Raw genomic sequence first — 57,671 nt, forward strand, 5'->3', positions numbered from 1 at the left:
GTGCCTGCGTGCCTGCGTGCCTGCGTGCCTGCGTGCCTGCGTGCCTGCGTGCCTGCGTGCCTGCGTGCCTGCGTGCCTGCGTGCCTGCGTGCGAACAGCCTCGTCTTACACAAGGCAATGGTCAAATTACCCTGCCCCATGGGAAAGCAGCCGACAGCCTTTGCCGCACCATCGTGTTTCGATACTTGACCAACAATGCCTTGAGTGTTGCCGACCCTGGCAAACGAGGCGGTCTGTCTGACGCTTTTCTTGACGTGGAACAAATCCCCACGCACCGCAGTCCTATGGGTATGCAACGACGTTTCATCGAGAAAAACCTGTGTGACAAAGGAGTAACGGACTGTTTCTTGCTGAAGTAGCTGCACGACGACCTGCGGGAAATTCGCAGAAATCAGTGTTAATGACACCGTGACAGAAACTGAATGAGTCACTATCGTTTAAGTCGAAGCGGCGAAATCGAATTTGAAAATCTGCTATGCACTACGGTGAGCGCTTGAAGGGATTGCAACGTATCAGTCGTATGTTCATGCCATGAATAATTGACCCGCAACTGAACGACATGCTATGTCGGTATGTGCGCAAGGTTGCTCTGGAGGTTCTAACGTGAAACTGTTCGAAACCTACCGCGAGACTTACGCCAAGGCTCGCGACGAAGAAATGTCCCTGATGGACTACCTTGAGTTGTGTCGGGAGGATCCCCTGACATATGCCAGTGCCGCGGAGCGGATGCTTGCGGCCATCGGCGAACCCGAATACGTGGATACCCGCGAAGATCCGCGACTGTCGCGAATCCACTCGAACCGGGTGATTCGTCGATACCCGGCATTCAAGGACTTCTACGGAATGGAAGAGGCGATTTCACAGATCGTCTCCTACTTCACTCATGCCGCGCAGGGCCTGGAAGAGCGCAAGCAAGTGCTCTATCTGCTGGGGCCGGTGGGCGGCGGCAAGTCTTCCATCGCCGAGAAACTGAAGCAGTTGATGGAGTCCTTCCCGATCTATGCCCTGAAGGGTTCTCCCATCAACGAGTCCCCACTGGGCCTGTTCAACCCGGAGCGTGAAGCTGATGCGCTGCAAGAAGAATACAAGATTCCCAAGCGTTATCTGACCGGCATCATGAGCCCCTGGGCCATCAAACGGCTTGAGGAATTCAACGGTGATCTGACGCAATTCAAGGTGGTTCGAATACAGCCTTCCGTACTGCGACAGGTAGCCATTGCCAAGACAGAACCGGGAGACGAGAACAATCAGGATATTTCCTCGCTGGTCGGCAAGGTCGACATCCGCATGCTGGAGTCGTTCTCTCAGGATGACCCGGATGCCTACAGCTATTCCGGCGGGCTTTGCCAGGCCAATCAGGGCCTCCTTGAGTTCGTGGAGATGTTCAAGGCGCCCATCAAGATGTTGCATCCGCTGTTGACTGCCACCCAGGAAGGCAACTACAAGGGAACGGAAGGATTCTCCGCCATGCCCTTCCAGGGCGTCATCCTGGCTCACTCGAATGAATCCGAATGGCGCTCATTTCGTAACAACAGGAATAACGAGGCATTTCTCGACAGAATCTACATCGTCAAGGTGCCCTACTGCCTGCAGGCTTCCGAGGAGGTCATGATCTACGAAAAACTTCTGGCCAACAGCTCGCTTTCCGATGCTCCCTGCGCGCCTGGCACCTTGAACATGATGGCGCAGTTCTCGGTCCTGTCTCGTCTGGTTGAACCGGAGAATTCCAATGTGTTCACCAAGATGCGTGTGTACGATGGCGAGAATTTGAAGGATGTCGAACCCGATGCCAAATCGGTACAGGAGTACCGGGATTTCGCCGGCATAGACGAAGGCATGAGTGGAATCTCGACCCGTTTTGCCTACAAGGTGTTGTCCAGTGTATTCAATTACGATCAGAGCGAAGTAGCGGCAAACCCGGTGCATCTGATGTACGTGCTTGAACAGCGCCTGCTGCGGGAACAATTGCCCGATGAGGTACAGCGACGCTACATCGAGCTGATCAAGGGCTATCTGGCACCACGCTACGCCGACTTCATCGGCAAGGAAATCCAGACAGCCTATCTGGAATCCTATTCCGAGTACGGTCAGAACATCTTTGATCGCTATGTGACCTATGCGGATTACTGGATTCAGGATGAAGACTATCGTGATCCGGAAACCGGCGAGAGTTTCGATCGTGCACAACTCAATGACGAACTGGAGAAGATCGAGAAACCGGCAGGCATTGCCAATCCGAAAGACTTTCGCAACGAGATCGTCAACTTCGTGCTGCGCGCTCGCGCCAACAAGGGTGGCAAGAACCCTTCCTGGACCAGTTACGAGAAGCTTCGCGAAGTCATCGAGAAGAAGATGTTCTCCAACACCGAAGAACTGTTACCGGTCATTTCCTTCAACGCGAAATCATCCTCGGATGAGGCAAGCAAGCACGAGAGCTTTGTCAAGCGCATGATCGAAAAGGGCTATACCGAAAAGCAGGTTCGTCTGTTGTGCGAATGGTATCTGCGGGTCAGAAAATCGCAGTAGCGGGAGACATACATCATGTCCGTCATCATCGACAGACGTCTGAATGATCGCAACAAGAATGCCGCCAATCGAGCGCGCTTCATGCGGCGTTACAAGGCTCAGATCAAACGTTCGGTTGCGGACATGGTGTCCGAGCGATCCATTCAGGACATGCAGAAAGGCGGCAAGGTCAAGTTGCCGGCCCGCGACGTCTCTGAACCGCATCTGCGTCATGGCAACGGCGGCGACCGGGAAATGGTACTGCCCGGGAATCGCACCTTCAATCCGGGAGATCGCCTGAAGCGCCCTCCCGGTGGCGGAGGCGATGGTGACGGCAGTGGGGATGGTGAAGGCGGCAGCGGTGAAGACAACTTCACCTTCGCCCTGTCACGCGAGGAATTCATGAACCTGTTCTTCGATGACCTGGAACTGCCTCATCTGGTCCGGACGCAGGTTGGTGACATCAAGGAACTCAAACCGCAACGCGCCGGCTACACATCACAGGGCTCGCCCACCAATCTGTCGGTGGTGCGAACCATGCGGCAGGCACTGGGCAGGCGCATAGCCCTGCGCAGCGGTGCAAGACGTCGCCTCGATGAAATCGAGGCACTGCAAACCGACGATCCCGACAATGAAGCTCAGCAGGTAGACGAGTCCGAAATCGAGCTGCTGAAGAAGCGCATCGAGCGAGTGCCCTTTCTCGATGACATCGATCTACGGTTTCGCAACAGAATCATGGTTCCCAAGCCCATGAGCCAGGCAGTGATGTTCTGTCTGATGGACGTATCGGCTTCCATGAACGAGCAGCGCAAGGATCTGGCGAAACGCTTCTACACGTTGCTGCACCTGTTTCTGACACGTAAATATGAGCGCGTGGAGATCGTTTTCATTCGTCATACGAATGATGCCGATGAGGTCGATGAACAGACCTTCTTCAATGATCGGAAGACCGGTGGCACCGTGGTCTATTCGGCCCTGGAACTCATGCGCGAGGTGATTGCGGCTCGGTATCCGGCAGATCAGTGGAATGTGTACGCCGCGCAAGCATCCGACGGCGACGCCTTTGGCGCCGACCCGGAACGCAGTCGCGGATTTCTCGAAGATCATCTGTTGCCGCTGGTTCGCTATTACGCCTACATCGAGGTGAGTGAGCAGACAAGTTCACGTATCTCGACGCTGGCTTCCACCTATCAGCGCATCGAGTCGCCGCATTTTGCAATGGCCTCGGTCAGCGAGCACCGAGATATCTACCCGGTATTTCGTACGCTGTTTTCTTCAGACACGGCGGGAAACACTCCATGAACAGCGCTCAACCATTGTCGCAGGGACCCGACTGGAACTTCGATCTGATCGAGAAGTACGACCTGGCCATCAAGGAGGTGGCCGTTGGCGAGTTCGGGCTTGATTGCTACCCGAATCAGATAGAGATCATCGCCTCGGAGCAGATGCTGGATGCCTATGCCTCATCCGGTCTGCCAATTTCCTACCCACACTGGTCCTTTGGCAAGCAGTTCATCATTCAGGAAGAAGCCTATCGCAAAGGAGCTCAGGGGCTTGCCTATGAAATCGTCATCAACTCCGACCCCTGCATTTCCTATCTGATGGAGGAAAACTCCATGCCGCTGCAGGGTCTGGTCATCGCGCATGCCTGCTACGGTCACAACTCGTTTTTCAAGGGAAACTACCTGTTCCGTCAATGGACCAACGCCGACGCCATTGTGGACTACATGGTCTTCGCCAAGAACTTCGTCCGCCGCTGTGAGGAGCGACACGGGATACAGGCCGTCGAGGACATGTTCGACGCCTGCCATGCCTTGCGCGACTATGGTGTGTCACGTTATCAGCGACCGCGCCAGCTCTCGGTTGCCGAGGAGCTGAACCGGCAACGCGAGCGAGAGGAATACGAGTGGAAGCGTCATGACGAAATCTGGAGTACGATTCCCGTCGCAGCCAATGACGAACCGTCGGAAAAACCGGCAGGCACCGTGGAAGAGCCACAAGAGAATCTGTTGTATTTTCTGGAGAAATACTCGCCAAAGCTCGCTGGCTGGCAGCGTGAGATCATCCGCATCGTGCGCAAGATGGGACAGTACTTCTACCCTCAGGGCCAGACCAAGGTCATGAACGAAGGTTGGGCAACCTTCTGGCACTACACGATTCTGAACCGCATGTACGACAAGGGTCTGGTCGATGATGGATTCATGATCGAGGTACTTGCCTCTCACTCGAACGTCATCGCGCAACGCGGGTTCGATGAACGGGGCTACGGAGGATTCAACCCCTACGCGCTCGGATTTGCCATGTTCATGGACATCAAGCGCATGTGTGAGCATCCGACCGAGGAGGACCGGTACTGGTTCCCGGAAATCGTGGATACGCCCTGGCAGGAAACGCTGGATTTTGCCATGCGGAATTACAAGGATGAGTCATTCATAGCCCAATATCTGTCCCCGAAACTCATCCGAGAGTTCCATATCTTCGCCATCGCTGATCAGGAGGAAAAGGAGTACCTGGAAATAGACAGCATCCACAACGAGGAAGGCTACCGACGTGTGCGCCGACTTCTCTCGGAGCAGTACAACCGCGATGGCCAATATCCCGATCTGCAGATAACCGGCTTCGATCTCAATGGTGATCGATCACTGACCGTGCAACATCGCCTGCATCGCAATCGACCCTTGTCGAAGGAATCGGATATCGTACTCAGGCATCTGCAGAAGCTGTGGGGGTTCGACATGCATCTGGAGACGGTCAAGGAGGACGGAACACTCACGGACAAGAAGACCTTCGCAGCCTGATGGATGGGGCAGAACCCTGCCCTTTTTTTTGTGTGCCTTAGCACAACATCCACACTTTCGAGGGGTCGCAGTTTCCCGCTTACGGTAGAGTATGCGGGTATGAAATTGCATGCTGCCCTCATCATCTGTACCGCCCTGCTGAAATCCGGCTGCGAAAGCTGAGCACCGATTCAACGGATGATCCGTCAATCTCCAGACTGGAAATGGATAGAGCGGGTCGTTTGATCGGTGGAACTGACGAGTACACCTGTGAGGCCAGTCCGGAGACGGTGTTCAATCAGGGCATCATGCGACAGAGCATCGAGCCGTTTGAAGCCACGAATGCCACCTTCGTACGTTGAAACGTGCCAGCGCAACCTGGAACAGTTCATACAGCTGGAAACCATGACGCCTGACGGCCGCGGCTCAGATTGGCTGTTGTTGACCCGAGAACCCGGTCGGAGAATTCAGCTCACGCCCTTTACATGCGCAAACGCTGCATACAGATCCCCGGGGGATCGTTCGTTGTCCAGATCCAGCTTGTCCTCGAGGTGCTGCAGATGCTCGGCCATCACAGCGACGGCAGCATCCGCATCACCGCTTGCCATGACATCGATGATGTCGAAATGCTCCTGATGTGAACACAGATCGTGCTGGGGAGTCTGGTACATCGCAATGATCAGGGAGGTCTGTGGCACCAGTTCCATCAGATAGCTTTTCAAGGTGGTGTTCTCGGACAATGCCGAGAGCCGTATGTGGAAGTCTCCGGAGAGTCGCAGGCCTGCCCCGTGCTGTTGGCGCCGTACATGATCACGCTCATTCTCCACACACTGGCGCAGTTCTGCCAAAGCGTCGGGAGAGGCTCGCAGCGTGGCTTCCCGCACCACTTCGGCTTCTATGAGTTTGCGCACCCCCAGGATTTCACGGGCCTTGCGTACATCCGGGCGAATGATGGTAGCGCCGCGGTTCGGCTGCATATCCACTATGCGATCGTGAGACAGGCGTAGCAGAGCGCGTCTGACAACCGTTCGACTGACCGAGAAGATATCGGCCAGCTCGTCTTCCTTGAGCTTCACACCGGGGCTCAGCCGATGATCCAGGATGGCATCAAGGATCTCGTTGTACAGCCTTTCGTCCTGCGTCTGACTGGCCTGTTTTTCCGAAGGCTGCAACATATCACCCAGCACGCTGCCCGACTTCGCTTCATTGGTGCTTTTAGCCACTGTTTACATTGCCGCCTACATTCCGAGAACAACAATTGTACACAAAGCTGTACTACAACGCCGACACCTCATGACAATGCCGCATGTCGATTCACATCCTTGTACAGCAGATAACGAAACTTGCCGGGTCCGCCGGCATAGCAGGCCTGTGGGCAAAAGGCGCGCAGCCACATGAAATCACCGGCTTCCACTTCCACCCAATCCTGATTGAGACGGTAGACGCCCTTGCCTTCCAGTACGTAAAGACCATGCTCCATCACATGGGTTTCCAGAAACGGAATCACCGCACCCGGCTCCAGTGTCACGATGGTCACATGCATGTCGTGTCGCAGATCCGTCGGATCGACAAAACGCGTGGTCGCCCAGCGTCCATCGGTCTCCGGCATCGGTGTCTGAGCAACCTGCTGCTCATTGGTCACAATGGCCGGAGGCACATCCAGTCCATCGACGAATTCATAGGCCTTGCGAATCCAGTGGAATCTACACGCCTCATCGCCCTTGTTCGCTACACGCCATTTGCAGCGAGGCGGCAGGAATGCATAGCCACCCGGTGTCAGTTCGTGCTCCTCACCTTCAATGGTCAGTGACAAGGCCCCCTCCATGACAAACAGTACGCCTTCCACGGTCGATTCCGGCTCCGGCCTGTCACTGCCACCACCGGGTGACACCTCCATGATGTACTGCGAAAACGTGGTGGCAAAGCCGGCAATGGGCCTGGCAATGATCCAGACCCGGGTATCGGTCCAGAACGGCAGGTAGCTGGTCACGATATCACGCAGCACGCCCTTGGGAATGACCGTATAAGCTTCGCTGACAACAGCCCGGTCTGTCAGCAGATCGGTCTGCGGCGGCAATCCGCCATGCGGTGCGTGATAGATCGGTGCGTTCATTCCGACTTGGCTCCTGTTTGATACCATTGGGCAATCAGATCACGTTCTTCGTCTGTCATTTGCGTCAGATTACCGATCGGCATGGCCTTGGTAACGACTACCTGCTGATGAATCGTTTCGGCATGCTGCACGATGTCATCGGCTGTCTCCAGAACGATCCCCTTGGGCGGTGCGCTGAAGCCCGGCTGTGCCGGCGCATTGGCGTGACAGACGGTGCAACGTTCATGCATCGCCACTTGCACCCTGGCAAACAACTCGGAGGCATTGACAGAGCTGTCCACGGCAACCGGGGCAGCTGGTTTGGGCACAATGGCAGCAGCCACGCCCATGATCAGTACGGCAGCCACAACCAGAGGAATCGGCGTTTCCTTATCGTGGTGGCGCTGCACGAAATACACGCGAATCAGCGCTCCTGCAACCGACAGTGCAATCAGGATCAGCCAGTTGTATTCATGACCCCAGGTCATGGAGTAGTGGTTGCTGATCATCACGAAGAGCACAGGCAGCGTGAAGAACGTATTGTGCACGGAGCGCTGCTTGGCACGGATGCCATGACTCGGGTCCGGCGCTCGCCCTTCTGCCTTTGCCGCAACCAGATCCCGTTGCCCGGGCATGATCACGAAGAAGACATTGGCGACCATGATGGTACCCAACATGGCGCCATAGTGCAGATAGGCCCCCCGGCCACCAAAAACCTGACAGAGCACAAAGGCGGCGATGCTGGTGAATGCCAGCATGGCGAGACTCAGCTTGTTCTCTTCCTCCCCGATCTTCGATTTGCACAGTTGATCGTAGACGATCCAGCCGACGATGAGAGTCAGCATGCCCAGCAATACCGCAACCGGCTTGCTCAATGCCAGCACACTGGGATCGATCAGGTAGATCTCCGCCTGATACCAGTACATCAGGCACAGCAGGAACATGCCTGTAATCCAGGTGGTATAGGCCTCCCATTTGAACCAGTGCAGCGTCTGCGGCAGTTCCGGCGGTGCGACCTTGTATTTCTGTGCGTGATAGAAACCGCCGCCGTGCACTGACCAGACTTCACCGCCGACACCCAGCTCTGCATCGGCAGCTTCCTTGGGGGCGCGCAGGGAATTGTCCAGCCAGACGAAATAGAACGATGCGCCGATCCAGGCGATGCCGGTGACCAGATGCACCCAGCGCCCCAGCAGGTTCAGCCATTCGAGAATATAACCTTCCATCATCCTGTCCTCAGCTGCCGCGATAGGTTGAATAGCTGAACGGCGTGATCAACAGCGGAACATGATAGTGCTGATCGGCATCGGGAACACCGAAACGGATGATCACGTCATCGAGAAAGCGGATATCGTTTTTCACAGCCTGTCCCTCCAGCGCCGCGAAGTACGGACCCACGGCAAACAGCAGCTCGTAGACCCCCGTTTGCAGCTCTTCACCGCTGGACAGTGGCTCATCACAGCGCCCGTCATCATTGGTGACCAGTTGACGCAACAGCTTGCGCTGCTCGTTCTCGATGCGGTATAGCGATACGCTGATACCGTGTCCGGGTCTACCACGTGTGGTATCCAGAACGTGAGTCGTCAGTTTTCCCATGGCGAGAAGCTCCCGGTTGATGTCGGCATCGTCAGTTGATCAGCCAATACGTCAGGCTTCGCAGGACAGTAAAGGGTTGTCCAGATTGTGTCAACATGTTTGTACTTGTTTTTGTATCCATTTTTGTGTACAAATGAACTCATGCTAGGAACGCACCCGTTCCACCTTCTGAATGGACCAGTGATACGCCATGAACAGTTCCCAACCGGATTTCACATTCACAGAGCCGCCAGCCAGTCTCAGTGAACAGGCCTTCGTCGAACGCTTCGGCGGCGTCTACGAACATTCGCCCTGGGTAGCACAACGCACCTGGCAGGGCGGACTGGATAGCAGCCACTCACAAGTCACGATGCTGGGAGCTGCCATGGCCGCCACGCTGTCGCGGGCCAGCAAGGAGGAACAACTGGTACTGATACGTGCTCACCCCGACCTTGCCGGCAAGGCGGCGCTGAAGGGTGAACTCACCAGTGACTCCAGTGATGAACAGGCCAGCGCCGGACTCGACCAGTGCAGCAAGGAGGAACTGGCGCGGTTCGAGCAGCTGAATTCAGCCTACAAGGCGCGTTTCGACATGCCCTTCATCATGGCCGTGCGCGGCAGTGACCGGCACCAGATTCTCGCCGGCTTCGAAGAGCGGCTGAAGAACGCGCCTGTCGCCGAATTCGAACGGGCGCTGCAGGAAATCAACCGCATCGCCCTGCTGCGTCTGGAGACCATTGCCAACGCACCCTACCCGCGAGACATGATCGGCTATGGCAATCGCCCGCCACAGGCTGCCTGGCCGAACAAGGCACGTATTGCGGTGCAGTTCGTGATCAACTACGAGGAAGGCGGCGAGAATTGCATCCTGCATGGCGACAAGGCTTCCGAAGCCTTTCTGTCGGAAATCGTCGGCGCTCAGGCACACAGCGGTGTGCGGCACATGAACATGGAATCCATCTACGAATACGGCTCCCGTGTCGGCTTCTGGCGCCTGCACTGCCTTTTTACCGAGCGCAACTTGCCGGTCACGGTGTTTGGCGTTGCCATGGCATTGGAACGCAACCCCGATGCCGTCAAGGCCATGCTGGATGCCGACTGGGAAATAGCCAGCCATGGCTATCGCTGGATCGACTACCAATTCACGGACGAGGCTGTCGAGCGTGAGCATCTGCACAAGGCCATCGAGACACATACACGCGTTACCGGGCAACGCCCTGCAGGCTGGTACCTGGGTCGATGCAGTCCCAATACGCATCGTCTGGTGGCCGAAGAAGGCGGCTTCACCTACAACGCCGACAGCTATGCTGATGACCTGCCTTACTGGGATGCCATGTACGGCGACAAACCGCAACTGATCGTCCCCTACACGCTGGACGCCAATGACATGCGCTTCGCATCGCCGCAGGGTTTCAACGCTGGCGAACAGTTCTACAACTATCTCAAGGACAGTTTCGACACACTGTATGCCGAAGGCGATCAGACGCCACGCATGATGTCCGTGGGACTGCATTGCCGCCTGGTTGGTCGACCCGGTCGTATCGCGGCTCTGGCGCGCTTTCTGGACTACGTCCAATCCTTTGACGAGGTCTGGGTGGCGCGGAGGATCGACATTGCCGAACACTGGCAGCAGAAACACCCTGCCCCGGTGTGACACCGGGGGCCTTGACGCGGATGAGATAGCCACCGATCATCCACCCCTTGCCTGCCACTTTCGAGCCTTCTGCCATGCCTTCAATGGACAGCGTGATCAATGCGTTCATCACGCTATTCGTTACCATCGACCCCCTGGGCAATATGCCGCTGTTTCTCGGGTTGACCGCCGGCATGAGCGCATCGGTGCGACGCAGCATTGCCTTGCGCGGCTCGGGGATTGCACTTGCCATACTGGTGCTGTTTGCTGTCACCGGCATGGCGGTGCTCGATGGCATCGGCATCACTATTGACGCCTTCCGCATTGCTGGAGGACTGTTGCTGTTCGTGACGGCTTTCGAGATGATCTACGGATTTAGGCAGGAACGGCGGGAGGAAGCCTCGAATACAGCCGCGGCGGATCATATTGCGAGCCTCGCGGTTTTTCCGCTGGCCATCCCGCTGCTGGCAGGGCCCGGTACGATATCGGCCACCATCCTGCTCTCCTCGGAACTCTCGGGGGATCCTGCCGTGAGCCTCTGGGCTGGCCGTCTGACACTGATCGGCATCATCACGATCATGATGGCATTGACTGCAGCGGTACTGGTCGGTGCACACTGGCTGGACAAGTACATCGGGGCTACAGGCAAACTCGTGGTCACGCGATTGCTGGGCGTCCTGCTCGCCGCCTTGTCGGTGCAGTACATAGCCGATGGCATCCTGGCATTCGCCACTCACTAGTGGATGCAGATTCGTCAAGCATCCGGCCTCGATGAGACGGAGGATTACCGGCTTTCACAAGGACGAACTGGACGATTGGGTCGCCGAGCTGGAATGCCGACATACGCAGCATGTTCGTCACAACCCACCCTGGACAAGCAGGCCCTGGGTGGAGTCTGACGAGGGTCGTGCGTCCAGGCTGGGTGAAGTTCTGGAGTGTCTGAAATGTGATCGTGAAGAGCCACCGGATCTGCATTGAAGAAGATTCAACGCCCATCCATCGACAGGACCTTTCACGGAAGTTCTTCTGTTAGCCGCCCGGCTTTTCGACGTGCTATCCGATGGTTGTCAGGATAACGGCACGATCCTGTACCTGGACGTGACCAGACCCGACGGGAATGAACTGGATTCCAACAGTTGCAGATCGATATCAGCATCCAGCTCACCGAACATTCGCTTGCCTGATCCGATCAGAATGGGGACGAGCGTCACCGTCATGTCGCTGATCAGACCTTCTCGCAGGAAACTCTGAATGATTTTCCCACCGTCGACATACACGCGCTGCCAGCCTTTCTCCGCCAGCGATGCCATGACCTCAGGCGGTGTCAGTTCGCAGATGCTGACCTTGTCACGCAGCTTGTCAGGGATGTCTCTGGGGTTCAATGACTTGCTCAACACGACTGCCGGCTTCTCATAGGGCCAGATATCGAACTTCAGTGCAGTGCGAAACGAACCACTACCCATTACCACACAGTCCACCGAGGACATGAACGCCTCATGGCCATGTGCCTCGCCCTCGGTGTTCTGCTTCATCAGCCAATCCAGTGAAAAATCTTCACGCGCTACAAACCCATCAAGGCTCATTGCCATGAATACATGACCAGTGTTCGTTGGCATCATGTTCAGCTTCTCCGCTATCGCCTGGAGGATCGATGGATGCACGGCACAGGGTCCTGTCAAACAGGATCAATCTGCCGTTGCCTCTGTCTTGTCAGCATGTGGCACACAGCATACACCTCCCTGAGTCCATCCATCTTTCTTCGCTATTCTTGACCAGGATGATAAAGGATTGACGGACACCCTACCTCCAGCGGTATCCGCGATCCACGCTGCTATTGGACATGCACCAATATGTTCCCTGTATTACGGACAAAAACCACTTTTGCTATAGCACTGTCTGACGCTTTTACATGGCTCACGATATCCGTCAACCTGAAATCATCCACCTTGTCGCCATGCTCCAGTCTCAATGGGTTATCCGTCCCCCCTTCAATGGTAATATGCTTGTTACTACCGGCATTGTAATGCTCTTGCCCAGAGACCTTTCGGGCCTTGACAACCTGCTGCAGAATGCCACGAACAGCCGCATCATTCCTCCTGCGCAGATCAGCCTTGCGTTGAGCGCGAGCCCCGGCTTCCACTCGCCTGAGCTCTTCATTTTCGAGTTGCTGCTTTTTTTGACTGCTTTCCTCGTTGACTCTCGTTCTTACGCTCTGTAATTCTTCTATATATTCCTGCCCTCCGGCGTGCGAATAGGCTGTCGTTTTCGACCAGCGTATCCATTCCTTTTTCAATGCCTTTGCACCCGCTTCATCTCCCGCTTCGAGTTCGCTCGCTTGCCGGCCCAGCACGATCAATTTGCCGCTCACTCTTTGAAAATAAAACTCCTGATCCTTGTTCAGGGATGCTTCAACGCTTAGTTTCTGCAACGACTGCCGGATCCTTTCAAAATATCCGACAAGTTCCTCTTTCGAGATTCGTTGCACGACACCACAGGAAAAAGACGGCAGTCTGTTACGATTTCCAGCAGATTTACAAGAATCTGCGTAAGAAAAACCATCAGCCACGTGCTGGACTATTCCTTCTGCGTGCATCAACCGTTTTTCTTGCCTGACATCATCCAGCGCTCTCACTCCCATCTCCGACGCTTCGTGCTCCAGGCCGACGTCATCGCTTATCGACAAGCCGTTCACCCTGCGGGTGGGCCTGACCCGACCTTCCGCCTGTTGGACAACATGGCCGAGTTCGTGAGGCAAATGTCGCTCCTGCCCCTTGGCAATATGAATATCGCTACCGACGGCATAGGCGTGGGCCTGCAATGCCGCCGGTTTGGTCGAGCCATAGTGCACCCTGACATGATCAAGACTCATCCCGGAAAGATTTTCCATGCCATTTTTCAGCTTGTCGGGTAAACCCGTATTGTTTCCGGACGACTGGCTATTCGGGTGATGCTGATCGAATTGATCGTTTGCCATCCTCTGCAAGCGATTGCTTTTCCTGTTTTGCGGACTGTTATCGGCGGCCTGTTGCAGAGCTGTCAATCGGGCGCGCGACGAATCGGTGGCTGCTTTCGCCTGGCGCTTTCGCTGTATGCCCAACGAGTCGATATCGCTTTCACGGGACAACATGAATTCGCTACTGCTTCGCCGCTGAAATAAACGACCAGCTACAGCGCAGCTGTCATTGTCCAGAACCTTGTCAGCATGAGTACTCATGATAGGCGGCCTTCAGTGCTACTACATTAACAAACGCACAACTGTATTCAATGGCCTGACAATTCCGGAATGCAATCAGCCATTCACCAAGCACCCGGTGGATATGAATTTCACATTACTGCATCAATGATTTCCGGACCAAACCTGTCGACAAGAAAATGTGCCAGCGCCACCGACTCCACCAGGCGAGCATCGTCTTCCGGCGTTGGATGATCGGGTAAGAGTTGTACGCAACGGTAATGGAGCCGTTGCTGATTGGAATCGAATCCGAAATGACCCAGCGCCACAGAGGCGTTCACATCGTTCAGGACACGCACAAGCGTGTCAATGGCTTCTGCTGGCACGTCGACATCCAGATCGACGAGGCTCTGCATGAGTGTTCCGCTTGTGACTACACCTTCGAGACCGGGCAACGCAAACAGATACAACAGGCGAGTTTCGCTCTCATCGTCCCCGGGAAGCACCACGGCGAGGCGATCGACAGGACTCGACGGTGTCGCCGCTGCCAGACGAGTCTCGTAGTCTTCGGTCTCCAGAACGCTTTGAGCATGAAGCAGATCCATTGTCATCGCCTCCTCAATGCATCAACGATGACATCGAGCTTGTCAGATCGACTTTTCACGTCAAGGTGCTTTTTCTTCAACCCCATCGTTCTGAATATCTGGTCACTGTCCATCGCCAGTATACGCTGAGCCATCTCCAGGTAGCGTCTGGCCTTTTTCTCGGTACTTTTGCTCCAGTTCATCGTGATGGCACGGTTCAATCGCGCCTTCACTCCACGCCCACCGGTTTTCGATTTCTGTCTGGCTTCCCAGTCAGCGTAGCTTTCATGCTTACCTTGTTCCTGCCTTTTCTTCGCTGATCGATTACGCAGCGATTGTTTTGCCGCCCTGTGACCTGCAAACCCCAGCTTGGTGGCGCTACTGCCTACGCTGAGCGCCATACCGGGTCCTGCGCCAACACCCGAGGCCTGGACAATACTGCCGGCGGCGGCTACCAGGTCGGTGCCGATGTCTATCGCAGCCCGTTTGATCCGTTTGGTGATGTTTTCCAGGATGAATTGCATTGCCTCTACGTCTCCACCCGCATGTCTCCCCGAGTCGATCTCAAGCGTCAACACCTGTATTCGCTTGCGTAATTTGTGAATGAGATAGCTTTGCCGTACAACGTTGGCCGCAGCCACGGCTGCACCAAGACCCGGAACGACATTGGTGGAAACTGCGTCGAATGCCGCACCACCGAAGCCACTGGCAATCTGGCCTCCTCCCTGAATCTGACCGACAATCAATCCGATTGCCTTGGCACTGCCGCCAGCACCGCTCAGCAACTTCAGTCCACGCAGTGCGATTCTCCCTGTTGCCTCTGATGAACCACCCTTCAACAATTCGCCGGACTGCACCTCGTCAACCAGCTTGACCACGGTGAGACCGATACCCAGCACGCTGGCCATCGCGCCTCCGACGTCACCGACAAGCTTGGCATCGGTGGCTATCGAATCACCGCCAGTTGCGGCGAAATCAAAGACAGACTCGAAATCCGGACTCGAGGCGATTGAGGAGTCTGCCGACAAGGCGTGATAGGTTCCCCCAGTGAGCTTCCCCGCCGCTGAAGCAAAGCGAGCCGTTGCCTGAACCAATTCCAGCCGTGCTCCAACTCGCTGTGCGGGTGAGGACTCGTCGTCTCTGAGCGTTTTCAGCGCTTTCGCGATGACAATGCCAATGGCAGCCCCGTCAGCCAGGGCCTGCCCGGCATCCGAGATGCCGGACAACAGAATGTCACCCTGACTACCGAACCAGCCATTGACAACCTGCTCGAAGACCTCACCGGCAAGCTGGCCTCCGGCATTGTTGTGCCCCTCAGTACCAACATTTCCGCTGAGGTCAGTCAGGGCTGCAATCAAGTCGAGCAGCTCTTCTCCCGCACTTTCGCCTTCAATCTCCGGCAAGGCATCGTCTGCCGCTGGTGCCTGTAGCAGTGCCGGTCCACCTTGAGGCATCGGCTGGCCGCCTCCAACGACGAGATCATCCATCGCATCGTCCATGCCTTCGACGTCTATCGCGATGCGCTCGCCGGCCTCTTCATCCATCGCGTCGTCCATGCCTTCGACGTCTATCGCGATGCGCTCGCCGGCCTCTTCATCCATCGCATCGTCCATGCCTTCGACGTCTATCGCGATGCGCGCGCCAGCCTCTTCATCCATCGCGTCATCCATGCCTTCGACGTCTATCGCGATGCGCTCGCCGGCCTCTTCATCCATCGCATCGTCCACGCCTTCGACGTCTACCGCGATGCGCTCGCCGGCCTCTTCATCCATCGCGTCATCCATGCCTTCGACGTCTATCGCGATGCGCTCGCCAGCCACGTCTTGCCTCGCATCATCCTGCGCCTCCATCTCTGCCCAATCAATATGATCGAACAGAATCGACTCTTCCTCCGTGAGTTCGGGCAACTCGCCCAGACGATATCTGCCCGCTTCGCCGCCAAATCTGTGGACCGACCCTTTGAAGGCCAATTGCCCCTCCAACTCATCCGTGCCCGAATCGGCTACTTGTCCGTTCACAGTCTTGTTGGCCTGTCCACCCAGCGCACGTGCAAGATCGGCATCCTGATCGTCAGCGGCATTCATGATGATCGCAATGTCATCATCACCGAGACCAACTACCGCCATTTCGCGCAGGCCGGCGACCTCAGCCGACTCAGGTATTCTTCCAGTCACCACACGAAAAAACGCCGCAAATCCGCAGTTGCCATCGCCGAGAATTTGAATGATGGAACCATCGGGTGCAATGGCGTCATAATGGTTCCCTTGCCGGCGAATGGCAAACAGCGGACCGCCGATGCCCACAACGTACGGGTAGAGCTGATTACCTTCCGCGTCACATGCCACGATCCTGATGCGTACGCCAAATGAATTGGCAAGCTGAGTAATCTCGGCTTCGCTGGCCCATCCTCGCGTCCGCATGAAACTTCGGTACCACTCGGCAAGCGCCGCTGCTTCAACTGAACCCTCACCGACAGGTTCTGCGATTGATTCGTCTGATTCGATGCCAATGTGGGAGACTGCCAGCCCCTGTGCTACAGATTCAGGTTCAGCACTCTGTATCAATGAATGGCCAGCACCAGGGAAACTCACGGCAACTTCGCCAGGCTCCTCCATGGAGGCATCAGGTCTTTCTGATGGCCTCTCGACAAGGGTGACGGATCCACTCCCGCGGTTCGCAAGCTGCTCCTCACCAGACAGCTGGCCTGAGCCTGAGCCTGCGCCGCCACCGCTGTCCCGAGAACGCATCTCCATCATTGTCATGCTGCCAGGGTCGCGTGGCAGATTGAGGGGGCGAGCGGATCGAGCCTTGCGTCTTCGCCGTCGTCTGACACTCACCGGACGTGACGCAAGCGGCCTATCGTCACCAACCTGCAAATCAAGCAGTGGGCTGTCCTCCTGTCTTCCTGTTCCACCCAGTCGATAACCCTTACCTGGGAAGGGGTCAGCAGGAGGAGCTGCGCCTCCCTTCCTGTTCAGCTGTGCGATTCGGGTGCTGTTGTCGGCCAGTGATTGCAGATTTCGCAGCTGCACGGCCTCATCGCGATCATCAGAGAATTCGACCAGCGCCGCATCGCCGTCCGACGACTTTGCTGACGCCTCGGCTGATGTCGTGTTGTTGTCTTGCCGATCACCCTTGGCATTCGCATGTATCACGATGACATCTCTGTGGATTCCAGTTCACCGGCGACTGCGTATTGTGAGCATGCCATGTCATCACGGATAGGTTCTCTCGAGTTCCTTGCTGCGTTGTGACAGCAACCAGACCGCCAGCACCAGTGCCACCAGAAACACCATCAACAAGGATTGCCTTTGAGCCCAATACGGGTCGCACCAGAATGTCGCAACCAGTAACACGACCATGGCGGTGACCGCCATCCGGAACCACATCTGACCATAGACCTCGCGCAGCCCGAACCAGTGAAGAGAGGCAAGCATGTACAGCGCAGCGCTCATCCCTACAACGAACAGCAACATTCGCGCATACCATCGCAGCGGACACACGACGCCGCATACACGCGCCTCCACCGAGGCCAGAATACCTGCACCCCCATCGCCGATGAAAGTTGACCGTGTCACCTGGTGCAGGGTCTCCTGTGACGGCAGCAACCAGGACGCGAGACCGGCAAAATTCCAGCGCTCATAGGCAATGGTATCCGACAGAGCTTCAACATCCTCCTCTGCCGGCCCCGCGACGATCAGCGGTACCAGCTTGCCAAGCACCGCAAGGCGCACATCGATGTCTTCGAATGACTCCATGCCACTGCGCACCCGCTCAAGTCGATCATCCAGCGCCAGCACATCATCATTTTCGGGTTGCGGCTCGAACTCGCTCATGTCCACCACAAACAGATCAACGTATTCGAGCAGGTATTGCAGATTCTCCAACTGAAAATAGGCGCATCCGTCCGGTCTTGTGGACGAGGCCGACGCAACGATCAGGCAACTGGCAGGAACCATCAGGTTGATGGAAAAAGGGTCATCGTCTTCGCCATCCTCATCGGATGGCCCGTTCAATGCCAGGTGGAGAGACTCGTAGAAGGTTTCTCCAAGATGGTTGTCGAACAACCATTGGGCAGTGTCATCCCCCGCTGCAGAGAAATCGAAATCCAGCGTCACACCGTCACCGAGTGTACGCCTTGGACTGATGCCGAACGTGATGACGGGCTTGACGCGATTGCTCAGTCGCTGCAGCTCAGGGGTAATGAGACCGGCAATCGACTCGACCAGTCTTGTGGCCACTCGTGCATTGACGTTGCTTGTTTCCTTGCCTTGGCCAGGTACCCAGCTGCTCCAGTCATCGTTGTGGATGACGACATCTACCTGTGTGCGATATTGATGAGCTTCGTAGACGAAGTCGGCAAAGTCTCGACGTGCAAGTGGATTCGCGCTCTCGCCAAAAGCACGTTCACGCCAATGCAGTTCATCGACGATGTCACCTTCGGCGTTGAAACCCAGCCCATAGTAGCCAATCCGATTCAGAGCGCTGAAATCCATTTCCACGGTGGCACCGTCTTCATCGGCATTCGCTTGTGGAGCTTGCCAATACGGAAACAGACCATACAGCTCATCCGGATAACCACCATCGCTGAATCCGGCTGGCGAGCAGCCGCATGACGTCCCCTCCCAGTTTATGGGTGCAAGTTCGAGGTCGTCGAATGCCGGATGAGTCTTGCTCTTTCTGGCAAGAACCAGAATCCTGTCTTCGAGGTCAGTTCCCATGGCGCTACCTGGCAAAGACAGTTGCAATGCCTTGCGAAACAGATGTCTGTTCGGAAATCGCACATCTGTCAACGTCGCAATGGCTTCAGCCACTTCGTCTGGCATTGCCTGCAATCTGGCGTGCAACTCCGGTTCCTCCAGCACCTCAGGCGCGAGCATGTAGACCGGACGCGGCACAACCAGAGCGGAGATTCGTTGTTTCCACACTGTCGTTACGGCACCCACCACACGTGGCGAGCCTGCGGTAAGAGACGCACCAAGGCGTGCAAGTATGGACTCCGGCACGCCGTCAGCGCGAAGTTGGCGGCGCAACACGCCGAAGGACTCCGGAGCTGTTACGACATCGGACTGATCAGCGTTCTCGCTGACGATGGGTACTCGGTCTGCAATCTGCTTACGATACAGCTTGTCGAGTTCCCCCACCAGGGTATTTGCCCGCTCGATGAACGCCTGGCGTGAGTCGGATTCTCCTTCATTCAGTAGTGCCAGTCGCTCAAGCAGATCAGGTGGCACGCCATCGACAAGCTGGCTGCGAAAATCCTGCTGCAAGCCGAAGGTCTCGATGGTATCGACCTTTGCAAGCAGGCCATCCATGATCCGCGAGGCGTCGTCCTCTGCCCCCTCCAGCGCTTCGCCAAGCGCAACCCTCAGATCACGGCGCGTCTTGAAGCGAACTCCAGCGACTTCGCTCACGGCCTCCAGTGCACCACTGTTTGCCAGAACCAGATCGTCCTCTGTCAATACGAAGAGTCCTGCGCCACCCTCTGCATCTCTGCTTCCTGACGTGTCCGGGGACTGAACCCGCTCGGCGAACGCGTCAAGCAGAAACAAACGCACGGGCCCCTCGGGGAGGTTTTCGTCGAGGTGCAGAGAACCACCGTACACGCCGGATTCCAGTGAATCTGTCCAGGTCAGGAAATCCTCTTCAATCACCTGTTCACGCCATTCGGGCATGCGTTCCTGCAAGAGTCCGAGCTCACCGGCCGCAGCGATCAGTTCTTCAGCAGTGTCCTCCCCGGCATCGATTCCAAGGTCGCGGCAGAATGTGCCAAGCAGTTCCATGGTCCTTCCGCCGATGAGGCCATCACTCAGCCGCCGGTCGACTGGCGTGTCCGGACTCTTTCGGTAGGCGTTGTACACAGAGTGCTGCAGACCCTTCATCTGCACCGATCGATTCGGTACAAGCTCGAGAATCTGTTTCTCCGTCAGTGTGCCGCAGGAGTCAACAGCCTGCAGCGGTGCCGACAACAGCAGGGAAAAGCCAATGAATGCAATACGATGGAAGCTGGCTGATCGGCATTTCTCATACGCTGCGCGGATCATTCTCATCGACCTTGCCTCTTGGAATTCCGTCCGCTCATCGCATCGTTCTGCCGGATTTACCGAATTCCCGGCGGATCCCTTCAACCAGGTCTGCTCGTCTGATTCCGGGGTGCCCCTGCTGCACGGCCTTGATGGCACCGTAGCGAACCACATTGACGATAGACCCTCCCGAGAGCTCGTAGCGCTGGGCGATGTCGTCAAGATCAACATCATCATCGATCGGGCATTGCTTGCCGATGATGCCTCGCCAGAGTCGGACCCTGAGATCGGCACTCGGCATGGGAAAGTAGATAACCGACTGAAAGCGACGCGCAAAGGCGTCGTCGATATTTGCATGCAGATTACTGGCAAGAATGACAACGCCTGAATAGTCTTCGACCCGCTGCAGCAAAAAGGAGACTTCACGATTCGCATGACGATCATTCGACGTACTGGTCTGCGTACGTTTTGCGAACAAGGCATCGGCCTCATCGAAGAATAGAATCCAGTCTTGATTTTCAGCACGATCAAACACCTTCGCCAGATTCTTTTCGGTCTCTCCAATGTACTTGGAGACCACCATCGACAAATCGATACGATAGACATCCACGCCTGCAGTGGCACCGATCAGGGTTGCGGTCAAGGTCTTGCCAGTGCCGGGCGGTCCGTGAAACAGACTACGAAAACCGGGTTTCAAGGTCCGACCCAGTCCCCAGTCTTCCAGAATGGTGTGCGAACTCCGTATCCACACATTGATATCGTCGATCTTGTCCAGCACCTCTGGTGCCAGAACCAGATCGTCCCAGCTCAAACGTGTCGTGATGAGACGTGCCGGGAATCCGCTCGTCTGTTTCGGGGTGCTACCGACCGGACCACTTGTCACTCGCTCCAGCGTTTCCGGGGTAACAAGCAGTCTTGTCGCCAGTAACGGCTCTGTATCCTGTGACTGCTCGAACCGGAGAATGCCCTGCGCGTTCAGGAAGTGGTCTGCAGACAGTACACGGGCCAACGCAAAGCGCGTCTTCAACTCACTCCCGGCGAGAACGAAAGCAACGGTTTCCAGTGTCGGCAGAAAGCCTCCATGATGCTTGCCACGATAGCCTCCGAACTCGGTGTACACGGTGTCAAGGGCCTTGTTGCGAATCAGAAATGCATCCAGTGCCTGCGGTCGGATTTCAGGCAGCAGGGCCATCAGCAGCACCAGCCGTTCGTCACTGCTCATCTGATTCTGTTTGATCAGCAAAGCGTAACCGGACTCATCGCCAGCCAGGTCCGGTGGCGTGGCGAGCGGCGCCTCGGGGGTCTTGCCATCCTGCTCGAAGTAGTGCTGGAAGCGCGTATCAAGCAAACGAGAGAACCAGTTGATTTCCCGCTCAAGCGTTGCTGCATTGTCTGTAGTTTGTGTATTCATCGCCAGCTCACTTGTACAAGGCGCTTCATCCAGCTCAACCGAATACTTCTGAACCCCCAGGGCACCTTGTCCAGCAACATGTCATAGGGGCGTTCCTCCACGAGCAACTGCCATGTGTCGTCGACCAGACACAAACGCCCCTCCCTTTGCAGAAACGATTCCCGCAATCCGCCGATCGATGTGCCTTGCAGCCCTGGCCAGTTCGCACATACCGACGTCAGGAGTTGTTCGACAATCGCCACATGTTCCTCTGCAATTCGCTCAGGCCTTCGCAACGGCACGTCCTGTGGTACCGCGCACAACAGTTTATTCAACACCAGGCGATATTCCGGCGCACCTGTTTCGCCAGCAACGGCATACTGCAACAGGTGCACCGCCTTTTCCGCTGCCTCTCTGCCAGTGAAAACGCCCGCGGACAGCAAGCCCGCCATATCGAACAAGCGGGGTATCCATGGCGCGAGTAATACGAGACCAGCGTTTTCCACAAAGACCTCTGCGGCGTAGTCACCAGTCGATGCGACGTCTTTCCGCTTTGTATTCTGACTTGAAATCCGTGGATCAACGGAAGTCGATTGTTCGCGTAGCCGGGTTTCATGAATCCAGCGTGTCTGCTTCGCCTTGATCAATGGCTCATCCGCTTGCGCAGTGGGAGGCGTGCCGGACGGAACACTGCCGTGTCCTGTCGCGCTGCCTGGCATCCTTTCTTTTACCTCCTTTCCGACATCTGACTCTGTTTTCGGCGTAGATGGTTGGGCTGGTTTATCTGCTGTGTCCGTTGTGTCCGTTGTGTCCGTTGTGTCCGTTGTGTCCGTTGTGCCCGTTGTGCCCGTTGTGTCTGGTGTGTCCGTTGTGATCGGAGTATCCGATGTATCCGATGTATCCGATGTATCCGATGTATCCGATGTATCCGATGTATCCGATGTATCCGATGTATCCGGTGTATCCGGTGTGCCTGCCTTGTACTTGACTCTGTCACGATCACTCAGCAGAGATGGTCGACCCTCCATTGCTTCCAGGTCCATCACGTCCTCGTTCAGCCATGCCATCAGCACTCGTGCACGGAAACTGGACGAGTGGGAGCTTCGTGTGGCAAAGCGATTGATCGAGGCCAGCAAGCTGTCAAGATGCTCCTTGCGTATTCGCCCACTTTCCTTCATGAGCAACTCGGTCATTCGTCTCAGCAGATCCGCTGGCAGACGCGCCGCTCCAGCGGCGGACCAGTGTCCGCTTGGTCTGTTCAGAAGCAGACTGGCAAGAGCCCTCGGACGCTGTGCAATCACCAGTTCGATATCAGAAGCATCTGGTACCCGCCCGGTAAACGCTGTCCCTTCCATCACCGTGCTCAAAGTTGACAGTACCGCATCAAGGCTTGCTTCAGAGGGCTCGCTACTACCGGTGGTGCGTCGCAGCGTGGCCTCAGCAGGCTGATTGCTGCCATTGGCATGCAGCCGCCTGACTGACCCACTTTCTGTAGTTTCTTGCTGCCCAGTCGCTGCATGCGATGCATCGTCAAGACTCGATATGGACGGGTATTCCGGTTCGCGATCATTAGCCAGGGCTTCCGAATTCGACGCCTGGAGACCCTGCCATTGATCAGAATCGCCGGCCAAGGCGTCATCGGGTTCGGGAGATTCCCATGATGGTTCTGTAGATCGTTCGGATTCCCGCACGAATTCTGTCGACGTCATGGACCTCCGTGGCGTCTCCCGCAATGCCTCGACCAGAGACAGGTCTTTGAGACGGGTCGAGTCAGTTTCTGTCGCCGCACCCAGAACAGCGTGCAGGGAATCGAGCACGTCAGACACACGGGCGTTATTGCGTCGCGCCATCTGACGTACGACGCCTTCCATGTAGGCGCGTTGATTGAAGTCACTGCCGCGATCAGCCGACACCCAGGCGAGAGTCAAGTCCCAGAACAGGTAGCGCCTCGCTGCGGGATCCTGCCTTGTATCATCTCCGGACTGATCCATTGATGGCTGGTGTTCGAACAACTGCCGCGCGATGCCTTCGACGAAAGTTCGTGCACCGCCAGCCAACCCCTCACTGACCTCTATCAGCTGCTTGTCCTGCAACTGGTCGATGAGGGATCTTCGCACTCTGTCACTGCCCACAACACGTCGCAAGCGCCTGATCGAGGATCGAGAACGTAATGAACTCAGGTGAGACAACAGCGTGACCAGGATATCGCTGCGACCGGTCGACCCTGTCACGGCCAGCCGTTCAATCAGCATACCCAGCGCGCTGTCCGGGAGCTGCGCGACAAGCCGCTGAATCAGACTCTTGCGTGAGGAGGCGGACGTGATGCGAGACACCAACTCCTGCCAGTTATCACGCACGACACGCAGGCACAAGGCATCAAAGTCCGCACTTGCCAGACTCGAACTCTGCCAGCCCGCATGACCGTCGCGCAACATGCCCAGAAGCATACTCAGCTCATGCTGTCGGGTATCGAGCAATCCTTCGGTCGTCGTGCCGCTTCTGGCCCTGACTATACGCTCGCTCAGCACATCCGTCAGCGCACGCCTCAACACACCCTCCAGCTCACTGGCGTGCAGTGTCTGTGGCAGTCGGCCCAGATCGATCTCCACGCTGTCAAGGGATAGCCACTCCCCTTCCGGCGATAGCGCATCAAAGACCTCCGAAGCGACCTTTCTGACCCCGTTACCGAAGATCTCGCCAAGTCTGCCCTGGCTGGCCAGGGCCACGTCCGCAGAGTCAAAGTCGAGTTCGACCTCAACGCTTCCGATGACATGAGAGGCGGCCACCTCAGAGCTTGCTCGCGTCACGGGCGCGTGCCTGATATCCCAGTAGCTGATCAACAAGGTCGACCGCCGCAGCATCGATTGCCTCCACAGTGGCATTCCTGTCACGTCGCAGACGCAGCCATTCACCGTGACTCTGCTCGAAAGCACTCATTTCATCGGTCTCCAGCCACAGACATTGCCCGAACGTATGCGCGGGAGCGTTCAGTGCAAATGTCTCTTCGGCGAGCAGGCGGAAATTCGGATCTCGACAACGAGCAGTCCAGGCAGGCAACATGACGCTGAAACGCAGAGGGTAGAAGTTTTCCCACAAGGCTTCGTTCCAATCGGGCGTTTTCGTGAAATGGCGCTCCCCTCCGGCGAAAGGTCGCAGGAGAATATGCTCCAGCAGATGCATGCCTTCACAGTTGACGTTCAATCTGATCAGGGTACTGCGCAAGGCACGCGCTGCATGCTCTGCTCTCGTGCGGCCTTCAACCGTTGCCAGGCGCCACCAGCGATCCTCGCCGTCGCTGAAGGCAACCACATACGATTCATCTCCGTCACTCGATTGCGGACAGCGTCCGATACGATAGCGTTCGGCACGCACCCCCACGGCCAACAACTGTTCCTTTCGTGCGCTGCGAAAGGAAGGGACCGTCAAACCCTCCGGCAATCTGGTGAAGGCTGCCTTTTCAGAGCGTTCGCAGTCTGGCACGCGATGAAAACTGTCATCAGGCTCAATGGCTTCGGTTGATATATCACCAACGAATGCCTGCAGCAGCCGTTCGAGCTCCGCCGTTTCGCCGCTCATGGCTGTAGACAGTTCGTCGTCATCCGGCGATTCGTACGCGGATACGTACTCGCATCCCGAAACGGGGGCTACCAGCGATCGCTGATCCCGTTGACGGAATCCCAGCAGCAGTGAGGCGCGGTATTCGAGTCCGGACACATTCGGCCCTTCTCTGGCCGACAATGGTACAAGACAGGTGCTGCGGGTGTAATCAAAGGCAGCAGCCCGGTCTCGAGTAATCGTGGTAACGGCACGCAGATACTCGAGCTTGTTCTCGACGACAACACTGTCAGTCTCCTCGCGGTCATAGTAGTGGTCAAAACCCCTGAGGGAGCTTTGCATGAAGGATTCTCCGTAGGCAGCCAGCATGTGGTCGTAGAGACGTGAACGACGCTCGGTGTGGTCGTCAAGGGAGCGCATCGTCTCGTCATGATACCGGCGAGCCAGCTCCTCGTTACCAATGACCCGCTCTGCACCCGGTATGAGATCAGCGTCCAGAAAGCGCCAGTGATAGGAGTCAGACGTACCAGGCTCGGTTGAAAAAAGGTCGGCCAGATGTTCGGTGTTCTCGCCATGATCAGCCAGCAATTGCTCGAACAGCATCAGATAGGCCTTGAGTTGCGCCGCACGACCATGATCGGCTGCAGGGGCTGAACCCGGTACTCCTTCGGCAGAAATGCCGTAGACGTTCGGAAACTGATTCTGCAGCGAGTGGTAACGCGAGAAATCACGATAGCTGCCGCTTGGTGGCGTATACAGTGAATGGATCTGTGTTCGCGCCTGACGTCGCTCCCGCGCCTTGAAATCCAGCTCTGCATATTTTCGCCACAGATCCTCGGCCAGTGCATCGAAGGGCCGACCGTTTTTGGTCAATCTCACATGACAGTCAGGTTCACCCGGCTTTGGAACCCGCAACTGCAATACACGCCCGTCCCTGAATCGTTGCAGGACCTCATGGTGTCTGAGTCTGTCCTCTGCCGAACCGCTTTCGATCCACAAGGCCGTCACCGTTACCACGCTGTCAATCCGGCTCACGGCCGCCACCAGATCGGCGATCTGGATGACATCATCTTCACTGCCGAATCGTCGCTCTTCCAGTTGCCCGATACCAGCCAGTGGACCGCTCAACAGTTCCTCCAGAGAAACATCTGCATCCAGCGATTCACGTAGCGGTGTGACCTTGACATCGGCTGCAATCAGGGCAGCGCAATCGTGAAAGATCTCGGCCAGAACATCATCAGCCAATCGGGTTCCGTCAAACTCGATGGTCGCGTGCAACTCCACCGGAATGACGGGAGCCACCAGTACCGTGCCGAGAATATCTTCACAAAGATTTCGTCTTGCAAGGTAAGCCTGTTTGACCGCGTCCGCCGCACGCAATCGTTCCTCCGGACTGTCCGACTCCACGCGTACGATCAACGGGTGCAGGCCTTGCGCCGCCCGAGCCTGCCTGCGGGCGACTGGCTGCCAGTCATTGGATAGCCAGACGTTATCGATTGACGGAACAGCATCGAGCAGTGCACGACGATAGTCGCTGTCGGTTGTCGGCCTGCAAGGAAAGACAGACTCTGGCCGATGCAAGGCCAGCTTCTCGAATTCGATCCTGCCGTCGGGGCCAGTCAGGTAATCCGCCGTGTCGAAGCTGTTGCGATAGATCAGTTCGGTCAAGGCATAGCACAATTGCTCGAGTATGGTGACGCCGGGATCGTGCGGATTGTAGTCACTCCAGACGTCTCCACAGAGCGCTTCCAGTTGCTTGATACCCGCTTCACGCAAGGCAGCGAAGCTGTCAGGATGCTTGGTCTCCGGCTTGCGCGATATGAATACCTTGCCTGCGGTGGCCTCCTCCATCACGGCATCCTGCTGCCTGGATTCCAGGAGCCCTCCATCAATGGGTCGTCCCACAGATCGGTCACGTGATAGCGGATCTGAACAGGTGTCCCGTCAGCTCCTGTGCCATAGTCGGTATTTGAACGAATCTGCAGCCGATAGGCATGTTTTTCCCCGACCCAGCGCAACGACAGTTTATCGGCACGTGCGCGATACCAGCTCTGATGGCAGCGTATCCGGTTCTTCCAGCCGAACAGATTGAAGAAGAATCCGACAGGCTGAAACGCATTGATGGCTTTCGCCTGCAACAGTGCATAGCGCCCGGTGTCCTTCTTGCCAACGCCTGCCACCACCTCGAAGGCATGACAGCCTTCCAGGTCTTCGGTAATGTCATGCCACTCACCATCAGCATGTACCGGAGGCACGACACCGGGCACGACGACAGATGGCGGTACCTTCTCTGCATCCAGCGCCCGGGGCGGCACCACGCCGATACGGCACGGCACTCGAAGTGTACCGCCGACATCCAGTGAGTAACGTGGGTCAGGCGTATTGACCCCCACCCTTCCATCGCGACCCAGCACCAGAGTGGGGGGTGCCCGATTTTCAAGGCTGGTTTCGGACTCATCGTTGTGATCGGCATGCAGCAATTCCTGAAAGACGAGTGTGCCTTCATGATCCTTGTCGAAACCTAGACGCCACAAGGGGTGGTGAACCGAACGAATGTCACGCAGAAAGGTCAGCAGAGCCTGCTCACCACCCTGCGTTGATACCTGTAGTCCCTCACTGGGCGTTTTCCGAAATCCATCATCACTGAGATTGAGTGCGGAATCGATCAGATCGTGAAACTGATCCTGACTCGGCAACGAGCCATCCTCGAAGTATTTTTTCAGTGTCGAGCGGTTGCTTGTCACGAGTGTTCCTGCCTGCCCAGTATCAGGGTGCTGCCGATTTCGAGTCTGCCAACCCCTGCCGGTGAGGGCTGTCGTTCTTCGTTATCTCGCACGATTTCAATTCGATGACGCCGACTCGGCACAGCCAGACTCCACGGAACGGATGGTCTGAGTTCTTCAAGACGCCACTTGCGCGCGATATCCTCGGCGCTCAGGATCGAATCGGCGCCGTTGGAACCCGCCGCAGCGGTATCATCAAGACTGTATTTCCCTGTCCCGTCACGGGTGACACGCAGCATTGAAAACGCGGTCACGAAGGTGACCCAGGGGAACGCTGACAATAGCGCCTCGATATCCTTGCGCTGAATCCGCCAACCGAAGGAAACGCCGTAACCACCATCCTTCCAGGGAGAAATGAAATCGGAGATGGCGCTGTCGATTCGACGCAGTGCCTCACCGCTGGCAATATCCTCGTCCAGCCGCACGGCACAATGAACCTGCACCTGTTCGAGTGCCGGATTTCGCACATCCAGCGTGACGAAAGGCGAGCACGATTGTTGTAGATAGGCGCGCATCTCCCGCAGTTCCAGTGAGTCGAACCGTGCCGTCGAGGGACTGGATGACCACTTGCGATTGATATCCGGCACCACCGCAACCAACACATGTCCCGGCGCTTCATCATCTCGATCGGCACTGGTATTGGTAAAACACTTGACCTTGGCCACCCCGGGAAAACGCTCCAGAATCAGGCGCTCATAGTCCCAGGGAGTTTGTGCTCTCTTCTTGTGTCGCAAGCGTTCGGCTACCCGGGTTTGGCGAGCCGCAGGGGTTTCCACGGGGAAACCTCCGAACGCTACGCCCGTCTGTCGCACTCGGCCTACGCCGCCAACGGCACTTTGCCAGATTGCACCCCGCCCACCGGGCCAACCGGGCTCCGGATCCGGCTCGGCAGGCGCGTTTTCCTCTGTGGCTGGAACTCGCGTCGCACGAAGTGCGTTGGTAGACACCGAATACAACGTCGGGAAACTGTTCAGGGCACCGTTGGCGCCAACAGCAAACCACCAGCAGTCGCCAGGTAGCAGCGTGTTGTCCTGATTGATATCTGCGGGCACCTTTATCGTGATGATTCCGGAGCGAAAGAAGCCCTTGGTGGTATCCGACAGCAGTCGTTTTGCAGGCAAATGCAGCCATCGATTGGACGCCAGATAGAACCAGCCGATCTCGGTATTCACAAGATCATCCGTCTCGCTCGCATCATCGTTGAGATGAAACAACAGTTTCAGTTCACCTTCGGGCCGCACACCCTGCAAGCCGATGAGCAACATTCCCTCCATCGGATGTCGTGGCAGCAAGGGGCAACCTTCACGGCCTAGTGGACTCCAGGCATTACACCAGCCAAAGGGATGCTCGTGCAGCAGTCGATCACTTGAAGAGTCGTGCAGATCCGTGATACCCGGATCAGCCTTGACCACGGCCGTTGCCACATAGTCAATCGATATGCGATTGACTCGAGGGGTGTAGGGTTCGTTGGGCAACACGACCGATTTTCGTCGACGCGCATTGGTCGTAAGTCCATCGGTCAGCAGACGCGGATATTCTGCATGACCGAAGCCATGCGGAGTCGGATCAAGCGAAAGTCGTAGCAAACCGTCGCGAGATCGTGTCGAATACTCGAGTGTCCCGGTTGGTGGTGTGGCTAGCGGACTGAATTGCTTGACATCCACCGGCAGACGCCGTTGCGAGTCCAGACGATTGCCAGAACCGTCATTCACGAAAAGCGGCTTGCCCCCACCACCTTCGTCAATCCATTCGCCGTGTCTGAGTACCGACGTTCGCACACGCAATGTATCGGTATCGTAGCGCTTGTCGTAGCCCTCGTAGTGTCTGATGAAACCACCCTCTCCCAGTGGCAAGCCGCCCCAGTCCAGCACGACATCGAAAGCAACAAGGTTTTTCGATGCTGCTTCTGCACAACCGATGACAAGTCGTGAATCCCGATCCGGCAATGGACCGAACGGCTGAAACGGAGCGGCTGGATCGACCCTGCCAAGCTGGTTCCACAGATCAAGCGAGGTCAGACCGCGCGCGCTCACCCTGAGTTCGACCCGATCGACTGCGATCTGATCAAACAGCGAGCGGACATGAACGGAAGAGGCCGGATTCATGCGCAACCCGATTACCGGCAAGTTGGTGTCGAAATCCGGACCATGCAGTTCGCGCGAAAAAGGCACGATGGCGGCCGCACTCGCAGACGGACGATAGACAAGCCGTATACCCAGCGCATGCGTGTCCCCAGCCGATTCTATCGGCTCGAAGTGAAAGTCACTTGTCTCACCCCAGCCGTCCGGTCCGGTAAAACGCAGCAGGAAAGCGTCGCGAAACAATTCATGGAAAATCGCCAGCCGTTCACGACTCAGATAAGGGAGAATCGTATGGTACACACCTGCCAGGTGACGTTCGGGAGGACCTGGACTGAAGCGTTGCGCGACAACTGCAAGCAACCTCCTTCTTTCTTCGGGCGACAGCCAGCCGTTTGCGCCAAGCAATTCCCATCCGAGTATGCGTCCGAGATCCGCATGAAATGCATTGTCATCAGCGCTATCGATCAGACTGCCCAAGGCATCTTCGAACTCGGGAAATACTTCTCCTGGAGCCGGTGTCATGACGATATCGGCAATGATGATTCGGTCGCCTTCGGCCAGATTCAACGCAGCACTGGCAGTATAGAAACCGAAGCGTGCAGGCCGATTGCCTGTTCCCAGTTTGCTGACACCGAACATCGGTCGTGCCCGACCCTGGCCTGTCGAGTCGGGGAAGCTGCCCGTTTCACTTCGCGCGATCAGTCCCAATTCGGTTTCTGGCGATATGAGGCGGTCTCGTGCCCGGATGGAGGTGTGCAGCATCGCAACCCTCAATGGCATCAATCTCAGCGACTCGTCGGCGCGGTAGGTCACGTCCCGACCGGCGCTGTCACGTCCGGCAACAAACAGTGAATCGGCAGCTACCTTGACCTCGCTGACGCCTGCGGCAGGCTCCAGCACCAGGTGAACGTGATCTGGACGGGCCTTGCGGGCTGATACGCCCAGCACTGACTGATAATAGAATGCCAGACGTTGCCCGGGAAATTCGTTCAGCCGGTCTTGAGCGCGTCCGAAGAGGCGCAAGAACGCGACGTACAGGCCGAACGCCGCCTCATGTCTGCCGCTGGCCAGGCTATCCTCGAGACGCAGTGCGACCAGCTCCTGCAGTTGAATGATGGTCCCGATGAAACTCGCAAAGCGCGCCGCCAGCAAGCGAGAACGACGCTCATCGGCATCGGCCTCGCGATCAACCTGGCTGGCACTTGTTGCGGTCGAGGTATGCCCCCACTGATCCTCCCGGGATTGACCTGCCCATTCCCTTGCCTGCCAGACCTGCGCAAATCTGTATCGATCACTTGTCGCAGACACAGTCTCACCGTTGTACGCTTCTTCCCGCAGCGCTTCGAGCAACAACAATACGCCATGCAATTCAGTCGCAAGCCTGCCCTCGACAATCCGCGAGATTCTCTCGGCGAGTTCTGCGGCGCTTTCATGTTCAGCGTTCCCCAGACGGAGCAACCACTGGTCCAATCGTCGTGCCAGATCCAGAATCAGCCTGCCTTGAGCCGCAAGGTCACCACCGGCGCTGAGGCTTTGATACAGATGCTCCAGTTGCGCGATGTTGACACTTGATATACTGGCCATTACAGCCAGTTCATCAGCGGCAAACAAGGGCTCCCAGGTACCTGACTTGCGATCGTTCAGATCCCGGAAAAGCAGATTCCCGGCAAGCCGCTCTCCCAGGGCAATCAGCTGCAGCAGTCCTCGCTCATCGACATTGAAGTAGCCCGGTGACAGCGCAGGCTGTACGCGATCCGCCTGCGACGTGCCGTCACGCTCGTGGGTCTGGTTCATTCCGACCCCACGATGTCGGTTCCCTGAAGAAGGTAGAAGGGGTAGACAAGATTGCTGCGAGTGTTGGTACTGCGGATGCGGTAGCTCAATGTGACCTCGATGATTCCGGCCAACGCGTCTTCGACAACAATCTCGACACCCTCCAGATCGATACGGGGTTCGAAAAACAGGACGGCCCGCTCTATCCGGTCACGGATCTCCGTCACTGTTGCCTGACCGATATGCTCGAATACCATCGCGCGGAGTCCGCCGCCGTAACTCGGCCGCATGACCCGTTCTCCCGGTTCGGTCGAGAACAGGATTCGCAGCGCCTCACGAATATCCTCTTCCTCGGACACCATCGCCACTGCTCGGCCGCGTGGGCTGAAGCTGACCGGGAAAGACCAGCCGGTTCCGAGGAAGGCGTTTCCATCAGGCATGGCCGCTCAACCTCCGATCATCACGGTCGGTTCACCGAGCACGATGCTGCCACCGTGCGCGCAGCTGTCTCCCATGCGCGCCGCCGGCTTGCCGCCGATCATGACAGTTGCCGAGCCCTTGACGATGGAATCCGGTGGGCCGACACAAATGGCGCTGTCACCCAAGGTCGCAGCAGGCAGTTTGCCTATCAGAACGGTCGGCACGCAGGGGCCGGCTATCGGCCCACCGACATGCGGTATCGGTGGCAAACCCGGCGTAACCATGGGGCACACGTGCATATCGGTCTGTCTGGCTGCTGGGGGCATGTTCGCTCCATTCCGTTCAACGAGTATTTCTGCCTTGTGAAAACTGCAAGTATTGTTCAATTGATCATGACCATGGCGCCTTTGACAGTTGTATTACCCGAGGCTGACAGCTCCGCTGACGCCCCGCCCTTTGCCTTGAAACCCACCTTGGCTGACTGTTCTATATTGATCCCTTCAGCCTTGATATCACCTTTGGCCTCGACATTGACATTTCCGCCTGCCTCCAGGGAAATGTCTCTCCTGGCGATGATGGAAATATCCGTTTCACTTGATATCCTGATACCCGCATCATCAAGCGTCATCACATTCCCATGTGAATCCTCGACACACACCTTCTTGTCTTCGTCATCCAGTGTCATGCGATGGCCACCTGGTGTTTCGATCATCACCCGTTTTCGTTCATCGTCGAATTCTATCTTCACCTTCGAACGGCCTACATAAGCCTTGATGTCGTTAGGCTCAAGCATGTCATAGGGTGGTTCATTGACTTTGCTGTAGAGACTTCCCATCACGATTGCCTGTGTCGGATCGTCATCGATGAAACCGACAACCACCTCATCGTCAATCTCGGGCACATAGAAGGATCCGAATCCCTTGGATGCCTGAGCATGAGAGAGTCTCGCCCAGACAGGATTGTCATCGTCGTGCAGCACAGGGATACGCACTTGCACGCGATAAGCATTGTCCGGATCTTCATGTACCCTGGCGACCACACCAATGTGCAATCCCCGGATGGCTGGAAGTCGTCCGGATGCAGGCAAGGCATCAACATCATGCGTCTCGACAAACCACTCAGGGGCCAGACCAAGTTCCACCTCCGTTATCCATTCTCCATCAGAGAGGGAATGCTGCACACTGCCTATCCAGGCATCACCGTTGAAACGATCTCCGACACCCTTCAAGGTGATCAGTGAGCCCGGCTTTGCCAACGCATTACCCTGGAAACTCACACGACCACGAATTCTTGCCAGTTCCGCCTTGTGTTGTGCAGCCTTTGCCCAGTTGCTTAACTGAGGTTTGTCGATGATTGCCGAGCTTTGCAGGCCGAAGGTTTTCGGACCAACCACCTTTGCCAGCTCTCTGGAGGTGAGGTTGCCTTGCTTGCTTCGCCCCTTGGGCTTTTCTCCACCCACCTTGACGAGTTCCTGTGTTTCGGGGTCCCACGCAGCCGCATCGATCTCCGCGCATTGCGAGCGAGCATCCATTTCGGCGTCGAAGGCGATCAGATCCTGGCCATAGGTGACGACAAGTGCAGCCGATCCCGTGAACTCGGGCGCAGCTACCGTGATCTTGCCTGAATCGGCTATGACGACCTGACCGTTTACCTCCGCGCGACTGAGCAGGAAGTCCCAGTCCGTGGCGTAGTACTGCACCATGCCCGCGTGTACTACCTCGGTCTTCTCGACCTCAGCATTCAAGCCACTATGGCTACCAATGAGTTTGCTGGCAATTTCGCTATCGTTGAGGTCCGTGTAAACAGCATTTCGGCGTGCCAGTGTCATTTTTACAGCCGGGTCTCGACACTCGATGACCAGAGAGGAGTGACCGCTGCGCACTACCCGCACTCCGTGTTTGACCAGGACACCCTTGAAGATGGTTCGGGTCTGGCCTCCATAGCCCGCCTCGATGGTCACCACAGCACCGGGCACCAATTGCGTGCCATCACTGAGCGGAAAACTACCCGCGGCCATGTCGCCATCTTCGAATACCACTTTCGCCCAGGGAATGGTATTGATGCGAGCCACGACCTCCATCGAGATGATCGCCACTCTGTCACTGATTGCAGTGCCGTCACTTGTCAAGGTGACGCTGAGTGGACCGGTACTGTTGGTGGAAGGCGATTCTGCCATACGATTCAGTGCTCCCTGCGCAATGGTGGAAACGCCAGTCGCATACCGGGCTCGAGATGACGAAACTCGGTCAGGCCGTTGTAGCGAGCAACTTCCGGGTAATAGGAACCATCCTCGTAGACCTGCTCGCACAACAATGGCAAGGTGTCACCGGCCTTGACGACGATCAGGTGACTCAGATCTGGCGATGAACGATTGGCCCGTAGCGCCATTTCCACGGTGCTCATGAACCCGGTAAACGATAACGCCACCTTGGCGCGCAGCGGTTCACCGTCAGGCTTGAACAGGGTATATTCGATGTTCAAGCTCTGCAGTCGTCCGAAAAAGATCAAAGTGCCCCACAGCAGGCGGACAACACGCGGCTCATGCAAATTGCCATTGTAGGTGTAGATTATCTTCTCGAGCTTGTCGATCTGGTCTCTGACGCTGTGTTTGGCCGGGGCTGTCACGCCAGTGCAATCAACGAGGTAATCGAAGGAAAGCGTATCCCCGTTCATCCTGCTGAATCTCGGATGATTCCCGGACTTGCCTAGTTCCTTGCTATCGACATATCGAATCTGCTTCCGGTGTTTCCATGAAGCCGGGTTGAGCATCAACTCGAACGGATCTCCATCGACAGAGATACTCCCGTCCTTCTTGACCTTGCAAGGTGTCACTGCAAGTCGTTTACCGGATTTTTCGTAGCGATCACCCATCAGCGCTCTCGAGGTGATTTCACATGATCGGCAAGCCGGTGCTTCCATTCATCCAGCTCATCCAGCAGAGAGTCCGCAAAACCGTCTCCAGGAGAATGATTGCGCGCCTCGCTGTCAGCCATGATGTCCGTATCCTGTGATTCATCATTACCGACTCGGGAACGTATCAGCAATTGTCGAAGCTCGATAGTCATCTGATCATCAGTCGTTTCGTTTGAGTGTGTTATAGGCCAGTTCGATGGTTTCGATGGCAAGCTCGTTGCGGGTTGACTCGAAGGCTCCCACCTCCCACTTCACAGGCCAGGCATTCGACAGCGTCCAACTACGCGCCGGGTCCCCGTTTGCATCAAGCAGCTTCACGACCACCTCCTTCGGCTCGATGGCCACGGCGAAACCGTTGTCCAGAACGTCCTGGCACCATTCCACCAGTGATGCGTCAATGGGCGCGATGCCTCGTTTGAGCATGAGGTTGGGATGCGAAACAGCCTTGGGGAGCTTGTGCACGAACGTGTTCTCGCCACCTTCCGAATAGCTTTCCACTTCAATGGTCGAAGTCAGGCCACTCACTTCCTGAAAAGCGCTGTCTTCTTCACCATTGTTGCCTCCAATGGAGACGGAGAAGTAGAAGGCTACCGGTGGAGCGAGATTCTCGTCAGCCATCAGTCGTTGGTGATCACCATGCCTTCATGAGCAATCTCGATCGAATCGATGGCCACTTCGTTGCCATCTGACTTCAGATCGGTTCCGGTGATCTTGGTCGGCCAGGCATTGGCCAGAGTCCAGACCATGGTGGGTTCTCCGTTTTCGTCCAGCAGGCTGATCGTGACCGGCACACGTTCAATCGTATTCATCTTGATCTGGCTGAACCAGTCCCAGAACTTGTTATCCGATTTGAACACACCACGTTTCATGGTGACATTGCCGTACTTGACCAGCCCCGGCATGCTGATGGTTCCGAACTGCTTGCTGTTGCCGTGACGGTATTCGATCGGCTGTGCCTCGACATCGAGCCCCGATATTTCCTGAAAGGACATCTCTTCCGAATTCCAGGTCACTTTGAAATAGAACTTCGGCAGTGGCCACACTGTGGTTGACTGCTCGGCACCATTATCGGCCATTGTATTTTCCTCTGTCGGCTGTGTTCAGATCAGGATTTCTGCATCTGCTGCTGGAAGGTCAGTTCGATGAATTCAGCGGGACGACTCACGGCAACCAGTATCGTCACTCGAAGAATGCCTTCGAGTATGTCCTCCGGGGTCATTGTTTCACCCAGGCCGACATGCACACTGAATGCATCATCGGGTACAGCGCCCGCCAGTCCGCCACGCTTCCAGATACCGGTGAGAAAGTTGCGGATCATGCCCTTCATCGTCACCCAGGTATTGGCGTCATTGGCATCGAACACATACGCCTTGCTGGCGAGCTTGATCGATTGCTCCAGCATGATCATCGTTCGGCGTACATTGATGTAGCGCCAGTCGAGGCTGTTGCCATCGAGCGTACGTGCACCCCAGACCAGAGTACCTTCGCCCACAAAGCTGCGGATTGCATTGATGGATTTGCCTTGCGGCGTGACATTCAAGTCTTCCTGTTCATCGTGAGACAGATTCACGGCAGGTTTCAGAACACCATTCAGACTGACGTTCGCCGGAGCCTTCCAGACACCGCGAGTATTGTCGACCATGGTGTAGACACCCGCCATTGCCCCACTGGGCGGCAGACGGTTGGTACGGTCCCGTATCTGTTCCAGCAGGTTGTTGAATATCGGGCTCAAGGCAATCAGGCTCTTGTTCAACAAGGATTGATGGATATCGATCTCGGCCTTCTCCTCGTCTGTCCAGTTGTCAGTGCCGAGACGTTCGAGCAAGCTGGCCTGCTGTTGCGCCTTCGGTGACAAGGACTCCGTATCCCCGCCAATACCCAGCTCCTCTGTCAGGATCTCCTGCAACCGCTTCTTGCTGTCATCGTCGAACAGTCTGTAGTCGAGCTCCTTCGCTTGCAGAACGGTTGTATCAATCCAGGGATAGTAGGCACTGGCATAATCGAGATTGTTCACCCCGAGAGCCGTGCGAAAGGCGGTGATGACATCCTCCCCATCGGTTCGGGCCTTGTAGCCTTCGTACACGTCCAGTATGGCGATTCGGCTCTGCATCTTTGCACATTGATCCATGGCCTTTTTCTGCACATCTGCGCAATTGACCCTTTCACCGAGCAACACGGCATCTGGCACGACAATCATGGTCGGCTCTTGCTCCTTGACCAGATGATCAATGCCTGCCATCAATGTGCCGGAATCCGGTTCGGAGCTGTAATCCCCAACGGATACGATGTAGCAGGTGCCGCCTCCGTTCTGAAAGAACAGCACCATGCTGTAGTACAGGTTGTAATCCTGACTGGTACGGACAAGGAAATAGTCGGTATCACCCTGCTGGACGGCAGGCTCCCCGTCGTATCCCTCAGGCCGTGTCGTGGACAGTTCGTACCTGATCTCGGGACCAAAGCCGAAATACTGGTGGTACTCGGCCATGGATGTGATTCTCCTTGGCGCGTTTGTCAGCGACGTTCGCCTATCGAGTGCCATTTGTGTATGACCCACGAATGCAGGCACGGCGGTGGCCACCTCGACGACAGAGCTGGGAAAGGCACTTTTCTCGACGATATAGACGCCTGGCGTTTTCATGACCTTGGCCACGGCAATTACCTCCGGTTACAGGTTGACATATATGTCTGTGACGCGACTGCTCGCACCATTGACAGGTTCAATACGCGTGTTCGCGACTGAGGCATGCGGCAAGCGCTCGACAAGCGCTCTCGAATGCTTCGCAGATCTGGCGTGGAGGGCGAATCGCGGCCCACCGCGTGCACTCAGTGGCACCGTCTCTTTCGACAGAAAGGTGGCAGCCGTTCGTCCCCCGATGATCTGCAACTCACCAAGGGGTTCGAATTCCATCCTGCCTTCGCTATCCACGACTTCCACGTCGTGGCCGTCAAACTCACCCAGGACTCGATAACGCCAGAAACTTCGCAATGCCTGCAGACGAATCCGGTAGCGGCGTGGATTCACATCCCGGACATGAATCACAACCAGCGCCAGTGGCGGCAACAGATAGTCTCTGGGTACCAACCAGGCATTCAATCTTTCGTCATCCAGACTGACAAAATTCGACTCAGTCACGTACGCCTCCCTGTGCATGCCGTGACGATGCGCATCATCGGATTCCAGATAGAGCAACTTGCCTGTTTGCATCAGTGGTGGCTCCGAGCACCCCGCCAGTGATGGCTCGCTGCTTCGCAGGTACCAAACGAGCGTCAGAGAGCTATCGCCAGACAATTCGGCGAGTTGATCCGCCAGCGTCTCATCGTGCAACACCTGCAACACACCGCCTTTACTCCTGATGAGCAGCCCTGCTCTGGCAAGCGCAATCCGGCAGGCATCGAGCGGCTCCAGTCGCAATGCAGGACAGGCCATTTCTCCCATGTAGGCGTGATGCATCGACAGTTCGAAGAGGGTTGCGTAGCGACTCATTCAGCCGTCCCGGAACGGGTAGAAACCGTCGTGGCAGGCTCCCGAATGGGTTGTACCTCCCTCAGAACATCCGCAGACTCAAGGGTGATCATCCGAATCTTGTAGAGAATCGATGGTAGATAGCGACCACCAAGAATGCTCCACAGATTGCTCAACTGCGAGATTGACAGATTCTCGATATCCAGCGTCAGCCGCTGTATTCGCGGGTCAAGATCCGGAGAGTTCGTGGACGTCATTACCGGCTGACGCTGAAAGAAACTGGCTGCGTCAGAAATGAAACGCAGGGCTTCTGCATAGTTGCCATTGGCAAAATTCGCGGCCACCAGCACATGCAGATTGAGATGCAGGGGCCGAGTACTCCCCCGTTGCGTCAGCTCGGAATCGCGAGAGCCATTCCCCCGCGCGACAGAGTCTTTCTCGATATTGACAACAAACATGAGCAGTTTGTTGTCTATCCGCGCCGTGACCGTACCATCTTGCTCGAACAGTGGTGATAAAACGACCCTGCCCTCTGACTCACCAAGTTTGCGCTTCAGGTGTCGATCCAGTTCAAGAGCAACATGACTGAGCGCAGCCTCTATCATCAGACGAGACGCACGGCCCAGAGCTTGGCATCAGCCATATTCAGGATTCGAACAGAGCTGATACATCGCCCCGATCCACTCCCTGTACAGCATGCCTGTCCCTTCACAATCAACGCAACGTACATCAGCGATATATCCCTGTTCAACAGCTGAATCGATCACCTGACCACAATCCGTTGCAATCGCAGAATACTTCCTGATCGTGAACCAATTCACCTTTCCGTGATAGGTGACTTTTTATATCACAACGGACAAGGCAATTCACCTAGAAATACAAGTCGATTTGAGACATCAGCCAACGACCTCAGACTTGCGATACGCATGAAAACACTGTCAGCGCACTGTATACATGACGAATTCAGTAATCTCGCGGTACTCAGATACGTCCACTTCTTTCAGCAGATCCAACACTAAAGTATAGCCAGTCAACTTGACGTATACCCACCGTGGTGAGAGCCACTGTTGCATATTCACGCATCAATGTATCATCAGGTTTACAAGGAGCAGAAAACGAGATCCCCCTGCACGCAATACAAGTGTTCCAGTTGCAGAGGGTGTAGATTGTCCAGTACACGACCTCATGCCGTTATCGGCAGATCTCACGACACCCGACAATTGCCGCATCCGTTTAGGTACAAGTCCACCCTCCTGGCGATGCCCTTTGCCAGGTCTTTACCTGAGAATATCGAATCATGTATATCTCTGCCGAAAAGAACGAGGAGAACAGGCGCAGTACATCAGCAAGAACTGGTGCAGAATATCCATGCGGCGACTCAAACCACACCGGGTCTGTTGACAACTGCACGGAACCACTGCAATACCGAATGTACCGATCAGCCCTGCCCGATCCGGTAGCAAATCCGGAATCCGCACTTCACCGTCAATACCATGCCGGAACAGCGCCGTTGAACGGGCGTACCGAAAGTTCCACGGATATCTTTCAGACCATGGCCGATCAGGGCGCGGTCGCAACGGCCCAGAGGATGCTTCGGCATCGACTGGAATCCAGTCCACGCACTGCGTTGCAACTACACGGGCCGCAAGCAATAATGCAACGCAAGGTCGCCCTCAACACCTCGCTCGTTGGCAACAATCTCAAAGGGCTCAAGGTCTCGAGCGGAGGTGCGCTGGGCGTGGTGTTCATCCCCGATGTGGTTGCCAAGCCAGAAGTCGACGGCCAATCAGCGGTTGATATATCGACATCGATCAACACGGTAATGGGAGGAGTGGTCGACGGAGGGTGGTCTGTCAGCGCACCTTCTGCACGCCTCGCGCAGGTTCTGGAGGTTGCCGAAATCGCCAAAGCACTGAACCTTCGCAACCAGACAAAACCTGGCTCGGTCGGCGATCAGAACCGAGTAGCCGCAATGGTTGCTGCGCTGACCACCAGGCCCGAGAATGTCGTTATCTACGAGCAAGCGCCCGGCACAGACTTCGTCAACCACCTCGCTGACGGTGCTCTGAATAATGCCGCAGCGAAGAAGCAGAGCAAGAAAGGCCAACCGAAAACAGGCAGTGGGCTTGCGCAGCTGGCCGATCCAGGCTATGCCCGACATCTGGGTCGTATTGCCGCACTGGATATCTTCATGGGTCACCGGGATCGCTTGCACGGCGCCGGCAACTTCGAGAACTGGATGAGCGATGTGAGGTCGCGACGGCTGACTCTGGTCGACAACGATATCTCAAACCTTTCACTGGCGAACTGGAGTACCCATCAGGATGTCCAGCAACTGACCAATCAACAGTATCCGCTGCTGGCCAATACGATCGTCACCGAGATTGATTCGCTGCTCAACCATCAGGGTTATGGCGGCGGCAAGCTGGGTGCCAAGGATCTTGCTGTCTGGCAAAACACGATACGGCCCGTATTCCAGACCTGTATCGAGGCGGGTTTGCAGGCCGGCCGACTGAAGCTGCTACAGCGTGGCTGGGGTCTTGTCAATGCTCTGCGCGTGGCGAATTCACCGCTGGCGGATCGGCTGGAAGAGCGTCTCAACCACCTCCATAATGGGTGACTTGACGTGTCGGCATGGAGCTGCCGTGTCATTGTTGAACCGGATCGACATCAGAGATCCGCATTCGTGGGAACCGAGGACAATGCCATGAGCGAGTACATGACACGGGAAGCAGGAAACGCCAGCGTTGCAGCGACGCATCAACGGCTACGAAGCGGTAGCGACTCGGGTTCCCTAGACACGATTCAGCAGCGGCAAGCAGATGCAAGCGCGGTGGGCGATCGATTGCGCACCCTGCAACGATACATCGACCGTGGCACTGACAATACGCAGCGGTACGCGATTCAGCCGGATGCTGACACCCCGGCTTTGCAATGTGCCGAACTGGATGAGGAGGAACTGCTGCAGGGCAAGTTCTCCGCATCCGGATTACCTGTATCGCGTGTGGAGGTGCCTGCCAAGGACAACGCTCTGCCAGAGGTTCTCAGAAGCGGCATCGAACGCCTGTCAGGCGATTCGATGGCGGGCGTCCGGGTACACCGCAACTCGAACGCACCCGCCGCAGTCTCGGCCCATGCCTACGCACAAGGCGATGATATACACCTGGCTCCGAACCAGGAACGGCATCTGCCACACGAGGCCTGGCACGTCGTGCAACAACGCCAGGGGCGAGTGAAACCAACCGCAGAGGTGTCTGGCAGACCGGTCAACGATGATGTCGCTCTGGAACGAGAGGCGGATATCATGGGACAACGTGCGCTCAACCAGACAGCGAACGATCATGACCTCAACTGAACCGTCGCCGGACGAAATTGCTGCCCGCAAACCGCGAAACGCTCTGGAGGAATCGACATGGTGGTGGCTATCCGGCCTTGTCACCCTTGTGCTTGCTGCCCTGTTGTGCGCGGCCTGGATCAGCATGAGTCACTACGAGTCCGAGCCCCTGCAATTGACCAATCAGGAAACACTGGACAACTTTCTGACAGAGAACATGAAACCGGTTGACCAGGGTATTGCGCAGCCGGTGCGTGTACCCACCGGCTTGTTTCTGCAGTCGATGAAGTTTCTCAGCTCCACTGAAGTCAGTGTGAGCGGCTACCTGTGGCAACGCTACACCGATGGAACTAACGATCAGATCAAGCCAGCTCCGGGTGCGGCGGCCGGGTTCATCCTGCCCGATCAGGTCGACTCGGGCGCCGACATCAACCCGCGTGAAGTCTACCGTATCCGCCAGGGCAAGGAGGAAGTCATCGGCTGGTATTTCGAAGCGAACCTGCGTCAGCCTTTCGACTACTCCCGATACCCTTTCGATCACAAGACGGTCTGGGTTCATTTGTGGCCACGCGATTTCGCAGGCAATGTTGTTCTGACGCCTGATTTTGCAGCCTATTCGAGCACCGGTTCCGAAGCGATGTTCGGTATCGACAAGGACATCGTGCTGGGTACCTGGGTACGGGAGAACACCTACTTCGACTACAAGCTGTCGTCCTACGACACCAACTTCGGTATCGACAACTTCGTGGGTCAGACCGACTTTCCCGATCTTCGCTACAATGTGGTGGTCAAGCGCAAGTCGGCCAATGCCTTCATCGTCTATCTGCTGCCGCTGTTCCTGGTTGCCGCCTTGCTGTTCAGCACACTGTTGATCGTGACAGCTCGACCCAAGCTGGTCGCACGGCACGGGTTCAGCACCTCGGGCTCGCTCGGTACCTGCGCGGCGCTATTCTTCGTCGTACTGCTGGCTCATGTGCAGCTACGCGAGCAGTTCGCCGGATCGGGCATCGTCTATCTGGAGCGCTTCTACCTGCTGATGTATGCAAGCCTGGCGTTGGCGGCAGTCAACACCTATCTGTTCTCGGTTCACGCCGGTCGCTGGCTGACGATCGTTCATTACCGTGACAACCTCTTCCCCAAATTGCTGTACTGGCCAGTGACGCTGGCCTGCATGGTAGTGATCACCGCGGTGTCGATGTGATGCTCAGAAAATCGCTCCATACGCGCTTTCATGAATTCACACGCTCGAGCATGGCCAGGATTTCGGTCATTTTCTTGCCATTGTTGATTCGCTCGAAATGCAGCTCCAATCCCTCATCCTTCAAGGTTCTACTGTAAACGTGCAGCTCATAGCTACCATGCTCGAGGATATACAGCGCGCTGACCGTCAGGGTATTTTCCTCCAGTCCAGCCCAGACGTAAGGGTCGGCGTTCTTCTTGAGTGGGTCATAGGGCACCATGTTTCCGAAACTGTCATTGGTCATCGACGATGCAAATATGCCGGGACGCTCGGAACTGTAGAAATTTATCGAGGGTGAAACAACCCGCTTTTCACCATCCGGCAGAAAAATCACGGTGGTCCACTCGATGGTGAAGCCCTTCTTTTCCCAAGGCTTTATCGTTACGGCCAGCTCTCGCTCCGAAATCTCGCCCTTCGTGACACTCAGCGTATTACCCTCGTAGGTGCCGAAAAACTGATCCAGGTCCTCGGTGAACTTGGGCTGTACGTGAACACCGCATTGCATCAGCAGAAGACAGCCAAGAACAAGCGCAAATCTGGGAAAAATCCTGGCTATATGCATTGCCCCTCCTGCATCAGCTTCAACGAGCCAAAACAGAACAACGGTTAGTTGTCGATGTAAGTATGAAAAGTTCCTCTGGCAAGGGATTTGTCCTGAGCAGCGATGCTCAAGATCCCACTACCTGAGGGGCGCTCTCGGCAAGGTCAAGGAGAACAGATTTACACTGCCGGATCAAGGATACAACTTGCTCATCGTCAATTCTCGCACGTTCCTGGTAGCAGCAGACTCAATTCAGAATCAGCTCTTCCGCCTTCATCACTTCAGTAATCGCCTGCACCAGTTCCCTGGCATCCAGCGGCTTGTGCAGCAACCTGCAGCCAGTCTTTCTGACAGCCTGCAGGATCACCTTCGAAGTGTCTCCGGTCACAATGATCGCCGGAATAGGCCTGTCAAAATGATTACGCAGCATCTCGATCGCAACCACTCCGGTTTGCTCGTTCTTCAATCGGTAGTCGATGATCATGATATCGGGCTCCATGGCCCTGGCAGTCAGTGATTCAATGGCCTTGACAGGCGATTCAGCCGATATCACCTGGCACTGATAGCCGTCCAGTATCAAGGTCAATGCATCGCGAATATGTGGCTCGTCATCGATGAACAGAATACGAGTACCGCTCAGATTCCGTTCACGCAAAGGCTTGTTTGCCGGTTGAGCCACACCGTTCTCGCCCAGCGGCACATTGACACTGAAAGTACTGCCCTTGCCCAATACCGACTGAAGCCGAATCCCCGTCTGCAGCAGTTGCGCCATTTTCCGGACAATCGCGAGCCCGAGGCCCATGCCACCCGTCGATTGCCGCAGACTCGCATCAAGCTGGTAGTACTCGGAGAAGATGGCCTCATGCTGGTTTTCCGGAATACCCGGACCGGTATCAATGACGTCGATGATCAGCTGCCCTGCCTCTTCCCGACAACATACCCGGACTTCGCCTTCCTGTGTATGGGTGATTGCATTCTGCAAGAGGTTCCTGAGAATTCTTCCAAACAGCACCGGATCGGTATGCACCGTGACATCACTGACCTCTACCGACACGGTCAGTTCTCGGGCTTCTCCCAACTGCACGAACTCGTCGCGAATACTGATCAGCAACTCACGAATGCAGAACGTCTGCAACGACACCTCGACAATACCGGCATCCAGCCGCGACATGTCAAGCAGGCTATTGAACAGGGAGTTCAGAGTATCACTGGAGTGCCGAATCTTTTGCACGATCTCCAGATTGTCATCGTCATGCACTCGCCGCTCGAGCACTGCCAGAAACAGTCCCAGCGCATGCAGAGGCTGCCGCAGATCGTGGCTGGCCGAGGCCAGAAACTTGTTCTTTGCTGCGATTGCCGTTTCCGCAACCTGCCGGTGTTGCTCGGCATTGAGTTTTGCTTCCGTCACTCGTCGCAGCATCAGGTTGCGTGATTTGAGGTTTCGCTCGGCCACTACCCGATCCGTTATGTCACTGACAACGACCAACAGCGCATAGATGGCTCCCTGCGCATTACGTAAAGGTACGCGAACGGTTCGCTTGTAACGTCGCTCTACTGCGAACGCGCGCCAGTCTCTGTTCTCCTCCGATGATGCCTCACCGGATGCTATCACTGCATCATCCTGTGCCCAGAAACCCGTCTGACCGGTGTCCGGATTTCCAAGTACGGCTTGAGGTTCGGTGCCGATTTCCAGATCATTACGCCCGATGATGTCACTTCTGGGCAGGCAAACGGTCCTGGCAAAATCATCACTGACCATCAGGAAACGATGGTCGAGGTCCTTGATGATGACCCAGTCTCGCAGGCAATCGACAACCTGATAAAGCAAGCGGGTCATGGGCATTTGCGGCATGTTCACGCTCAGAGGGGTCGCATTACGCTGAATCATTCGTTGCAATCGACACCGGAAGGCCGTGGATTCAAGATCCTGCAAAATGGCGAATTCCACGGTTTCGCAACGACAGACCTGGTCGGACAAGTACTGATCTGGGCCGATCACGGCAATCAAGGGTAAATGATCGAGCTTCTTCAGCCGTGTGACAGCCTGATCCACATCCTGTTGACGCCAGTCGAGAATCAGGGCGTCGTACGCATCCGAATCGACATCCAGCGACTGTGAGATTCGGTGGACGCTACCTGCGGAATGCAATGCGGTCACGATGGTTTCATCGCAATATTCTGGTACGGCGATCCTGTACACGCGATCTCCTGCCTTTCACTCAGCGTGATGGCGAGCCTGCAGCAGATGGCAGGATAGCGTAATTCCTTACGCTTTCACAGCTACTCGACTGCGGGAGACCATGTCCGCGTCACCTCCCCAGCAGCGTATCATGTGCCACCTTTTTCGCAAAACAACGAGTCGGCAGAATGTGGGCAGCAATTCGTGGATCCTGGTCACTGTTCGTAGGCATGATCCTTCTCATGGTCAGTAATGGCCTGCTCACGACTCTGCTGACATTGCGAGCAGACGGACTCGGATTCAGCGATTCGGCCATCGGGCTGGTGCAATCAGGTTACCCGGTCGGGGCGCTACTGGGTTGCCTGATCGCTCCCGGCCTGATCATGCGCGTCGGTCATGTACGCATCTTTGCAGCGCTGGCCTCGATCGCGAGTGCCGCCGCCCTGATGCACCTGGTGACCACAGACCCGTGGAGCTGGGGTGCCATGCGTCTGCTGGCCGGCTTCTGTTTCTCAGGCCTCTATATCGTTGCGGAGAGCTGGTTGAACAGCAGCGCAGACAATGATAACCGGGGAAGCCTGTTATCCATCTACTTTGTGGTGCAGACAGGGGGAGTCGCACTCGGGCAACTCTTGCTCAATGTCTCCAATCCGGATGGCATCCTCCTGTTCGTCGTGGTATCCATTCTGATATCGTTTTCTCTGGTTCCCATGCTTGTATCGGAAGATGCGACTCCACATTACGAGGTACCGGAAAGAGTCGCCTTCATCGATCTCTTTCGACTGTCTCCCATGGGGTTGACCGGCAGCTTTCTGAACGGCATCTCCCAGACCACGCTCTACGTGGCTCTGGCGCTCTATGGTAGCGCTCTTGGCATGAGCAAAGGCGCCATCGGCGGCCTGATTGGCAGCATGACGCTGGGAGGCATGTTGTTTCAGTTTCCACTGGGCAAGCTATCCGACATGATGGACAGGCGCTGGCTCATTGCCGGAATACCCGCTGTGTCCATACCCGTCTGCATCGTGCTTGCCAGTCTGGACAATCCCACTGACAATCTCTACCTGGTTTATCTGATGGTGGCATTGCTGGGTGGCCTGACCTTACCCGTGTATTCCATCTGCATGGCTCACATGAATGACCATCTGAATCGCTCACAGGTTGTTGCGGCCAGTGGCACGCTGGTGCTGATTCTTGCCGCCGGCATGACGCTCGGCCCGACATTGGGAGGTTTTGCCATCGATCACTTTGGCCCGACGGGGATATTTCACTTGCTGTCCCTCACCGCAGGTCTGACGGTCATGACGGCACTGTTCAGACTCTGGAGCAGCCCGGCGATAACCGAGAATCGCGGCAATGCCGTCGCAGTCTCTGCCAACCTCACACCCGAAGCCGCGACCCTTTACCCCAGGTCATCCGAAAAGCCCGCAGGCGGTGACAGATCCTGACCGTTGAACGGATCGGCGGTTCAACGATTCAGTGATTCAGTGATTCAGTGATTCAGTGATTCAGTGATTCAGTGATTCAGTGATTCAGCAGTTCAGCAGTTCAGCAGTTCAGCAGTTCAGCGGTTCAGCGGTTCAGCGGTTCAGCGGTTCACGATATCGCCGTGCATCGGCGCATAAAGCGCGAGCAGGCGATTCTGCACCCCTTGAGGCAGCGCATTGCGATCCATAGCCCGCATCAGGGCTTCGACAATGGCATTGAACTCCACTCGAGTGATCTTCATTCCTGCATGAGTCTGTTGCATGTCATCGCCGGTATACGCACAGCCACCGCCGGTTTTCATGCACATCTGTTCCACCATCATTCGATGAAATCGACCAATATCCGAATTCCGATAACGACCCTTGATTCGCTCATCGGCGGCAATTTCGCGAATGAAGTCGGTGGTAAGTTGCTCGACTCCGGGCTCGCCGCCCAGCTCTTCATAGAGTGTTTTCGGTGAGGGGTTGTCAGGAGTGATCGTGCAGGCCGTCAAGTACAGACTCATGAGAAATGCGAAGAGCCATGTGAGGACTGCCCCCTGTCTGCTTGGCATGCCCACTGCTGCCGTCTGCCTGTCAGAATTCATGCTATTGACTCACCTGCAAGGAAACATAGAGGCCTGTCTGATCCTCAAAACCCGCTATCGAGCCAAGATCCGACCAGGCGGCCACCAGCGATACGCGTTTGCTCGGAAACCAGCCGACGAACACGTCGTACCAGTCATCCTCCTTTGCAAAACCGAGATTGTCCGGCTTTTGCCGGTACTCCATACCGACGACCCATTCTCTGGTGAGAAACAAGCCTGCGCTGAGCTCCCCGACCAGTTCACGCCTGTTACGTTGATCTCCGCCGAATCCGAGCAAACCGGCCTGATTGGCTTTCGTCGCTCGCAAGGTAGCGTTCAGAAACAATGAACGGTGGAACGGGCCATCGAGCCAGAGTTTGCTGGCCGCCAGGTACACATCCAGACCATTGTCGTCTCGGGCACCCACGAGTTCCGGTACGGCGAAGGCATCGTTCTTCTTGTATTGCAGGCCCAGCGACAACTGTGGCATTCGGGAATAGATCAAGTCTCCACTCAGACGCCATTTCGCTCCGATGATCGTCTGTTCCAGCTCTTCACCAGCTACCACCTGATCGATATCGAAGCGCTGTTTTCCAATGGACAATTCAACGCGATTATGCAGCGTCAGAGCCGCACCATACGCCTGTAGAGAGAAGTCATCGGGTTCAAGCTGCGTATACCAGGCAGTACCACCAAATTGCTGATCTTCGCCATAACCTGCCAGCAATGCCCAGGGCACAATTCCACCCCCGGCAGTGCCTTCCACCGACATGGCTCCACCGGTGGCAATCAGCCTTCCCCCGGGTTCTGCCTGTGCCGAGTGGGCAAAAGCAGTCAGGATCAGACACGACAACAGTGTACGGATGATCGGTGTCATCAGTTCGATCCTCGTGGGGGAAAAAATGGCCTGGCCTCGGATCGAAGCAATTATCAGGCCGCGTGCAGACTGTCCCCGCGCTCATCGGTCAGGATAATCTGCGCACAATGAGCGTCAGTTCGTGTGACCATGCGCCCCCATCAGTTCACACGAATGATTGCAAAGCGCTCCGGGGTGATATAAGGATGTGACACCATGCTGGACACAACTCCCTCTGCACCCTGCCTCTGACCTTCATGACTACTGACTGCTCGTTTCGACAAATTCCGCTGATGTGGCTGATCGGTGCGATCCTGGTGGGAGTAGTCGTGTACCTGCTGTCCCCCATTCTCACGCCTTTTCTGATGGCGTTCATCGTGGCCTATCTCGGTGAGCCCGTTGTCCGCGCACTGGAGAACTGGAAACTGCCACGCTGGGCGGCCATCCTGGTTGGGTATCTGCTGATTCTGGCTGTGCTCGGTGCGGTGGTTCTGCTCGTCTTCCCCTTGGCTCAGGAACAGCTTGAGCAGCTGATCGAAAAGGCTCCGGAGTACAAATCTGCGCTACTGGGCTACCTGCAACCGGTCATGGACCTCTGGCATTCCTTCGTCGGTTCAGGGGCTGGTAGTGCATCCGGGCAGTCCGATGGCGACTCTGCGGGAAATTCCATGGTGGGTCTTGCAAAGGATGCGGTCCCACAGGCCAGTGATGCCGTCGGCAGGGCCGTCAATGCAGTAGCGCGATCCGGAATGGCCGTCGCGAAGACTCTCATGAACATCTTTCTGGTCCCCGTGCTTGCCTTCTACCTGCTGCGCGACTGGAACAAGCTGAGTCGTCAGACGCTGCGACTCGTACCTGAGCGCTACCGGAAGAAGACGGCCGTTGTCGCCAGGGACGTCGATGAAGTTCTGCAAGGTTTCCTGTGGGGCCAGCTGCTGGTCATGTCCAGTCTGGCGTTCATGTATTCCACCGGCCTGTGGCTCATAGGCCTGGAATTCGGCTTGCTGATAGGGGTCGTTGCCGGCCTGCTCAGTGTGGTTCCGTATCTGGGGACTGTCACCGGTCTGGTGCTGGCGGCCATTGCCATGGTGGTGCAGACCGGCGAATGGCAACCGCTGTGGATGGTAGGCCTTGTGTTCGGTGTCGGACAATTCGTCGAAGGCAATATTCTCACCCCCAAACTGGTCGGCGACAAGATAGACCTGCACCCAGTCGTTGTGATATTCGTGGTTCTCGCCGGTGGCCAGCTGTTTGGTCTTACCGGTATTCTGCTGGCTCTACCGGTCGCCGCAGTCGCGTGGGTGATCATCAAACGCACAGTCGGCACCATTCCATCGGATGAACCCCTGAACGACTGATCAGCCGACCTGGAAAGAGCGAATACCTCGCCCCGTCCGATCTCCCACCGGCCCTGGCATTTCCTGGCGACCCTCGCCTCCGTGGGTCAGCGGCAGTTGGCAGGTCTTCTTGCACTAGTTCACCGCTCGGGCGGCAACCTGCCGGACCACGGAACAGTCTACCTCCGCCGCTGGTGTCAGTGTTGGAGGGGCAAGATCAGTGTCCTCATCGAACATCCGTTTCAGCAACCGCCTCATTCTTTCAGCGTCGATGTTCAACGGCAACTGTCTTGCAGGCACTGCCTGCCACTCGGCGTCGCGCCGTTCCCCAAGCACGAATTCGAATACGTAATCATCTTCGATACCCATGCGGAGATCAGTCAGCACCAGCAGTTCATCACGGCTTGACAGTGCAAAGGCACCCCGTGTAAACCAGTCCATCCTCTGCACAGGCCAGGTGTCAAGCCAGTCTCTGCAGCGGTGCTTGCCGTTATCGAAGCTGTTCAGGGCGACGGATGGGTCCTCGTCCAGCAATGAACTGAACCCTTCCAGGTATCGATCATCAGTGACCACGAGCACACGCCAGAGCAGAGAAAACGGAAACGGCGCAACCAGTATGTGATTGGCCTTGATATCGCTCTGCGCCAGCGTCACCTTGACCTTCTGCAGCGTCAGTTGTTGTGACACAAGAGTCCAGCCAAGGTACGTCGAACTGAGTAGCAGGCCTGCAAGGACCGTGGCTCTTGAATGACGCCAGGGATAGCGCCATGCGGCAACGACACCGACGAGCAGCGGCAGGGTATAGACCGGATCGATGATGAATATCGACCCCCAGGCCACCGGTGGTGTTGTCAACGGCCACCAGAGTTGCGTTCCGTAGACCGTGAAACCATCCAGCAAGGCATGCGTCACCAACACCAACCACAGTGCGAGCCACCAGCGCCCTATCGTCACATCGACTTTCGGTACTGCTCGCTTGCACAGCCATGCCAGTGGAATACTGAGCACCGTCAACACGAACAGGGAATGACTCCAGCTACGATGATAGGTGAAGTTCTCCACGGCGTCTTCATAGGGTACCAGCACGTCGAGATCAGGTACTGAACCGATCACGCCTCCGAGCAGCAGGGCCCATCTGCCGAGTTTTTCTCCCAGCGTGACATGTGCCAGGGAGGCACCAAGGGCAATTTGCGAGACGGAATCCATAGAGATCAGCTGTGTGTATCAGCCACGGTTGTCAGGTGGGTGCTGTCCACTCGCGGTGCCCCACGAGGCGAGACCACCGAACAGACATTGAAATATGGCACTCTCATCATGGTAATTTCTGCAATCACTCGCAATCTCATCGTAGCCGGTTGTAACTTGCCAGTGGAGTCAACTTCCGAATACGTCGCCGAGGCCACATCATCACTTCGAAAAGACAACTGGAACAGCGCAGGATGCAGAAACTGGCGCACCTGATGGACAGTTCCATCACGCTGCCCGGCGGATTCAGGATCGGCATTGATGGCCTCATCGGCCTGATTCCCGGCGTTGGTGATGCCATTGGACTACTTGTCTCAAGCTACCTGATCGGCAAGGCTGCCACCCTTGGAGCGTCAAGGCTGGTTTTGGTTCGCATGATCGGTAACGTACTGCTGGAGACGGCTCTGGGTAGCATCCCAGTGCTGGGAGACGTATTCGATTTCGTTTTCAAGGCAAACAATCGCAACATGAAGCTGTTGCTCGATCATCAGGATGATGCTCGATTGACGAAGAATCGCAGTATCGGCTGGATGATCGTTTTCATGACCCTGCTGCTGGGTATCTGCGCACTGCTGCTTGGTCTGCTGTGGCTGGTGGTGAGTGCAGTATTCAGAATTCTGTTCTGAAGACAGGCACGCCGTCGGCAGGCTAGGCCGCGATGCGATCCAGAAAGAAGCGTACCATCTCGACAGACGCATTCGGACCGGCTGTGTCGGTGTACGAGCCAGCAGCGCTACCCCCCGACCAACTGTGACCGCCATCGATCAGACGCCAGTACTCGCAAGCCGCACGCTCTGGCACCGATTCAGCAGAATAGGTGGTTACCACACTGCGTCGCCCAGATGCCGTGGCATGGATCATTGATGTGGTCTGCCAGTTGACGTCGCCCAGTCTTGCGGTTTCCCGTTCCAGCCAGTTGCCGACAATCCGTTCCGCATTGGCACAATTCACGGTCCGGTCATTGTCACCATGGAAGACGATCAATGGCGTGTGGATGCCGGCCGTGGTTGCATTGCCTGTTGATGAGCGGCTGTTTGCAGACACCTTTCTGCGCGGTGACATATCAGTGACTGCATTCGACAATCCATCCGGCAAGGAGGCGCCTGTCGCTGACTGACTCATGAGCCTGAAGGCCTCCATCATCGATGAAGCCGCACCACTGGGAAGCCCAGAGTGCACCCCGACGGCTGAGTAAAGCTCCGGATACTGCTCCGCCAGAATCAGTGCCATGGCACCACCGGCGGACAGCCCTGCCACGAACACCTGCTGCGGGTCAACAGGATGGCTCTCCATGATGAATCGCGTCAGTGTACTCAACGCGGCAGGCTCTCCTCCGTCGCGCGTCTGATGCTCCGGTACAAACCAGTTCCAGCAGTTGTTGGCGTTGGCTGATCGTGACTGGCTCGGGTAGAGGACATACATGCCCGCCTCCTGCGCAATGGCATTCATCTGCGTCCCGGCAGAGAAGTCCTGCGCGTCCTGACCGCATCCGTGAAGCATCAGCAGCAATGGTGCTGGAGCACCACCCGTTCTCTCCGGTACGAACAACTTGTAGTGCAGAGAGCGACTCTCGAGATCGCAGACACCGTCTGCGAAATCAGGTTGATGTTCTTCCCTCACCCTCGATTCAGGGCTTCTGACCAATGCAGAGCTGTTCAAGACGGATACCTCCAGAGCGTCTCTCACAAATGACACATGCAACGGCAGCGCATCAGTGATCACCGACAGCATCCCTGGAAGGTTGACCAACTGGCGAAAGACAACAGGTTCACGGAACTCCGCTGCAGATATCTCGCCAGATTTCGCTGCCTGCAGAAAGTCAGCGGCCATCGTTACCCGGTTACACGAGGTGATGTCGCCGACTGCCCAAGGCATCGTTTGACTTTCTGCACGAGACTCGCGATTGAAAACGGTTTATGGAGGAAATTCACTCCTTCTTCCAGAATGCCCTGTTCCACGATAACGTCGTCGGTGTAACCGGAAATGAAAAGCACATTGATGGAAGGGTGCACGCGGACGACTTCGTCATACAATTCCCGACCATTCATGTCCGGCATCGCAATATCGGTAAGCAACAGATCAATGTTGTCGTTCTCGGCGGCCAATCTGAGTGCATCGGCTACGTCCTCGGCTTCCAGAACCGTATACCCATAGGTTTCCAGCCCCTCACGCAGAATATTGCGCACCATGGTGCCATCCTCCACCAGCAGAATGGTCTCTGTCCCCAACTCCAGATTGCTCGCGGAAGTCGTTCTGGCAGGCACCCGCGCCGATCGGCCAGCATGCTGAAAATACAACTTGAAGGTACTACCCACCCCCGGTTCACTATGAACAATCACATTACCGTTGTGTTGCTTGACGATGCCATAAACCGTAGCCAGTCCCAGCCCCGTACCTTTGCCTTGAGTCTTGGTGGTGAAAAACGGCTCGAATATCTTCTGCCGTGTATCGCTATCCATTCCATGCCCGGTGTCTCTGACCACCAGCATCGAGTAGCTGCCTGCAGGCTGCAAGTCACCGTACTGTTCCGTGTGAGGCTCTTCGAGCGTGATATTGGCGGTTCCGATGGTCAGTGTCCCCCCTGCCGGCATTGCGTCTCTGGCGTTGACGACCAGATTGAGCAGCACCTGCTCTATCTGACCTCTATCGGCTGTGACAGGTGCCAGATCTGCATCAAGAGCCGTGTGTATCTTGATCCCCTCCCCGATCAGACGCTTTATCATGGATTCGTATTCCGTGACGACGGTATTGAGATCCAGCACCTGCATCTCCAGAACCTGCTTGCGGCTGAATGCCAGTATCTGACGAGTCAGTCCTGCCGCCTGCTCAGCCGCCTCTGCAATTCGCTTGAAATACCCGTGTAGCTTGTCGCGCGCTGCGTGTTGCATCATTCCCAATTCTGCATTGGCGGTGATGGGCACCAGAAGATTGTTGAAATCGTGAGCGATGCTGCCAGCCAGACGACCGATGGATTCCATTCGCTGACTCTGCAACAGACGAGCTTGCAATTCCTTGCTCTCCGTAATGTCCTTGACCAGCACCGAGAGACCCTCATCAAAAGGGTACGCTGACACCTCGAAGTCTCGGTTACCGGCAAGAATCGGCAAAACGATCTCGACACGATCAGGTTTTCCCCTGTCAAGCACCGACTGATAGAACTCGGCCAGTGGAGCAACTGCTTGCCGAGTGAACAGGTCGAAGACATGCTTTCCCAGCACTTCTTCGGAAGGGTATCCGGATCGCTCTGCCGCCTTGTTCCAGTAGGTATACCGCAACTCCTTGTCCACCGAGAAAAAGATGTCGTCGATACTTTCAGCCAGATTGCGAAACTTCTGCTCACTCAATACCAGTGACTTGTGCTGCCTCTCTATCTCGTCAATGAGTCTTTCTCTTGGGGCAGAAACCAGTTCTCTGAGCAACAAGGGCTGGCTCATGTATTCCGCAAGGCGTTTGCGAAACAGCACGAGAAACAACAGCATCGGCGTTCCATAGGCAAACGCCATGATGAAATTGCCACTTACTCCGCTTTTCACATCACTGAGAAAATGCCCGCTGAACGGATTGAGAATCAGAGGAAACAGGACCCCATCCAGACAGATCACGGTAATGAAGGCAACGATATAGAGAACGGATACAGCGAATACATTACTGAACCGGGCCTTTATCCTCTCGAACAGGTAGATCAGTGAAACGAGTTCGGCAATGACCAGCATTCCGCCAATGGAGGTCACCAACAGTGAAACCTTGAAGATATCAATCGATGTGTTGAATGGATTGAGAATTTCCGGATTGCGCAATGTCCAGGATATCGTCATGGATAACACCACCACGAGCAGATTGACACCAATCACCAACCGGATGATTGCGCGCATGACACCGATGTCCCGTTCGATAATGACAAACAGCACTGTTGTCATCATGAAGGCGCAATACACCAGCGTTCCTCCGGATACCGTGATGTTCTCCGTGATGGGAAACAGATAGATGGAGCCGCCGTAGTTGGCCGCCACCAATAGAACACTCAGGTAACAGAAGAATGAAATCGAACGAATCGAACTTTTCTGCCTTGCGAAATAAAAGGGAATGCAGGAAAACAGCAACAGGTGTATCGCGAAGTTCAGAAGCATTGTCGTGCCAGTCAACAGGTTTGATGCAAACAACTCCCAGAATCAGAAATGCTCTACGTCCTATCGGAGACGCAGCATCCTACTGCCTCTGAACATGCAAGGTGGTGAGGTCATGAGCCCCGCACTATATAACAGATATCTGCCGACACTCACTCGGCAGGGTTGAACACCACTTCCTCTCGCCATGGGCTTGACGGTAACATCATCGATGTAACCCCCGGGACTTCGCCGATGCATGGTCAGTGAAGGTGTGTCAAGAATTTGCCCTGCCATCGAGATCGGCAGACAACAGCACTACTGCCGTTCATTCGTCAGGATATCGTCCTGACCTTGCGGGCCCGGCTCGTCTCGTTCCGGCATGGCATGACCCGTGAGCTGGTACAGGTCTTCAAGCTGTCGCCTGAGGGTCCGGTTTTCACTTTCCAGCCGGTGCATGCTCTTGTTCAACTCGTTGACATCGGACTCGAGCAATGCAAGCATCTCCCTTTCGTCCTGACGGCTTCGAGAGTGACGTGATTCATCCGAAGCACTGGATCGACCCTGAGCCAGGTCAGGCATTCCGCAAAACAAATGGCCAAACCGCTCGCCGCGTTGCCCGGATTGAGCCCCCATCCTTGTGACGAAAGGCAATTCCCGATCGCACAGACGTTCGACGCAATGGGTCAGCTCGTCCCTGTCGGTAAACAGTTCCATGCGTTGCGTACGCGCATGCAGTTCACTGAGCGTTTGCGGGCCACGTAACATCAGCAGACACAGCACTGCCTGCTGCTTCTTGCCCAGTTCCAGCCGAGGCATGAACAACTGACTGAATTTGTCCGCGCGTGATCCATACTCCTTGCGAACAAAGTCCTTGTCGACAAGGCCCTGCAACGTGCGCACGATTTCTCCCTGCTGATAATTCGTGATCGGCTCGCGGCTGGATTTCTGATTGCAGGCATTCAGCAGACTATTGACGGTCAATGGGTACTGATCCGGCGTGGTCAGTTGTTTTTCCATCAGGGCACCCAGCACTCGCAACTCGATAGCGGTCAATTGCGGTGGCTCCGGTGTTTGCGGTGTTTGCGACTCATCAATCAACGTGTCGTCTTGATCTTCCACGGTCATTCCTCATCAAGGCAATATAATGCCGGCTGGCTGGGACTGCTCTGCACAGTCTATAGTACGAACTGATACCCGTGGCAGTCACCCGAGCACGCCTGAGAATGACGACTTGCCGGCGAGTCAGCAATCTTCATGGTTCCATCAGATCGATGGCATGAGCGACATGCATCTGGCACCACGTTACACGGCACTTCGCTGCCGAACAGACTGAACGTCTGCTGTAGCGCGATATCCGCTGTTCGGTCGGCCGTTGCATTCAATGCACCGACCTCAGGATGAATTGCGAACGCTTTCCGATCACTTGCCCGATAGTCTGCAGCACCGGATGTGCGATGCCCAGGTCATCTGCTTCCGACAGTAATTGCTCCATTGTCGGCACGATCTCGCTGGCGAGCGTCTTCAGCTCCTTGAGCAGCAACCTCTGCGCGCCCCGCGTGTCCGGGACCAATGACAACCAGTGTGTGCGCTGGATCGTGTCAGGCAGATTCCTGCCTCCGATACGCATCGCCGATTTTTTCGTCAGTTGCGGATAGACCGCCGTGCAGACCACATCATAGAGTGGCGCCAGAACGGGCGCGTCGGTGTTCGATGCATGCAGCAAGGCATAGTTCTTCGCATGGGCATCGGCATTGCCAACCAGATAGTGAAATACAAGCATGCGCAGGAAGGACAGCCTGTCAGCCGCGGGTCGATCCACGACTCGCTGAATCAAGGCCAGCGATTTCTCGATACCGGGTCCTCCCTCATCTTCGTATTTCAGCTCGGGTGGAATACTCAGGGCCTGACAGAAGTCTTCCTGATGCAGGCGTTGCACAGACCGATCGTCCAGTCGCAGACGATCGAAACGCTCTATCAGAATGTACTGGGTATCATCGGTTCGACCGAATGCCACATCGGGCACTGGCAGACCCATGCGAGCTGC

The 57,671-nt window shown here is 56.1% G+C and carries 47 protein-coding genes (1 of these 47 running past the window's edge); 13 read left to right on the forward strand and 34 right to left on the reverse strand.

Features of this window, described 5'->3' with window-relative positions:
- The coding region (locus tag ACUNV4_RS16230) for a hypothetical protein (RefSeq protein ID WP_430879635.1) at positions 1-407 on the reverse strand (407 nt) is incomplete at its 3' end.
- 196 nt (positions 408-603) lie between these two features.
- Between ACUNV4_RS16230 and ACUNV4_RS16235 the strand changes: the two genes are divergently transcribed.
- From ACUNV4_RS16235 to ACUNV4_RS16250, 4 genes are all read left to right on the forward strand, one after another.
- A complete protein-coding gene (locus ACUNV4_RS16235; RefSeq protein WP_430879636.1) occupies positions 604-2,526 on the forward strand; it encodes a PrkA family serine protein kinase in 1,923 nt (640 codons plus the stop codon).
- A 15-nt stretch (positions 2,527-2,541) separates the two neighbouring features.
- On the forward strand, positions 2,542-3,807 hold the full coding sequence (locus ACUNV4_RS16240) for a YeaH/YhbH family protein (RefSeq protein WP_430879637.1): 1,266 nt from the start codon (positions 2,542-2,544) through the stop codon (positions 3,805-3,807).
- Positions 3,804-5,303, forward strand: coding sequence for a SpoVR family protein (locus ACUNV4_RS16245; protein ID WP_430879638.1), 1,500 nt, complete (start codon positions 3,804-3,806; stop codon positions 5,301-5,303). The genes ACUNV4_RS16240 and ACUNV4_RS16245 overlap by 4 nt, the downstream gene beginning before the upstream one ends.
- Before the next feature lie 203 nt (positions 5,304-5,506).
- Positions 5,507-5,644 carry a hypothetical protein gene (locus tag ACUNV4_RS16250; protein ID WP_430879639.1) on the forward strand — a complete coding sequence of 46 codons (138 nt, stop codon included), beginning with the start codon at positions 5,507-5,509 and terminating at the stop codon, positions 5,642-5,644.
- A 105-nt stretch (positions 5,645-5,749) separates the two neighbouring features.
- On the opposite strand, the gene ACUNV4_RS16255 is transcribed toward ACUNV4_RS16250, so the two are convergent.
- The 4 genes from ACUNV4_RS16255 to uraH all read right to left on the reverse strand — a co-directional run bounded on the left by ACUNV4_RS16255 (position 5,750) and on the right by uraH (position 8,970).
- On the reverse strand, positions 5,750-6,505 hold the full coding sequence (locus tag ACUNV4_RS16255) for a GntR family transcriptional regulator (protein ID WP_430879640.1): 756 nt from the start codon (positions 6,503-6,505) through the stop codon (positions 5,750-5,752).
- A gap of 68 nt (positions 6,506-6,573) precedes the next feature.
- Positions 6,574-7,395, reverse strand: a complete 822-nt coding sequence (locus ACUNV4_RS16260; RefSeq protein ID WP_430879641.1) for a bifunctional allantoicase/(S)-ureidoglycine aminohydrolase — start codon at positions 7,393-7,395, stop codon at positions 6,574-6,576.
- Complete coding sequence (locus ACUNV4_RS16265) at positions 7,392-8,600, reverse strand: urate hydroxylase PuuD (protein WP_430879642.1); 1,209 nt, start codon at positions 8,598-8,600, stop codon at positions 7,392-7,394. The genes ACUNV4_RS16260 and ACUNV4_RS16265 overlap by 4 nt, the downstream gene beginning before the upstream one ends.
- A 10-nt stretch (positions 8,601-8,610) precedes the next feature.
- On the reverse strand, positions 8,611-8,970 hold the full coding sequence (gene uraH, locus ACUNV4_RS16270) for a hydroxyisourate hydrolase (RefSeq protein WP_430879643.1): 360 nt from the start codon (positions 8,968-8,970) through the stop codon (positions 8,611-8,613).
- Positions 8,971-9,160: 190 nt separating this feature from the next.
- Between uraH and puuE the strand changes: the two genes are divergently transcribed.
- The 3 genes from puuE (at position 9,161) to ACUNV4_RS16285 (ending at position 11,560) form a co-directional block, all read left to right on the forward strand.
- Positions 9,161-10,603 (forward strand): allantoinase PuuE, encoded by a 1,443-nt coding sequence (gene puuE, locus ACUNV4_RS16275; protein ID WP_430879644.1) that lies wholly within the window; start codon positions 9,161-9,163, stop codon positions 10,601-10,603.
- A 74-nt stretch (positions 10,604-10,677) separates the two neighbouring features.
- Complete coding sequence (locus ACUNV4_RS16280) at positions 10,678-11,322, forward strand: MarC family protein (protein ID WP_430879645.1); 645 nt, start codon at positions 10,678-10,680, stop codon at positions 11,320-11,322.
- Between the two features lie 31 nt (positions 11,323-11,353).
- Positions 11,354-11,560 carry a DUF3565 domain-containing protein gene (locus ACUNV4_RS16285; protein ID WP_430879646.1) on the forward strand — a complete coding sequence of 69 codons (207 nt, stop codon included), beginning with the start codon at positions 11,354-11,356 and terminating at the stop codon, positions 11,558-11,560.
- Between the two features lie 89 nt (positions 11,561-11,649).
- On the opposite strand, the gene ACUNV4_RS16290 is transcribed toward ACUNV4_RS16285, so the two are convergent.
- From ACUNV4_RS16290 to ACUNV4_RS16385, 20 genes are all read right to left on the reverse strand, one after another.
- A complete protein-coding gene (locus tag ACUNV4_RS16290; protein ID WP_430879647.1) occupies positions 11,650-12,198 on the reverse strand; it encodes a dihydrofolate reductase family protein in 549 nt (182 codons plus the stop codon).
- 215 nt (positions 12,199-12,413) lie between these two features.
- Positions 12,414-13,796 carry an eCIS core domain-containing protein gene (locus tag ACUNV4_RS16295; RefSeq protein WP_430879648.1) on the reverse strand — a complete coding sequence of 461 codons (1,383 nt, stop codon included), beginning with the start codon at positions 13,794-13,796 and terminating at the stop codon, positions 12,414-12,416.
- Between the two features lie 110 nt (positions 13,797-13,906).
- Complete coding sequence (locus ACUNV4_RS16300) at positions 13,907-14,359, reverse strand: hypothetical protein (RefSeq protein ID WP_430879649.1); 453 nt, start codon at positions 14,357-14,359, stop codon at positions 13,907-13,909.
- 2 nt (positions 14,360-14,361) lie between these two features.
- Positions 14,362-16,758 carry a hypothetical protein gene (locus tag ACUNV4_RS16305; RefSeq protein ID WP_430879650.1) on the reverse strand — a complete coding sequence of 799 codons (2,397 nt, stop codon included), beginning with the start codon at positions 16,756-16,758 and terminating at the stop codon, positions 14,362-14,364.
- Positions 16,759-17,553: 795 nt separating this feature from the next.
- Positions 17,554-20,388, reverse strand: coding sequence for a hypothetical protein (locus ACUNV4_RS16310; RefSeq protein ID WP_430879651.1), 2,835 nt, complete (start codon positions 20,386-20,388; stop codon positions 17,554-17,556).
- Positions 20,389-20,416: 28 nt separating this feature from the next.
- Positions 20,417-21,772, reverse strand: coding sequence for an ATP-binding protein (locus ACUNV4_RS16315; RefSeq protein WP_430879652.1), 1,356 nt, complete (start codon positions 21,770-21,772; stop codon positions 20,417-20,419).
- Positions 21,769-24,612, reverse strand: coding sequence for a contractile injection system tape measure protein (locus ACUNV4_RS16320; RefSeq protein WP_430879653.1), 2,844 nt, complete (start codon positions 24,610-24,612; stop codon positions 21,769-21,771). Before ACUNV4_RS16320 ends, ACUNV4_RS16315 begins: the two co-directional genes overlap by 4 nt.
- Positions 24,539-27,211, reverse strand: coding sequence for a hypothetical protein (locus tag ACUNV4_RS16325; RefSeq protein ID WP_430879654.1), 2,673 nt, complete (start codon positions 27,209-27,211; stop codon positions 24,539-24,541). Before ACUNV4_RS16325 ends, ACUNV4_RS16320 begins: the two co-directional genes overlap by 74 nt.
- The gene (locus ACUNV4_RS16330; protein WP_430879655.1) at positions 27,157-28,050 is read right to left on the reverse strand and encodes a hypothetical protein; all 894 of its coding nucleotides are present in this window, start codon (positions 28,048-28,050) and stop codon (positions 27,157-27,159) included. Before ACUNV4_RS16330 ends, ACUNV4_RS16325 begins: the two co-directional genes overlap by 55 nt.
- Positions 28,047-31,964, reverse strand: coding sequence for a baseplate J/gp47 family protein (locus ACUNV4_RS16335; RefSeq protein ID WP_430879656.1), 3,918 nt, complete (start codon positions 31,962-31,964; stop codon positions 28,047-28,049). The genes ACUNV4_RS16330 and ACUNV4_RS16335 overlap by 4 nt, the downstream gene beginning before the upstream one ends.
- Complete coding sequence (locus ACUNV4_RS16340) at positions 31,961-32,383, reverse strand: GPW/gp25 family protein (protein WP_430879657.1); 423 nt, start codon at positions 32,381-32,383, stop codon at positions 31,961-31,963. Before ACUNV4_RS16340 ends, ACUNV4_RS16335 begins: the two co-directional genes overlap by 4 nt.
- A gap of 6 nt (positions 32,384-32,389) precedes the next feature.
- On the reverse strand, positions 32,390-32,689 hold the full coding sequence (locus ACUNV4_RS16345) for a PAAR domain-containing protein (protein WP_430879658.1): 300 nt from the start codon (positions 32,687-32,689) through the stop codon (positions 32,390-32,392).
- 56 nt (positions 32,690-32,745) lie between these two features.
- Positions 32,746-34,539 (reverse strand): type VI secretion system tip protein VgrG, encoded by a 1,794-nt coding sequence (gene vgrG / locus ACUNV4_RS16350; RefSeq protein WP_430879659.1) that lies wholly within the window; start codon positions 34,537-34,539, stop codon positions 32,746-32,748.
- A 5-nt stretch (positions 34,540-34,544) separates the two neighbouring features.
- On the reverse strand, positions 34,545-35,234 hold the full coding sequence (locus ACUNV4_RS16355) for a CIS tube protein (RefSeq protein ID WP_430879660.1): 690 nt from the start codon (positions 35,232-35,234) through the stop codon (positions 34,545-34,547).
- Positions 35,234-35,428 (reverse strand): hypothetical protein, encoded by a 195-nt coding sequence (locus ACUNV4_RS16360; RefSeq protein WP_430879661.1) that lies wholly within the window; start codon positions 35,426-35,428, stop codon positions 35,234-35,236. Before ACUNV4_RS16360 ends, ACUNV4_RS16355 begins: the two co-directional genes overlap by 1 nt.
- 7 nt (positions 35,429-35,435) lie before the next feature.
- Complete coding sequence (locus ACUNV4_RS16365; protein ID WP_430879662.1) at positions 35,436-35,894, reverse strand: phage tail protein; 459 nt, start codon at positions 35,892-35,894, stop codon at positions 35,436-35,438.
- On the reverse strand, positions 35,894-36,352 hold the full coding sequence (locus ACUNV4_RS16370) for a phage tail protein (protein ID WP_430879663.1): 459 nt from the start codon (positions 36,350-36,352) through the stop codon (positions 35,894-35,896). The genes ACUNV4_RS16365 and ACUNV4_RS16370 overlap by 1 nt, the downstream gene beginning before the upstream one ends.
- Before the next feature lie 29 nt (positions 36,353-36,381).
- On the reverse strand, positions 36,382-37,926 hold the full coding sequence (locus tag ACUNV4_RS16375; protein WP_430879664.1) for a phage tail sheath family protein: 1,545 nt from the start codon (positions 37,924-37,926) through the stop codon (positions 36,382-36,384).
- A gap of 15 nt (positions 37,927-37,941) precedes the next feature.
- A complete protein-coding gene (locus tag ACUNV4_RS16380) occupies positions 37,942-38,760 on the reverse strand; it encodes a hypothetical protein (protein WP_430879665.1) in 819 nt (272 codons plus the stop codon).
- Positions 38,757-39,344, reverse strand: a complete 588-nt coding sequence (locus ACUNV4_RS16385; protein WP_430879666.1) for a DUF4255 domain-containing protein — start codon at positions 39,342-39,344, stop codon at positions 38,757-38,759. Before ACUNV4_RS16385 ends, ACUNV4_RS16380 begins: the two co-directional genes overlap by 4 nt.
- A gap of 824 nt (positions 39,345-40,168) precedes the next feature.
- On the opposite strand from ACUNV4_RS16385, the gene ACUNV4_RS16390 reads away from it, so the two are divergent.
- The 3 genes from ACUNV4_RS16390 to ACUNV4_RS16400 all read left to right on the forward strand — a co-directional run bounded on the left by ACUNV4_RS16390 (position 40,169) and on the right by ACUNV4_RS16400 (position 43,274).
- Positions 40,169-41,359, forward strand: coding sequence for a hypothetical protein (locus tag ACUNV4_RS16390; RefSeq protein ID WP_430879667.1), 1,191 nt, complete (start codon positions 40,169-40,171; stop codon positions 41,357-41,359).
- 87 nt (positions 41,360-41,446) lie between these two features.
- Positions 41,447-42,094 (forward strand): eCIS core domain-containing protein, encoded by a 648-nt coding sequence (locus ACUNV4_RS16395; protein ID WP_430879668.1) that lies wholly within the window; start codon positions 41,447-41,449, stop codon positions 42,092-42,094.
- Positions 42,081-43,274, forward strand: coding sequence for a hypothetical protein (locus tag ACUNV4_RS16400; protein WP_430879669.1), 1,194 nt, complete (start codon positions 42,081-42,083; stop codon positions 43,272-43,274). Before ACUNV4_RS16395 ends, ACUNV4_RS16400 begins: the two co-directional genes overlap by 14 nt.
- A gap of 28 nt (positions 43,275-43,302) precedes the next feature.
- Here the strand turns inward: ACUNV4_RS16400 and ACUNV4_RS16405 are convergent, their stop codons facing one another.
- Both ACUNV4_RS16405 and ACUNV4_RS16410 read right to left on the reverse strand, forming a co-directional pair.
- Complete coding sequence (locus ACUNV4_RS16405; protein WP_430879670.1) at positions 43,303-43,875, reverse strand: hypothetical protein; 573 nt, start codon at positions 43,873-43,875, stop codon at positions 43,303-43,305.
- A 226-nt stretch (positions 43,876-44,101) separates the two neighbouring features.
- Positions 44,102-46,054, reverse strand: a complete 1,953-nt coding sequence (locus ACUNV4_RS16410) for an ATP-binding response regulator (RefSeq protein WP_430879671.1) — start codon at positions 46,052-46,054, stop codon at positions 44,102-44,104.
- A 209-nt stretch (positions 46,055-46,263) separates the two neighbouring features.
- On the opposite strand from ACUNV4_RS16410, the gene ACUNV4_RS16415 reads away from it, so the two are divergent.
- Positions 46,264-47,478, forward strand: coding sequence for an MFS transporter (locus ACUNV4_RS16415; protein WP_430879672.1), 1,215 nt, complete (start codon positions 46,264-46,266; stop codon positions 47,476-47,478).
- A 140-nt stretch (positions 47,479-47,618) separates the two neighbouring features.
- On the opposite strand, the gene ACUNV4_RS16420 is transcribed toward ACUNV4_RS16415, so the two are convergent.
- Together ACUNV4_RS16420 and ACUNV4_RS16425 are read right to left on the reverse strand one after the other, a co-directional pair.
- On the reverse strand, positions 47,619-48,023 hold the full coding sequence (locus ACUNV4_RS16420) for a group I truncated hemoglobin (RefSeq protein ID WP_430879673.1): 405 nt from the start codon (positions 48,021-48,023) through the stop codon (positions 47,619-47,621).
- Positions 48,024-48,105: 82 nt separating this feature from the next.
- Positions 48,106-48,960, reverse strand: a complete 855-nt coding sequence (locus tag ACUNV4_RS16425; protein WP_430879674.1) for a DUF3034 family protein — start codon at positions 48,958-48,960, stop codon at positions 48,106-48,108.
- Between the two features lie 236 nt (positions 48,961-49,196).
- On the opposite strand from ACUNV4_RS16425, the gene ACUNV4_RS16430 reads away from it, so the two are divergent.
- Positions 49,197-50,297 carry an AI-2E family transporter gene (locus ACUNV4_RS16430; protein WP_430879675.1) on the forward strand — a complete coding sequence of 367 codons (1,101 nt, stop codon included), beginning with the start codon at positions 49,197-49,199 and terminating at the stop codon, positions 50,295-50,297.
- A 114-nt stretch (positions 50,298-50,411) separates the two neighbouring features.
- On the opposite strand, the gene ACUNV4_RS16435 is transcribed toward ACUNV4_RS16430, so the two are convergent.
- Positions 50,412-51,482 carry a metal-dependent hydrolase gene (locus ACUNV4_RS16435; protein ID WP_430879676.1) on the reverse strand — a complete coding sequence of 357 codons (1,071 nt, stop codon included), beginning with the start codon at positions 51,480-51,482 and terminating at the stop codon, positions 50,412-50,414.
- A gap of 233 nt (positions 51,483-51,715) precedes the next feature.
- Here ACUNV4_RS16435 and ACUNV4_RS16440 point away from each other — a divergent pair, with 233 nt between their 5' ends.
- Positions 51,716-52,147, forward strand: coding sequence for a DUF4112 domain-containing protein (locus ACUNV4_RS16440; protein WP_430879677.1), 432 nt, complete (start codon positions 51,716-51,718; stop codon positions 52,145-52,147).
- 22 nt (positions 52,148-52,169) lie between these two features.
- Here the strand turns inward: ACUNV4_RS16440 and ACUNV4_RS16445 are convergent, their stop codons facing one another.
- The 4 genes from ACUNV4_RS16445 to ACUNV4_RS16460 all read right to left on the reverse strand — a co-directional run.
- On the reverse strand, positions 52,170-53,180 hold the full coding sequence (locus ACUNV4_RS16445; RefSeq protein ID WP_430879678.1) for an extracellular catalytic domain type 1 short-chain-length polyhydroxyalkanoate depolymerase: 1,011 nt from the start codon (positions 53,178-53,180) through the stop codon (positions 52,170-52,172).
- Positions 53,181-53,353: 173 nt separating this feature from the next.
- Positions 53,354-55,648, reverse strand: a complete 2,295-nt coding sequence (locus ACUNV4_RS16450) for a hybrid sensor histidine kinase/response regulator (RefSeq protein WP_430879679.1) — start codon at positions 55,646-55,648, stop codon at positions 53,354-53,356.
- A 294-nt stretch (positions 55,649-55,942) separates the two neighbouring features.
- Positions 55,943-56,746: a YceH family protein gene (locus ACUNV4_RS16455; protein ID WP_430879680.1), complete on the reverse strand. Its 804-nt coding sequence runs from the start codon at positions 56,744-56,746 to the stop codon at positions 55,943-55,945.
- Between the two features lie 259 nt (positions 56,747-57,005).
- Positions 57,006-57,671, reverse strand: the 3' portion of a protein-coding gene (locus ACUNV4_RS16460; RefSeq protein WP_430879681.1) for a type II toxin-antitoxin system HipA family toxin. The gene runs 591 nt beyond the window's last position; 666 of the gene's 1,257 nt are visible here — the last part of the coding sequence; its start codon lies beyond the right edge, outside the window; the stop codon is at positions 57,006-57,008.

This window comes from Granulosicoccus sp. 3-233 (genome assembly GCF_052681095.1).

Bases quoted from the DNA above. Each gene is read 5' to 3' on its own strand.
- ACUNV4_RS16435 (WP_430879676.1), bottom strand. From the start codon at position 51,482: ATGGATTCCGTCTCGCAAATTGCCCTTGGTGCCTCCCTGGCACATGTC.
- ACUNV4_RS16295 (WP_430879648.1), bottom strand. From the start codon at position 13,796: ATGAGTACTCATGCTGACAAGGTTCTGGACAATGACAGCTGCGCTGTA.
- ACUNV4_RS16245 (WP_430879638.1), top strand. From the start codon at position 3,804: ATGAACAGCGCTCAACCATTGTCGCAGGGACCCGACTGGAACTTCGAT.
- ACUNV4_RS16415 (WP_430879672.1), top strand. From the start codon at position 46,264: ATGATCCTTCTCATGGTCAGTAATGGCCTGCTCACGACTCTGCTGACA.
- ACUNV4_RS16305 (WP_430879650.1), bottom strand. From the start codon at position 16,758: ATGCGGACGCGAGGATGGGCCAGCGAAGCCGAGATTACTCAGCTTGCC.
- ACUNV4_RS16345 (WP_430879658.1), bottom strand. From the start codon at position 32,689: ATGCCCCCAGCAGCCAGACAGACCGATATGCACGTGTGCCCCATGGTT.
- ACUNV4_RS16425 (WP_430879674.1), bottom strand. From the start codon at position 48,960: ATGACACCGATCATCCGTACACTGTTGTCGTGTCTGATCCTGACTGCT.
- ACUNV4_RS16335 (WP_430879656.1), bottom strand. From the start codon at position 31,964: ATGAACCAGACCCACGAGCGTGACGGCACGTCGCAGGCGGATCGCGTA.
- ACUNV4_RS16315 (WP_430879652.1), bottom strand. From the start codon at position 21,772: ATGAATACACAAACTACAGACAATGCAGCAACGCTTGAGCGGGAAATC.
- ACUNV4_RS16250 (WP_430879639.1), top strand. From the start codon at position 5,507: ATGGATAGAGCGGGTCGTTTGATCGGTGGAACTGACGAGTACACCTGT.
- ACUNV4_RS16370 (WP_430879663.1), bottom strand. From the start codon at position 36,352: ATGGCCGATAATGGTGCCGAGCAGTCAACCACAGTGTGGCCACTGCCG.
- ACUNV4_RS16395 (WP_430879668.1), top strand. From the start codon at position 41,447: ATGAGCGAGTACATGACACGGGAAGCAGGAAACGCCAGCGTTGCAGCG.
- ACUNV4_RS16430 (WP_430879675.1), top strand. From the start codon at position 49,197: ATGACTACTGACTGCTCGTTTCGACAAATTCCGCTGATGTGGCTGATC.
- vgrG (WP_430879659.1), bottom strand. From the start codon at position 34,539: ATGGCAGAATCGCCTTCCACCAACAGTACCGGTCCACTCAGCGTCACC.
- ACUNV4_RS16420 (WP_430879673.1), bottom strand. From the start codon at position 48,023: ATGAGTCTGTACTTGACGGCCTGCACGATCACTCCTGACAACCCCTCA.
- ACUNV4_RS16360 (WP_430879661.1), bottom strand. From the start codon at position 35,428: ATGACTATCGAGCTTCGACAATTGCTGATACGTTCCCGAGTCGGTAAT.
- ACUNV4_RS16400 (WP_430879669.1), top strand. From the start codon at position 42,081: ATGACCTCAACTGAACCGTCGCCGGACGAAATTGCTGCCCGCAAACCG.
- ACUNV4_RS16365 (WP_430879662.1), bottom strand. From the start codon at position 35,894: ATGGCTGACGAGAATCTCGCTCCACCGGTAGCCTTCTACTTCTCCGTC.
- ACUNV4_RS16290 (WP_430879647.1), bottom strand. From the start codon at position 12,198: ATGCCAACGAACACTGGTCATGTATTCATGGCAATGAGCCTTGATGGG.
- ACUNV4_RS16260 (WP_430879641.1), bottom strand. From the start codon at position 7,395: ATGAACGCACCGATCTATCACGCACCGCATGGCGGATTGCCGCCGCAG.
- ACUNV4_RS16300 (WP_430879649.1), bottom strand. From the start codon at position 14,359: ATGGATCTGCTTCATGCTCAAAGCGTTCTGGAGACCGAAGACTACGAG.
- ACUNV4_RS16380 (WP_430879665.1), bottom strand. From the start codon at position 38,760: ATGAGTCGCTACGCAACCCTCTTCGAACTGTCGATGCATCACGCCTAC.
- ACUNV4_RS16240 (WP_430879637.1), top strand. From the start codon at position 2,542: ATGTCCGTCATCATCGACAGACGTCTGAATGATCGCAACAAGAATGCC.
- ACUNV4_RS16285 (WP_430879646.1), top strand. From the start codon at position 11,354: ATGAGACGGAGGATTACCGGCTTTCACAAGGACGAACTGGACGATTGG.
- ACUNV4_RS16320 (WP_430879653.1), bottom strand. From the start codon at position 24,612: ATGCTGCGGCGGTCGACCTTGTTGATCAGCTACTGGGATATCAGGCAC.
- ACUNV4_RS16280 (WP_430879645.1), top strand. From the start codon at position 10,678: ATGCCTTCAATGGACAGCGTGATCAATGCGTTCATCACGCTATTCGTT.
- ACUNV4_RS16440 (WP_430879677.1), top strand. From the start codon at position 51,716: ATGCAGAAACTGGCGCACCTGATGGACAGTTCCATCACGCTGCCCGGC.
- ACUNV4_RS16310 (WP_430879651.1), bottom strand. From the start codon at position 20,388: ATGAGAATGATCCGCGCAGCGTATGAGAAATGCCGATCAGCCAGCTTC.
- ACUNV4_RS16390 (WP_430879667.1), top strand. From the start codon at position 40,169: ATGTACCGATCAGCCCTGCCCGATCCGGTAGCAAATCCGGAATCCGCA.
- ACUNV4_RS16450 (WP_430879679.1), bottom strand. From the start codon at position 55,648: ATGCTTCTGAACTTCGCGATACACCTGTTGCTGTTTTCCTGCATTCCC.
- ACUNV4_RS16405 (WP_430879670.1), bottom strand. From the start codon at position 43,875: ATGCATATAGCCAGGATTTTTCCCAGATTTGCGCTTGTTCTTGGCTGT.
- ACUNV4_RS16265 (WP_430879642.1), bottom strand. From the start codon at position 8,600: ATGGAAGGTTATATTCTCGAATGGCTGAACCTGCTGGGGCGCTGGGTG.
- ACUNV4_RS16355 (WP_430879660.1), bottom strand. From the start codon at position 35,234: ATGGGTGATCGCTACGAAAAATCCGGTAAACGACTTGCAGTGACACCT.
- ACUNV4_RS16385 (WP_430879666.1), bottom strand. From the start codon at position 39,344: ATGATAGAGGCTGCGCTCAGTCATGTTGCTCTTGAACTGGATCGACAC.
- ACUNV4_RS16340 (WP_430879657.1), bottom strand. From the start codon at position 32,383: ATGCCTGATGGAAACGCCTTCCTCGGAACCGGCTGGTCTTTCCCGGTC.
- puuE (WP_430879644.1), top strand. From the start codon at position 9,161: ATGAACAGTTCCCAACCGGATTTCACATTCACAGAGCCGCCAGCCAGT.
- uraH (WP_430879643.1), bottom strand. From the start codon at position 8,970: ATGGGAAAACTGACGACTCACGTTCTGGATACCACACGTGGTAGACCC.